Source organism: Marinobacter sp., assembly GCF_033722735.1.
In the GTDB taxonomy this organism is placed as follows: Bacteria; Pseudomonadota; Gammaproteobacteria; order Pseudomonadales; family Oleiphilaceae; genus Marinobacter.
In genome coordinates, this window is record NZ_JAWVYN010000011.1 from 56,275 (window position 1) to 112,090 (window position 55,816).

The 55,816-nt window shown below is 64.5% G+C and carries 54 protein-coding genes (1 of these 54 cut by a window edge); 24 read left to right on the forward strand and 30 right to left on the reverse strand.

The annotated features are described in order from the left end of the window. The first annotated feature begins 265 nt into the window (after window positions 1–265). From hemB to R3175_RS09990, 3 genes are all read left to right on the forward strand, one after another. On the forward strand, window positions 266–1,279 hold the full coding sequence (hemB, locus tag R3175_RS09980; protein WP_318944124.1) for a porphobilinogen synthase: 1,014 nt from the start codon (window positions 266–268) through the stop codon (window positions 1,277–1,279). A 70-nt stretch (window positions 1,280–1,349) separates the two neighbouring features. Then, complete coding sequence (gene ppk1 / locus R3175_RS09985; protein ID WP_318944125.1) at window positions 1,350–3,488, forward strand: polyphosphate kinase 1; 2,139 nt, start codon at window positions 1,350–1,352, stop codon at window positions 3,486–3,488. A 41-nt stretch (window positions 3,489–3,529) separates the two neighbouring features. Next, entirely contained in the window at window positions 3,530–4,822 is a 1,293-nt protein-coding gene (locus R3175_RS09990; RefSeq protein ID WP_318944126.1) for a DUF945 family protein, read from the forward strand. Between the two features lie 45 nt (window positions 4,823–4,867). Here R3175_RS09990 and R3175_RS09995 read toward each other — a convergent pair whose 3' ends face one another. The 5 genes from R3175_RS09995 to R3175_RS10015 form a co-directional block, all read right to left on the reverse strand. Beyond that, complete coding sequence (locus R3175_RS09995) at window positions 4,868–5,116, reverse strand: YfhL family 4Fe-4S dicluster ferredoxin (RefSeq protein ID WP_318944127.1); 249 nt, start codon at window positions 5,114–5,116, stop codon at window positions 4,868–4,870. A 93-nt stretch (window positions 5,117–5,209) separates the two neighbouring features. Beyond that, window positions 5,210–5,692, reverse strand: a complete 483-nt coding sequence (gene coaD / locus R3175_RS10000) for a pantetheine-phosphate adenylyltransferase (protein WP_318944128.1) — start codon at window positions 5,690–5,692, stop codon at window positions 5,210–5,212. 101 nt (window positions 5,693–5,793) lie between these two features. Further along, on the reverse strand, window positions 5,794–7,386 hold the full coding sequence (locus R3175_RS10005; RefSeq protein ID WP_318944129.1) for a GMC family oxidoreductase: 1,593 nt from the start codon (window positions 7,384–7,386) through the stop codon (window positions 5,794–5,796). Window positions 7,387–7,405: 19 nt separating this feature from the next. Then, window positions 7,406–8,041 carry a hypothetical protein gene (locus R3175_RS10010; RefSeq protein ID WP_318944130.1) on the reverse strand — a complete coding sequence of 212 codons (636 nt, stop codon included), beginning with the start codon at window positions 8,039–8,041 and terminating at the stop codon, window positions 7,406–7,408. Between the two features lie 56 nt (window positions 8,042–8,097). Next, window positions 8,098–9,543 carry a coniferyl aldehyde dehydrogenase gene (locus R3175_RS10015; RefSeq protein ID WP_318944131.1) on the reverse strand — a complete coding sequence of 482 codons (1,446 nt, stop codon included), beginning with the start codon at window positions 9,541–9,543 and terminating at the stop codon, window positions 8,098–8,100. Between the two features lie 232 nt (window positions 9,544–9,775). Here R3175_RS10015 and R3175_RS10020 point away from each other — a divergent pair, with 232 nt between their 5' ends. Next, window positions 9,776–10,435 carry a TetR/AcrR family transcriptional regulator gene (locus tag R3175_RS10020; protein WP_318944132.1) on the forward strand — a complete coding sequence of 220 codons (660 nt, stop codon included), beginning with the start codon at window positions 9,776–9,778 and terminating at the stop codon, window positions 10,433–10,435. Between the two features lie 196 nt (window positions 10,436–10,631). Here the strand turns inward: R3175_RS10020 and yihA are convergent, their stop codons facing one another. Further along, complete coding sequence (gene yihA / locus R3175_RS10025; RefSeq protein WP_318944133.1) at window positions 10,632–11,285, reverse strand: ribosome biogenesis GTP-binding protein YihA/YsxC; 654 nt, start codon at window positions 11,283–11,285, stop codon at window positions 10,632–10,634. 176 nt (window positions 11,286–11,461) lie between these two features. Here yihA and R3175_RS10030 point away from each other — a divergent pair, with 176 nt between their 5' ends. The 3 genes from R3175_RS10030 to R3175_RS10040 all read left to right on the forward strand — a co-directional run bounded on the left by R3175_RS10030 (window position 11,462) and on the right by R3175_RS10040 (window position 13,842). Continuing rightward, complete coding sequence (locus R3175_RS10030; protein WP_318944134.1) at window positions 11,462–12,070, forward strand: c-type cytochrome; 609 nt, start codon at window positions 11,462–11,464, stop codon at window positions 12,068–12,070. Window positions 12,071–12,280: 210 nt separating this feature from the next. Continuing rightward, a complete protein-coding gene (locus tag R3175_RS10035) occupies window positions 12,281–12,916 on the forward strand; it encodes a thiol:disulfide interchange protein DsbA/DsbL (RefSeq protein ID WP_318944135.1) in 636 nt (211 codons plus the stop codon). A gap of 65 nt (window positions 12,917–12,981) precedes the next feature. Then, complete coding sequence (locus tag R3175_RS10040; RefSeq protein WP_318944136.1) at window positions 12,982–13,842, forward strand: endonuclease/exonuclease/phosphatase family protein; 861 nt, start codon at window positions 12,982–12,984, stop codon at window positions 13,840–13,842. Window positions 13,843–13,913: 71 nt separating this feature from the next. Here R3175_RS10040 and rpmG read toward each other — a convergent pair whose 3' ends face one another. The 3 genes from rpmG to radC form a co-directional block, all read right to left on the reverse strand. Further along, entirely contained in the window at window positions 13,914–14,069 is a 156-nt protein-coding gene (gene rpmG / locus R3175_RS10045) for a 50S ribosomal protein L33 (RefSeq protein ID WP_271979033.1), read from the reverse strand. A gap of 11 nt (window positions 14,070–14,080) precedes the next feature. Further along, window positions 14,081–14,317, reverse strand: a complete 237-nt coding sequence (rpmB, locus tag R3175_RS10050) for a 50S ribosomal protein L28 (RefSeq protein WP_092020087.1) — start codon at window positions 14,315–14,317, stop codon at window positions 14,081–14,083. Between the two features lie 209 nt (window positions 14,318–14,526). Then, a complete protein-coding gene (radC, locus tag R3175_RS10055) occupies window positions 14,527–15,201 on the reverse strand; it encodes a RadC family protein (protein WP_318944137.1) in 675 nt (224 codons plus the stop codon). Between the two features lie 247 nt (window positions 15,202–15,448). Between radC and coaBC the strand changes: the two genes are divergently transcribed. The 7 genes from coaBC (at window position 15,449) to argA (ending at window position 24,626) form a co-directional block, all read left to right on the forward strand. Then, on the forward strand, window positions 15,449–16,663 hold the full coding sequence (gene coaBC / locus R3175_RS10060) for a bifunctional phosphopantothenoylcysteine decarboxylase/phosphopantothenate--cysteine ligase CoaBC (RefSeq protein WP_318944138.1): 1,215 nt from the start codon (window positions 15,449–15,451) through the stop codon (window positions 16,661–16,663). 15 nt (window positions 16,664–16,678) lie between these two features. Further along, window positions 16,679–17,140: a dUTP diphosphatase gene (gene dut / locus R3175_RS10065; RefSeq protein WP_318944139.1), complete on the forward strand. Its 462-nt coding sequence runs from the start codon at window positions 16,679–16,681 to the stop codon at window positions 17,138–17,140. Between the two features lie 94 nt (window positions 17,141–17,234). Beyond that, window positions 17,235–19,865, forward strand: a complete 2,631-nt coding sequence (locus tag R3175_RS10070) for a phosphomannomutase/phosphoglucomutase (protein WP_318944140.1) — start codon at window positions 17,235–17,237, stop codon at window positions 19,863–19,865. Between the two features lie 66 nt (window positions 19,866–19,931). Further along, complete coding sequence (gene argB, locus R3175_RS10075) at window positions 19,932–20,828, forward strand: acetylglutamate kinase (RefSeq protein ID WP_318944141.1); 897 nt, start codon at window positions 19,932–19,934, stop codon at window positions 20,826–20,828. A 47-nt stretch (window positions 20,829–20,875) separates the two neighbouring features. Beyond that, a complete protein-coding gene (locus R3175_RS10080; protein ID WP_318944192.1) occupies window positions 20,876–22,117 on the forward strand; it encodes an acetylornithine deacetylase in 1,242 nt (413 codons plus the stop codon). A gap of 18 nt (window positions 22,118–22,135) precedes the next feature. Continuing rightward, window positions 22,136–23,311 carry an acetylornithine deacetylase gene (gene argE / locus R3175_RS10085; RefSeq protein WP_318944142.1) on the forward strand — a complete coding sequence of 392 codons (1,176 nt, stop codon included), beginning with the start codon at window positions 22,136–22,138 and terminating at the stop codon, window positions 23,309–23,311. 4 nt (window positions 23,312–23,315) lie between these two features. Next, the gene (gene argA / locus R3175_RS10090; RefSeq protein ID WP_318944143.1) at window positions 23,316–24,626 is read left to right on the forward strand and encodes an amino-acid N-acetyltransferase; all 1,311 of its coding nucleotides are present in this window, start codon (window positions 23,316–23,318) and stop codon (window positions 24,624–24,626) included. Here the strand turns inward: argA and R3175_RS10095 are convergent. Beyond that, window positions 24,597–25,667 (reverse strand): aminopeptidase, encoded by a 1,071-nt coding sequence (locus tag R3175_RS10095; protein WP_318944144.1) that lies wholly within the window; start codon window positions 25,665–25,667, stop codon window positions 24,597–24,599. The genes argA and R3175_RS10095 overlap by 30 nt on opposite strands. 227 nt (window positions 25,668–25,894) lie before the next feature. On the opposite strand from R3175_RS10095, the gene R3175_RS10100 reads away from it, so the two are divergent. Next, entirely contained in the window at window positions 25,895–29,647 is a 3,753-nt protein-coding gene (locus R3175_RS10100) for a DUF1631 family protein (protein ID WP_318944145.1), read from the forward strand. A 22-nt stretch (window positions 29,648–29,669) separates the two neighbouring features. Beyond that, window positions 29,670–30,536, forward strand: a complete 867-nt coding sequence (locus tag R3175_RS10105; protein ID WP_318944146.1) for a phosphoribulokinase — start codon at window positions 29,670–29,672, stop codon at window positions 30,534–30,536. A 349-nt stretch (window positions 30,537–30,885) separates the two neighbouring features. On the opposite strand, the gene R3175_RS10110 is transcribed toward R3175_RS10105, so the two are convergent. The 5 genes from R3175_RS10110 to R3175_RS10130 all read right to left on the reverse strand — a co-directional run bounded on the left by R3175_RS10110 (window position 30,886) and on the right by R3175_RS10130 (window position 34,845). Continuing rightward, window positions 30,886–31,476 (reverse strand): PEP-CTERM sorting domain-containing protein, encoded by a 591-nt coding sequence (locus R3175_RS10110; RefSeq protein ID WP_318944147.1) that lies wholly within the window; start codon window positions 31,474–31,476, stop codon window positions 30,886–30,888. A gap of 218 nt (window positions 31,477–31,694) precedes the next feature. Further along, complete coding sequence (locus tag R3175_RS10115) at window positions 31,695–32,540, reverse strand: pirin family protein (RefSeq protein ID WP_318944148.1); 846 nt, start codon at window positions 32,538–32,540, stop codon at window positions 31,695–31,697. Between the two features lie 38 nt (window positions 32,541–32,578). Continuing rightward, entirely contained in the window at window positions 32,579–33,181 is a 603-nt protein-coding gene (locus R3175_RS10120) for an FMN-dependent NADH-azoreductase (RefSeq protein ID WP_318944149.1), read from the reverse strand. A gap of 148 nt (window positions 33,182–33,329) precedes the next feature. After that, entirely contained in the window at window positions 33,330–34,121 is a 792-nt protein-coding gene (gene speD / locus R3175_RS10125) for an adenosylmethionine decarboxylase (RefSeq protein WP_318944150.1), read from the reverse strand. Between the two features lie 301 nt (window positions 34,122–34,422). Next, window positions 34,423–34,845 (reverse strand): OsmC family protein, encoded by a 423-nt coding sequence (locus tag R3175_RS10130; RefSeq protein ID WP_318944151.1) that lies wholly within the window; start codon window positions 34,843–34,845, stop codon window positions 34,423–34,425. A 373-nt stretch (window positions 34,846–35,218) separates the two neighbouring features. On the opposite strand from R3175_RS10130, the gene crp reads away from it, so the two are divergent. After that, window positions 35,219–35,860, forward strand: a complete 642-nt coding sequence (gene crp, locus R3175_RS10135) for a cAMP-activated global transcriptional regulator CRP (protein ID WP_091811031.1) — start codon at window positions 35,219–35,221, stop codon at window positions 35,858–35,860. Between the two features lie 24 nt (window positions 35,861–35,884). Here the strand turns inward: crp and R3175_RS10140 are convergent, their stop codons facing one another. The 8 genes from R3175_RS10140 to R3175_RS10175 form a co-directional block, all read right to left on the reverse strand. Continuing rightward, complete coding sequence (locus R3175_RS10140) at window positions 35,885–36,487, reverse strand: DUF938 domain-containing protein (RefSeq protein ID WP_318944152.1); 603 nt, start codon at window positions 36,485–36,487, stop codon at window positions 35,885–35,887. A 33-nt stretch (window positions 36,488–36,520) separates the two neighbouring features. Beyond that, window positions 36,521–37,429 (reverse strand): alpha/beta hydrolase, encoded by a 909-nt coding sequence (locus tag R3175_RS10145; protein ID WP_318944153.1) that lies wholly within the window; start codon window positions 37,427–37,429, stop codon window positions 36,521–36,523. 94 nt (window positions 37,430–37,523) lie between these two features. Further along, window positions 37,524–38,600: a molybdenum ABC transporter ATP-binding protein gene (modC, locus tag R3175_RS10150; RefSeq protein WP_318944154.1), complete on the reverse strand. Its 1,077-nt coding sequence runs from the start codon at window positions 38,598–38,600 to the stop codon at window positions 37,524–37,526. Continuing rightward, the gene (gene modB / locus R3175_RS10155; protein ID WP_318944155.1) at window positions 38,597–39,277 is read right to left on the reverse strand and encodes a molybdate ABC transporter permease subunit; all 681 of its coding nucleotides are present in this window, start codon (window positions 39,275–39,277) and stop codon (window positions 38,597–38,599) included. Before modB ends, modC begins: the two co-directional genes overlap by 4 nt. Further along, a complete protein-coding gene (modA, locus tag R3175_RS10160; protein ID WP_318944156.1) occupies window positions 39,274–40,053 on the reverse strand; it encodes a molybdate ABC transporter substrate-binding protein in 780 nt (259 codons plus the stop codon). The genes modB and modA overlap by 4 nt, the downstream gene beginning before the upstream one ends. A gap of 68 nt (window positions 40,054–40,121) precedes the next feature. Next, on the reverse strand, window positions 40,122–40,499 hold the full coding sequence (locus tag R3175_RS10165; protein WP_318944157.1) for a winged helix-turn-helix domain-containing protein: 378 nt from the start codon (window positions 40,497–40,499) through the stop codon (window positions 40,122–40,124). A 79-nt stretch (window positions 40,500–40,578) separates the two neighbouring features. Continuing rightward, on the reverse strand, window positions 40,579–41,520 hold the full coding sequence (locus R3175_RS10170) for an alpha/beta fold hydrolase (protein WP_318944158.1): 942 nt from the start codon (window positions 41,518–41,520) through the stop codon (window positions 40,579–40,581). A gap of 114 nt (window positions 41,521–41,634) precedes the next feature. Next, the gene (locus tag R3175_RS10175) at window positions 41,635–42,576 is read right to left on the reverse strand and encodes a sterol desaturase family protein (RefSeq protein ID WP_318944159.1); all 942 of its coding nucleotides are present in this window, start codon (window positions 42,574–42,576) and stop codon (window positions 41,635–41,637) included. Between the two features lie 139 nt (window positions 42,577–42,715). Here R3175_RS10175 and R3175_RS10180 point away from each other — a divergent pair, with 139 nt between their 5' ends. Then, complete coding sequence (locus R3175_RS10180; RefSeq protein WP_318944160.1) at window positions 42,716–43,735, forward strand: helix-turn-helix domain-containing protein; 1,020 nt, start codon at window positions 42,716–42,718, stop codon at window positions 43,733–43,735. Window positions 43,736–43,758: 23 nt separating this feature from the next. Here R3175_RS10180 and R3175_RS10185 read toward each other — a convergent pair whose 3' ends face one another. Further along, a complete protein-coding gene (locus R3175_RS10185; RefSeq protein WP_318944161.1) occupies window positions 43,759–44,505 on the reverse strand; it encodes a glutathione S-transferase family protein in 747 nt (248 codons plus the stop codon). 109 nt (window positions 44,506–44,614) lie between these two features. On the opposite strand from R3175_RS10185, the gene R3175_RS10190 reads away from it, so the two are divergent. From R3175_RS10190 to R3175_RS10210, 5 genes are all read left to right on the forward strand, one after another. Next, window positions 44,615–45,580: an META domain-containing protein gene (locus R3175_RS10190; RefSeq protein ID WP_318944162.1), complete on the forward strand. Its 966-nt coding sequence runs from the start codon at window positions 44,615–44,617 to the stop codon at window positions 45,578–45,580. 86 nt (window positions 45,581–45,666) lie between these two features. Beyond that, window positions 45,667–46,767 (forward strand): M14 family zinc carboxypeptidase, encoded by a 1,101-nt coding sequence (locus tag R3175_RS10195; RefSeq protein ID WP_318944163.1) that lies wholly within the window; start codon window positions 45,667–45,669, stop codon window positions 46,765–46,767. A gap of 1 nt (window position 46,768) precedes the next feature. After that, window positions 46,769–47,506 (forward strand): alpha/beta hydrolase, encoded by a 738-nt coding sequence (locus R3175_RS10200; RefSeq protein ID WP_318944164.1) that lies wholly within the window; start codon window positions 46,769–46,771, stop codon window positions 47,504–47,506. An 80-nt stretch (window positions 47,507–47,586) separates the two neighbouring features. Then, window positions 47,587–48,201, forward strand: a complete 615-nt coding sequence (locus R3175_RS10205; RefSeq protein WP_318944165.1) for a glutathione S-transferase family protein — start codon at window positions 47,587–47,589, stop codon at window positions 48,199–48,201. Between the two features lie 21 nt (window positions 48,202–48,222). Next, window positions 48,223–48,888, forward strand: a complete 666-nt coding sequence (locus R3175_RS10210; protein ID WP_318944166.1) for a glutathione S-transferase family protein — start codon at window positions 48,223–48,225, stop codon at window positions 48,886–48,888. A 56-nt stretch (window positions 48,889–48,944) separates the two neighbouring features. On the opposite strand, the gene trpC is transcribed toward R3175_RS10210, so the two are convergent. The 6 genes from trpC to rpe all read right to left on the reverse strand — a co-directional run bounded on the left by trpC (window position 48,945) and on the right by rpe (window position 54,769). After that, window positions 48,945–49,757, reverse strand: coding sequence for an indole-3-glycerol phosphate synthase TrpC (gene trpC / locus R3175_RS10215; RefSeq protein WP_318944167.1), 813 nt, complete (start codon window positions 49,755–49,757; stop codon window positions 48,945–48,947). Window positions 49,758–49,771: 14 nt separating this feature from the next. Beyond that, window positions 49,772–50,803, reverse strand: coding sequence for an anthranilate phosphoribosyltransferase (trpD, locus tag R3175_RS10220; RefSeq protein WP_318944168.1), 1,032 nt, complete (start codon window positions 50,801–50,803; stop codon window positions 49,772–49,774). A gap of 228 nt (window positions 50,804–51,031) precedes the next feature. Next, window positions 51,032–51,610: an aminodeoxychorismate/anthranilate synthase component II gene (locus R3175_RS10225; protein ID WP_318944169.1), complete on the reverse strand. Its 579-nt coding sequence runs from the start codon at window positions 51,608–51,610 to the stop codon at window positions 51,032–51,034. Window positions 51,611–51,621: 11 nt separating this feature from the next. Further along, a complete protein-coding gene (trpE, locus tag R3175_RS10230) occupies window positions 51,622–53,109 on the reverse strand; it encodes an anthranilate synthase component I (RefSeq protein ID WP_318944170.1) in 1,488 nt (495 codons plus the stop codon). A 272-nt stretch (window positions 53,110–53,381) separates the two neighbouring features. After that, on the reverse strand, window positions 53,382–54,074 hold the full coding sequence (locus tag R3175_RS10235) for a phosphoglycolate phosphatase (RefSeq protein ID WP_413231755.1): 693 nt from the start codon (window positions 54,072–54,074) through the stop codon (window positions 53,382–53,384). Between the two features lie 23 nt (window positions 54,075–54,097). Further along, window positions 54,098–54,769, reverse strand: coding sequence for a ribulose-phosphate 3-epimerase (rpe, locus tag R3175_RS10240; protein ID WP_318944171.1), 672 nt, complete (start codon window positions 54,767–54,769; stop codon window positions 54,098–54,100). A 123-nt stretch (window positions 54,770–54,892) separates the two neighbouring features. Here rpe and R3175_RS10245 point away from each other — a divergent pair, with 123 nt between their 5' ends. After that, window positions 54,893–55,816 carry the 5' portion of a DUF3530 family protein gene (locus tag R3175_RS10245; RefSeq protein ID WP_318944172.1) on the forward strand. 69 nt of this gene lie beyond the right edge of the window, so only the first 924 of its 993 coding nucleotides appear in the window; its start codon is at window positions 54,893–54,895; its stop codon lies beyond the right edge, outside the window.

Below are 55,816 nucleotides of genomic sequence, written 5' to 3' on the forward strand. Positions count from 1 at the left end.
GCTCCGGTGACACCGTTGCCCTGGCCTGAGCGCTATTCAGAGGCTACTTAGGCGTTGTTAAACCGTAACTTACCGCAAAATGACACGTGCTTCCTGTGGCGATGGAGGCAGCCCTGACCGGCGGCTGGGAGACTGTCATCGTTTGGTAATATAGTTGCAGTTACCCTAACCGCTTTGGAGCCTGTCTGCGTGGGTGTCCGGGCGTGTATGATTGGGGCAAGCCGTTTTGTTTCCGAACTGCCTTACACACCTACAGGAGGTTTTCGTGGTCACTCCCACGCATCGAGCATTCTCCGCCACCCGCCTGCGCCGTAACCGGGCCGACGATTTTTCCCGCCGCCTGGTCCGGGAAAATCGACTCAGCGTCGACAACCTGATCTACCCGGTCTTTGTGCTGGAGGGGGAGGGCCAGCGTGAGGCGGTGCCGTCCATGCCCGGTGTCGAGCGGCTCAGCATCGACCTGCTGGTGGAGCAGGCCGCCGAGTGGGTGGCCCTGGGGATTCCGGCGCTGGCTCTGTTTCCGGTGATACCGCCGGACGAAAAGTCGCTGTCTGCCGCCGGGGCCTGGGACAGTCAGGGCCTGGTGCAGCGCACGGTGCGTGCCTTGAAGAAGGCCCACCCGCAGCTGGGGGTGATCACCGACGTTGCCCTCGATCCCTACACCACCCACGGTCAGGACGGCATCATCGACAACGATGGCTACGTGCTCAACGACGTGACGGTGGAGGCCCTGGTCAACCAGGCGATGTCCCACGCCGATGCCGGCGCCGATGTGGTGGCGCCATCGGACATGATGGATGGCCGGATTGGTGCGATCCGCCAGGCGCTGGAGGAGGGCGGGCACGTCAACACCCGCATCCTGGCATACTCCGCCAAGTACGCCTCCAGCTACTACGGCCCCTTCCGCGACGCGGTCGGTTCCGCCGCCAACCTGGGTAAGGGCAACAAGGCCACCTACCAGATGGACCCGGCCAACAGCGACGAGGCCCTGCACGAGGTGGCCCTGGACCTGGAAGAAGGTGCCGACATGGTGATGATCAAGCCGGGCATGCCCTACCTGGACATCGTCCATCGGGTAAAGCGGGAGTTGCAGGTGCCGACCTTCGTGTACCAGGTTAGCGGTGAATACGCTATGCACATGGCGGCGGCACAAAACGGCTGGCTGGACGGCGACCAGGTGATGATGGAGAGCCTGACGGCCATGCGCCGGGCCGGTGCCGATGGCATCCTGACCTATTTTGCGGTGCGCGCAGCGCGCCTATTGAAACAACAGGGGTGATGGCCATTCACGCCAGCGGCGTGGCAGCCGTTCACCCGGTGACAGACACCAAGCCAAGGATCCTAGCGAGATGAGTACGGAATCTGCGAACGCCCTGACACCCGCCAATGAGGCGCTGGAGGAGCAGGCAGCCGGCGCCGGGGAATTGCTGCCGGCGATTGATCCGACCGCCAGCGAGAACTACTTCAACCGGGAGCTCAGTCATCTGCAGTTCAATTACCGGGTGTTGCAGCAGGCGCTGGATCCCACTCATCCCCTCCTCAACCGGCTGATTTTCTGCTGTATCTTCAGTAGCAACATGGATGAGTTCTTCGAGATCCGGGTTGCCGGGCTGCGTCAGCAGATCAAGTATGGCCGCGAGAGCGTCGGCCCGGACGGCATGCTGCCCAATCAGCTGCTGAGCGAAATCAGCCAGGTGGCGCATCAGTACATCGCCGAACAGTACGACATCCTCAACAACGTGCTGATCCCGGAGATGGAGAAGGAGAACATCCACTTCGTCCGCCGTCGCGAATGGACTGCGGCGCAGGCGGAGTGGGTAAGGCGCTACTTCGAGGACGAGATCCTGCCGGTGGTTAACCCCATTGGGCTGGACCCGTCCCACCCCTTCCCGCGGCTGGTCAACAAGAGTCTGAACTTTATTGTCGAACTGGACGGCAAGGATGCCTTCGGCCGGGAGACCGGGATGGCCATCGTGCCGGCGCCCCGATCGCTGCCTCGTCTGGTGCGGTTGCCGGATGAGGTGTGCGACGGCGGCGACAACCTGGTGTTCCTGTCGTCGATGATCCACGCCCACGCCGACGAGCTGTTCCCGGGTATGGAAGTGAAGGGCTGCTACCAGTTCCGCCTGACCCGAAACGCCGACCTGGAGCTGGAAGACGACCTGGAAGACCTGGCCTCGGCGTTGCGTGGCGAGCTGCTCAGCCGTCGCTTCGGCGATGGCGTGCGGCTGGAGGTGGCGGACAACTGCCCGGAAGAACTGGTGCAATTCCTGTTGCGGGAGTTCGGCCTCACCGAGCGGGATCTGTATCAGGTGCATGGGCCGGTCAACCTGACCCGGCTGATGGCGGTGAGCGGCCTGGTGGAGCGGGAAGACCTGGTGTATCCGGGGTTCTCCCCGGCGGTGCCGAAGAAGATCCGCAACAGCGAAGACATTTTCGACGTCATCCGTCAGAAGCCGGTGTTGCTGCTGCATCCCTATGAGAGCTTCACTCCGGTCATCGATTTCCTGCGCCAGGCAGCCAAGGATCCCCAGGTGCTGGCGATTCGCCAGACCCTGTATCGCACCGGCGCCGATTCCGAGATCGTCGAGGCGCTGATGGACGCCGCCCGTCGGGGCAAGGAGGTGACCGCGGTGATCGAGCTGCGGGCCCGTTTCGACGAGGCGGAAAACCTGGAACTGGCCAGCCGCCTGCAGGAGGCCGGGGTGATCGTGGTCTACGGCGTGGTAGGTTTCAAGACCCACGCCAAGATGATCCTGATTGTGCGCCGCGAGGAAGGGCGCCTGAAGCGCTACGTCCACCTGGGTACCGGCAACTACCACGCTGGCAATGCCCGCTTGTACACCGACTACAGTCTGTTGTCCTGTGACGATGCCCTCGGTGATGACGTCAACAAACTGTTCCAGCAGCTCACCGGCATGGGCAAGGCGCTGAAGATCAAGAAGCTGTTCCACGCCCCCTTCACCCTGCACAAGAAGCTGATCGAGCTGATTGACCGGGAGGCCGGCTATGGCGAGAAGGGCCACATCGTGTTCAAGATCAATGCCCTGACCGAGCCGGAAGTGATGCTGGCGCTGTATCGGGCGTCCCAGGCCGGGGTGCGGGTGGATCTGATCATCCGCGGCATCTGCTGTTTGCGGCCGGGCGTGTCGGGGCTGTCGGAGAACATTCACGTGCGCTCCATCATCGGTCGCTTCCTGGAGCACACCCGGGTCTACAGCTTCGGCAACAACGGCAAGCCGGAGGTCTACTGTTCCAGCGCCGATGGCATGGTGCGCAACCTGATCAACCGGGTGGAAGTGGCCTTCCCGGTGGAGGACAAGGACCTGGCCGAACGCCTTCGCGGCGAACTGGACGCCTACCTGGCGGACAACTGCCAGAGCTGGGTCTTGCAGGCCGATGGCCAGTACGTCCAGAATCATCCGGCAGAGGGGGAGGAGCGTTTCGCATCGCAGCTGGTGCTGCTGGAGCGCCTGACCGGCAAGTAGGTGGCCGGCTCTGTCGGCCCAAGACGGGAGTAGCAGGATCTGTGAACAGAAAATGGATGTTGGCCGGCGGACTCGCGCTGGTAACCGCGGCCGCCGCGCCCTGGGTGGTGGGCAGCGTGACCGAGCGCCAGTGGCGGCAGGCCACTGACGAACTGAATACAAGCCAGTCGCTGTTTGAGCTGGCGACCGAGCACTACGACCGCCGTTATCTGGGCGCCGATCTGGCCGGGACGCTTATTATCCAGAACCCCCAGACCGGAGAGACCACCGCCATTCCCTACCACGGCGAGGTGAGCCACCGGCTCTGGGGCAGCGAATTGCGGTTCTCCCTCGAGCAGGCGTTTGGCGAGGCCGCCGCCGAACTGTTCCCGCAGGAACAGCCCCGTCTGGTGGTGGACACCCGGCTCTGGGGCACCGTGTTGGTGGAGCTGGAGGTGCCGGCCATCAGCGTGGACGATCCCGACACCGGGGAAAGCCTGAACCTGGCGGAGAGCTACGGCTGGGCGGAGATCGGTGACGGCGGACGCCAGGTGGACATGGACCTGCGCTGGCCGGGCCTGGCGGTGCGGGGGCCGGGCATGCGCGTCGGGATGGACGACCTGCGACTGAGCCAGAGCATGGCCCGGATCAAGGGCGATGTCTGGGCCGGCGAGGGCGAGATTCGCATGGCCCGGCTGGAGCTGGTGGACGATGCCCGGGCCTCGGTGGCCCTGGAAAACCTCACCGTGACCAGTGAGACGACCAGCGAGGACGGCGACCGGCGCTTCACCTCCCACTCCGAGCTGGCGTTGGAGAACGTGGTGGTGGACGACCAGAGCATCGGTCCCCACCGGCTTTCGTTCGAGCTGGCGGGCGCGGAAGTGGACAGCTGGAACCGGCTGACCGATGCGCTGGGCCAGTTGCAGACCCTGGGGTCGGCGATGGCCAGCCTGGCACCGCAGGCGCAGTTTGAGCGCCAGCGACAGGTGATGGCCCAGGTGTCGGAGGCACTCCGGCAGTTGGCCGGTCACGGCATTTCACTGAACATGCCGGAGCTGAGCCTGCAGACGCCGGCGGGGGCCATGACCGGCTCGCTGGCACTGCGTCATCCGCAGTTGGACGAACCGGCACGCCAGCAGATGCTGATGGTGATGCCGGGGCTCGAGGGCGAGCTGGAGCTCAGTGTGCCGGAGGCGCTGCTGGAGCAATACCCGGCGTTGCGGCCCCAGCTGCTGCCGGCCATCGAGCAGGGGCTGTTGGTGCCGGACGGCAACCGCCTGCGCCTGAAGGCGCATCTGCAGGATCTGGAGGTGGACATCAACGGTCAGGTATGGCCGCTGCCACCGATGATCTGAGGGGGAAGGTTTCAGCCCCGTTCTGGCGAACGGGGCGGTCAGCACTTACTGACCGGTGAGCTGGTGGTACTTCGCCATCAACTGTTCCTGGTTCTCCACCCGTTCCGGGTCCACCGGTATGCAGTCCACCGGGCAGACGGCCTGGCACTGGGGCTCGTCGTAGTGGCCGACGCACTCGGTGCACTTGTTGGGATCGATCACGTAAATCTCGTCCCCCGGCGAAATGGCTTCGTTGGGACATTCCGGTTCACAGACGTCGCAGTTGATGCATTCGTCGGTAATCATCAGGGCCATCGGGCTACACCTCGGGGTCTTGCTGAAACACCGCTATTCTACCGGAAACCGCCGCCTATTTGGCGAATGATTGTGCTCCCGATTGTCGGTTGTTCAGCTTCTGCCGAATTTCCGGTTCAGGGCCTCGGCCACCACCGGCGCCACAAATTCCGAGACATCCCCGCCCAGGGAGGCGATTTCCCGGATCAGGGTGGAGGAGATGTAGGACAGGTGGTTGGCCGGGGTCAGGAACACGCTCTCCACTTCCGGCGCCAGGTGACGGTTCATGTCCGCCAGCTGGAACTCGTACTCGAAATCCGACACCGCCCGCAGTCCCCGCAGGATCACGGATGCCCCCTGGTCGCGGACGAATTCCGCCAGCAGGTTGCTGAATCCGGTGACCCGCACATTGTCCAGGTGGCTGGTGGCCTGTTCCACCAGCTCAACCCGCTCCTCCAGGCTCAGCAGCGGCTGCTTCTTCGGGCTGTAGGCCACCGCAACCACCACCTGGTCAAACAGCTTGCCGGCCCGTTCGATCAGGTCGGTATGGCCGTTGGTGATCGGGTCAAAGGTTCCGGGATAAATGACAGTGGGCATACTGGGCTCCTTCTGGTCTGGAAGCGGGTAGCATACCAGCATCCGGGCCAAATGTTGGCCGGGCATCCCACCTTTGTCGCGGTGGTGGAACGCCCGCCCGTTCAGCCCGTGAGTCGGTGGACCAGGTGGCTGCTGTTGCGTGCGGCCAGGGTATAGACCGACAGCTGTGGGTTGGCGCCGATACTGGTGGGGAACAGCGAGGCGTCATGCACGCTAAGGTTGGCGACCTGGTGGTGACGGCCAAAACCGTCGACCACGGATTCCCGCGGATCTTGCCCCATGCCGCAGCCGCCCATCTGGTGGGCGGTGAATAGTCGGGCGCGATGCAGCTCCATGGGGATGCCGGCGATCGCGGCGCGGGCTTCCGTCCAGGAGCGATACCAGGGCGAGTCCATGTGGACCAGCCGCACCTGCTTGGCACCGGCGGCGAATTGGGCCTCGGCCATGCGCAGGTAGGCCTGGCGAAGCCCCTGCCAGAGGTAGTCGGTCACCGGATAGTCCAGCACCGGACTGCCGTCGTCCCGCAGGCTGACGGTGCCGCCCTCACTGTCGGGGTGGAAGCCGTCACGCACCAGCGCCAGCATCGACTGCAGCCAGGGCAGTCGGGCCAGGTTGTCGCGCATGGCCTCACCGTGACCGGGCAACACCCCGCTGGCCATGGCCGGGTGCAGGGGCGGCACTTCCAGCTTGAAGCCGGCGGGACCGTCCACCCCCTGCTTGAAGTTGAACTCGTCGGAGTAGATGGATTGGGGGGCACCGTAGTAGGGGTCGGTCCGCTCCGGCATCTCCGCCACCGTGGCGTTGACCGGATGGAGGAAGGTGCGCTTGCCCAGCCGCTCATAGGGATCCGGCAGCTCCGAGCGCAGCAGCAGTCCCGGCGTGCCGATGGCGCTGGCGGCCACCACGAAGTGGCGGGCGCGGACCTGGAGGCGCACCGGCTTGGCCGTGACGCCGTCCGCCTCGAACGGGGTGGCCTCCAGATGGGTGATACGGTCCTGGTCCAGTACCAGGCGGTCGGCCCGCAGGCCGTGGATAAGGCGGGCCCCGTGGTCCAGCGCGCCGGGTACGGTGGTGGTTAGGGCGCCCTGCTTGGCGTTGGTGGGACAGCCCACGCCACAGTAGCCCAGGTTCCAGCAGGCCTTGACATTGCGGGGGATCACCGCCCAGGACCAGCCCAGTTGTTCGCAGGCCCGTTTCAGGGTGTCGTTGTTGGCGTTCGGGGGCACCTGCCAGGGGGCGATGTTGTGGCGCTGGGTGCGACCGTCAAACCAGGGGGCCAGCTGGTCGGGGCGCAGGTCCTCGAGGCCGAAGCGGTCGGCCCAGAAGTTCAGGGTGGGTTCCGGGGTGCGGAAGCTGGAAGTCCAGTTCACCGTGGTGGAACCGCCCACGCAGCGCCCCTGCAGGATGGCGATGGCGCCGTCTCGGGTCACTCGGCTCATGCCTTCCTGGTAGAGGGTGGCGTAGGCGGTGAGTTCGTCCATCCGGAAGTCTTTCTGGTGGTAAAGGCGGCCCTCTTCCACCATCAGCACCGACAGCCCGGCGCGGGCAAGGATCTCGGCGCTGGTGCCGCCACCGGCACCGGTGCCGATGACCACCACGTCGGCTTCCAGGGTCTGGTCCTGGTGCAGGGTGGCGCCGTCGGTGACCGCCCAGCCTTTCGCCAGGCCCTCGGCAATGGGATCGTTTACAGCCATCTCATACTCCAGGTTGGGGTCAGGCGGGGGGGTGGAATTGTGGCAGGCTCCGGGTGGCCCAGTCCTGGGGCCCCGGATAACCGCTCACTGACCAATGGTCGCGGTGGCCGTAGAAGGCCACATTGCTGATCTTGGTCAGCGCGATGTAGCCCTTGTTGAACAGGCCGATACCGCTGGAGCGCCAGCGCTCGAGGAAGGCCTCGGCCTCGGCGGTGGTCACGTTGGGCCAGCTGGACCAGACCCGGGCCACGGTGACCCGGGTCAACCCCAGGTTGAGCAGGTCGAACAGTTTGCGCAGTTCCGCCTGGTTGGTGGGGCCGAACCGGACGATGGCGGCATCGATGCGTTCGATGGTGGCGCGGATCTGCAGGCGCCGCTCCTCCGGCTGCTCGGTCATGGCCGAGCCAATGATCGCCGGCAACAGGGCCTCAAACAGCACGATGTCGTCAGCGGTCAGGAAGCGGAACCGGTAACCGTCGGTGGCTTGGGCGGCATCCCCCGGTTGCTGGCCGGCGGGTGTGGTGGCGCAGCCGGATAGGGCGGCGGTGAGGCTGGCCCCGGAGAGCAGCAGGGCGCCTCCAAGGCCGGTTTTCAGCAATTGGCGGCGCCCGGGATCGTCGGGCGCCGCCTTATCCTGGCAGGGGCGGTGTGGCATAAAGAGACGCTCTTATTGTTGTAATGCCGTCTTGCGGTTGAGTCGTTGTCGGGACGTCAGCGGATGAACAGCTTGTACACCATCTTGTGCATGGCGGTGCCATGGGGGGCGTAGACAAACTTGCCGCTGTTGAACCGTTGCTTGGTAAAGATAGAACGGTGATGGGAAAAAGTCAGGAAACCTTCCCTGCCGTGGTAGTGCCCCATACCGGAATCGCCGATACCGCCGAAGGGCAGGTCGTCCTGGGCCACGTGCATCAGCGCGTCGTTGATGCACATGCCGCCGGAATGGGTATTCTCCACCACGTGATTCTGCAGGCTCCGGTCGTAGCCGAAGTAATACAGCGCCAGCGGCCGCGGTCGCTCGTTGATGTAGTGGATGGCCTCGTCCAGGCTGCCGTAGCTGACAATCGGCAGGATCGGGCCGAAGATCTCGTCCTGCATCACCTTCATGTCCGGCGTGGTCTTGAGCACCAGGGTCAGCGGGATCTTGCGGGTGCCGTCCTTGAGGCTCTCCCGCGCGGGGTTGATCTCGATCAGCTCGGCCCCCTTCTCGCGGGCGTCGTCCAGATAGGCCTGCAGCCGCTGGTATTGGCGCTCGTTGATGATGGCGGTGTAGTCCTCGTTGTCCCGCAGGGTGGGGTACATGTTGGAGAACTGGGTGCGGAACTCGTCAACGAAGGCCTGGGTGCGGTCTGCCGGGCACAGCACGTAGTCCGGGGCGACGCAGGTCTGGCCGGCGTTGAAGGCCTTGCCGAACGCCAGGCGCTGGGCCGCGTCGGTCATGGGCACATCCGCCGACAGCAGGGCGGGGGACTTGCCACCCAGTTCCAGGGTCACCGGGGTCAGGTTCTCCGCCGCCGCCCGCATGACGAGTTTGCCCACCGAGGTGGAGCCGGTGAACAGCAGGTGGTCGAAGGCCCGGCCGGAGAAGTCGGCGGCCACCTCCGCTTCCCCCAGGATGACGGCGACCAGGTCTTCCGGGAAGGTGCTGGTGATGATGTCGTGGAACACGGCGGAGGTGTGGGGGGTGAACTCGGACATCTTGATCATCGCCCGGTTGCCTGCCGCCAGGGCCGCCACCAGGGGGCCGACCGCCAGGAACAGCGGGTAGTTCCAGGGCACGATGATGCCCACCACGCCCTTGGGCTGGTAGCTCACCTGGTTGCTGGCCGGGCGAAACAGCACCGACACGTGGCGCTTCGAGGGCTTCATCCAGTCGCCAAGGTTTTTCATGGCGTAGTTGATGCCCTGCACCGACGGCATCACTTCGGCGATCCGGGTCTCGTCGCGGGAACGGCAGCTGAAATCCTTGTCGATGGCCTGGATCAGGCGCTCTTCGTGGGTGAGCAGGGCGCGTTTGAGCCGCTTCAGGTTTTCCTGCCGCTCTGCCAGCGATGGCATGGGGTTCTTGCGAAACGCTGCGCGTTGAGCCGCTAACACTTGCCCGGTGTGTTGAATCTGCTTCTTGCTCTCGGTCAGTTCAATGACGGTCGCACCCATAGCTCTCTCCTCGTGTCCGCCGGTGTGCTCCCGGAATGCGGGCGCAGGCGGTTTCAAATCGGATCGCGGTATCGGACGATTGTGCGTAAATTGTCCAATTTGCGCTCACTGCTATTATTAGAGTATATACTCTAGCCGTCAAGCCAACGAAATAACGGGAATAACGGGTGCAACGGGTCACCCCGTCTCGCGGGTCAATGGCGGGGCGAACAACAACAATTACTGTGAGCGTATGAAAACCAGAGACAAGATTATCCTGGCCAGCCTGGAGCTGTTTAATGAGCGTGGGGAGCGCAATGTCACCACCAATCACATCGCCGCGCATCTGGCGATCTCTCCGGGCAACCTGTATTACCACTTTCGCAACAAGTCCGACATCATCTACGAGATCTTTCTCGAGTATGAGAAGCTGGTGGACTATTACCTGCAGATACCGGACGATCGTCCGCTCACCCTGGACGACATGAAGTTCTACCTGGAGTCGGTATTCGATGGCCTGTGGGCCTACCGTTTCTTCCACCGGGACCTGGAGTTCCTGCTCGACAGTGACGAACGACTGCGTCAGGACTACCGGGAGTTCACCAACCGCTGCCTGGTGGCCATCGACCGAATCTTCCTCGGGCTGACCGACGGCGGGGTGATCCAGCGGCAGTCGGAGGAATTGCGCCGGGCCATGTCGCTGAACGTCTGGCTGGTGATCACCAACTGGATGGCCTTCCTCAAGACCGCCCATGGCACCGAGATGGACAGCAGCCTGTCGACCAAGCGGATGCGGCAGGGCATCTACCAGGTGCTGACCCTCGAAATTCCCTACCTGACGGCGGAGTTCTATGACCGGGTGATGACGTTGCGGGAGCAGTACCGCCCGGACTTGCCGGACAACGGGATCTAAGGGGGGCGGCCGGAACGCGGAACGGGGTCGACACAAAAATTGTGGAACTTTTGATCAATTTCCGGGTCTTAATTTCGACGCTGATGGATTCGGACATCCGGGGCGTCTCCTGAGTGAGTTCTCAGGTTTTAGCACGTCGCAAACCCTGACGTATTGCCGGCGCCGCCAATGGTGAGCCGGCTTTTTTTTGGCCGCCTCAGACCTGCTGAATCTCCGGAGCCTCCTCGATGGGCTGCTCCAGCCAGTCCGCCAGGATCTCCCGGGTCTCGTCCACGCCACGCTTGGAGGTGGCGGAGAACATCACCAGGTGTTGCACACAGCTGAAGGCCTTCAGTTTCTTGCCAATGGTCAGCATGGTGGTCTTGGCCTGACCGAACTTGAGCTTGTCGGCCTTGGTGGCGAGGATGGTCAGCGGCAGGCCATTGTGCTCACACCACTCCACCATCATCTGGTCGAAGTCGGTCAGCGGGTGGCGGATGTCCATCACCAGCACCAAGCCGCGTAGACAGCGCCGGGCATTCAGGTAATGGCCCAGGTGCTGCTGCCAGTCGTCCTTCATGTCCCTTGAAACCTTGGCATAGCCGTAGCCCGGCAGATCCACCAGACGGCAGTGTTCGCGGTTGAGGGAGAAGAAATTGATCAGCCGGGTCCGGCCCGGCGTCTTGCTGGTGCGTGCCAGTTTGCCATGGCCGGTGATGCAGTTGATGGCGCTGGACTTGCCGGCGTTGGAGCGTCCGGCAAATGCCACCTCGGCGCCGAAATCCGGCGGACACTCCTGCAACCGGGAGGCGCTGATCAGGAAGCGGGCGCTGTTGAACGATACGGGTTTGGGCTGTTGGTCATCCGTCACGGAATTCGGTTTTCCTATTGGATTTCAGTTATCAGGGATTAATGTATAATGCTACACCAATTTTGGGCGGCACGCCGAGCGTCGCTGCCGACAGCCCCGGTTAAAGCCTGGACGGCCTGTGCCTGCCGGCTGCAAGACAAATAATCTTTTTGAGATGAGAGAGAAGCGGAGCGAGCATGAAGAAACTGATCGCAGGTGTTGTTCTCGGCGTTGGCCTCACTGCGCTGGCGCACGGGGCAGGAAATCCTGAAGCAGGCCAACAGAATGCGGCGGTATGCGCCGGCTGTCACGGCCAGGGCGGCGCCCAGCCTGTCATGGCGACCTACCCGAAACTGGCGGGTATTGGTGAAAACTACCTGTACCGCCAGCTGAGCAATATCAAGTCCGGGGCCCGCACGGTGCCGGAAATGACCGGCCTGCTGAACAACCTGTCCGATCAGGACCTGCAGGACCTGGCGGCCTACTTTAACCAGCAGAGCACGCCAATCGGTCAGGCCGACCCGGAGCTGGTCGATCGCGGTGCCGCCCTCTATCGCGGTGGTAACCTGGCCTCCGGCGTGCCTGCCTGTGCCGGCTGCCACAACCCGCAGGGCAAGGGTAACGAGCCGGCGGGCTACCCCCGTCTGGGTGGTCAGAATGCCGAGTACGTGGCCAAGCAGCTGAAGGCGTTCCGCGACGGCACCCGCTCGGGCACCCCGAACGCCCAGATCATGGCTGACGTGGCGGCACGCCTGACCGACGCCGAGATCGAGGCCGTGGCCAGCTACGTGTCCGGTCTGCACTGATTATTGCTGGTGCGCCGATCAAAAACCCGCTTCGGCGGGTTTTTTTGTGGGTTACGCGGGTGTAACCCGGCGGGTGTGGCTAGCGTTGCCGGGGCTGGGTCATAATTGGTGCCCTGCCGGGAGCTTATACAATGCGGTGGACTCACAGACAGCTTGGGACCGTCAGGTCGAACTTCACTATCAACACCTTTTGCAAACCGGAGACTTGCTATGATCAGAATGCTGAAAATGACGCTGTGGTTACTGTTGGTGGCCACCTTTGCGGTCCAGGCCGAGCCCCAGTGGCAAGAAGGGCGTCATTATGAGCGTTTGGAAGATCCGATTCGCACCACCAGCGAGGACCGGATCGAGGTGCTGGAGGTGTTCTGGTACGGTTGCCCCCATTGTTACGACTTCAAGCCGCTGGTCGAGGCTTGGGAGGAGGACCTGCCCGAAGACGTCGAGTTCGCCATGCTGCCGGCGGCCCTGGGACGGACCTGGGAGGTTCACGCCCGCACCTTCTATGCCCTGGAAGCCCTGGGCGAGATGAATCCGACCACCAACGACGCGCTGTTCGATGCGATCGCGGGCGAACGTCGGCCGCTCAACAACGTCGAGGCACTGGCCGGGTTCCTGGCCGACTACGACGTCGACCCCGAGGCCTTTACCAAGGCGTTCAACAGCTTCGGCGTGAACGCCCGGTTCCAGCAGGCCCAGGCAAAGGTTCGGGGGGCGCGCATCACCGGTGTTCCGACTATGCTGGTAAATGGGAAGTACAAAGTCAGCGGAAGCACCGCGGGTGGCCACGAGCAGATGATCGAGGTGGTGGATTACCTGATTGAGCAGGAGCGCGCCGCCGTCGAATGAAGTCCGTAGGGGGGCGGGTAAGGTGGCCGGCTGGATCGCCCCTGTCGATTGGTGAATATCGAGTCATGTACAAGCGTATCCGCAAGCAATTCACGGGGGTGCCGGGGGCGGAGGCCGTTCCCCGGGGGGCCTGTTCCGGCGAGGTGCATGTGCCGGACTTCGAGCCCCAGCGCCATATCCGCTTGCTGACCTTCAATATCCAGGTCGGTATCAATACCTCGTCCTACCACCATTACGTGACACGCAGCTGGCAGCACCTCCTGCCCCATCGCCGCCGCATCGAAAACCTGGACCGCATCGCGGCCCTGCTACGCAGCTACGATGTGGTGGCCCTGCAGGAGTGTGATGGCGGCAGCCTGCGCAGCGGCTACATCAACCAGGTGCAGTACCTGGCCGAGGCGGCAGGGATTCCCTACTGGCATCAGCAGCTGAATCGCAACCTGGGGCCGTTGGCCCAGCACAGCAACGGCCTGCTCAGCCGCTACCGGCCGCTGGATGTCACCGAGCACCGCCTACCGGCGCTGATTCCCGGTCGCGGCGCCATCATTGCCCGTTACGGGGTGGAGGAGGACCCGCTGGTACTGGTGATGATGCACCTGTCCCTGAGCCGGTCCGCCCAGCAGCGCCAGTTGGGCTACATCCGCGAACTGATTGCGGAGTACGAGCACGTGGTGCTGATGGGGGATATGAACAATCACGCCGAGGAGTTGCTGGAAGAGACGCCGCTGCGGGAAACGGATCTGGTGCCGTTACCCTCAACCGCGCACAGTTTTCCTAGCTGGCGGCCCGAGCGGGCACTGGATCATATCCTGGTGAGTCCCAGCCTGGAGATCCGCCGTTCGGAGGTGGTGAGCTACCCGCTGTCCGATCACCTGCCCATCGCCATGGATATCGCCCTGCCCAAGGGCTATCTGGAGAAATACTGAGCCGGCAGTGACCGTTTACCCATAAAAAAACCCGGCTTGGTGCCGGGTTTTTTGTGGTCGCCAGATCGGAGTTACTTGATCTTGGCTTCCTTGTACGCAACGTGCTTGCGAACCACCGGGTCGTACTTCTTGATCTCGACCTTTTCCGGGGTGTTGCGCTTGTTCTTGGTGGTCGTGTAGAAGTGACCAGTACCTGCAGATGAAACCAGCTTGATCTTCTCGCGCATGATGCGGCTCCTTAAACTTTCTCGCCGCGGGCGCGAAGATCGGCCAGCACAGCGTCAATGCCTTTTTTATCGATGATGCGCATGCCCTTGGTGGATACGCGCAGCTTTACAAAGCGCTTCTCAGACTCAACCCAGAAGCGGTGGTTCTGCAGGTTGGGCAGAAAACGACGCTTGGTGTGGTTCATCGCGTGAGAAACATTGTTACCGGTTACCGGCCGCTTACCGGTTACCTGACAAACTCTGGACATACTTGCCTCCGACCTGAGCGTTGGTCTACTAAACGAATTCGTTAAATCGCGTCTCTGGTTGCTACTTGCGCCTTGGGGTGCACGCGCTGCCCGCCAGACTCCGCCAGAAAGGGACGCTTTTATACCAGAACTGCCCCCCTAACGCAAAAAATTGTTGGGAAATTGGCCAGCTTTTTTGCCGGTGCCGCCGGGAATCGCTCGCCAGGGGATTAGACAAGCCCCCGTTCCGCCAGTGAGATCACCTCGCCATGGCCCACCACCATATGGTCCAATACCCGGATATCCACCAGCGCCAGGGCCTCTTTCAGCCGGGCGGTGAGCGAGATGTCGGCCTGGCTGGGTTCGGCCACGCCGGAAGGGTGGTTGTGAGCGAAGATCACCGCGGCGGCGTTGTCCTCCAGGGCCTGACGGACCACCTCCCGGGGGTAGACCGCCGCGCCGTCAATGGTGCCACGAAACAGCTCCCGGTAGTGTATGACCCGATGGCGGTTGTCCAGCAGCAGGGCGGCGAACACCTCGTGGGGGTAAGTGCCCAGGCGGCTGCGCAGGTAGGCACGGGTGTCTTCCGGGGACCGCAACGGACTGCCCTGGCGCAACGGCTCGTCCATCACCCGTCTGGCCATCTCCATGGCGGCCTGGACCTGGGCGTACTTGGCGGTACCCAGGCCCCGGATCTCGCAGAACTGGCGCTGTGAGGCGGTCATCAACCCCCGTAGGCCGGCAAAGCTGTCGATCAGGTGGCGGGCCAGGTCCATCACCGGCATGCCGGCGGTGCCGGTACGCAGGAAAATGGCCAGCAGTTCTGCGTCGGAGAGGCTGCCCGGGCCATGGGCCAGCAGCCGCTCCCGGGGCCGTTCATCGGTCGGCCAGGGGGCGTTGGTCATCGCGGAGTCCTTTCTCTGAAGTTGTTGGAGTCGGCGCCTCCTGCGCCGGCCCGCAAGTGTACCACGACCGGTCTGGCGGGCGTTGGTGGGCCGGGCATCCCGGGCTGTTTGCGAGGGCCTTGCGGTGCTATCTTATAAGCCTTTCATTTCAGAGGCTCGACTGAGTCTCCTGAGTCTTGAGTGAGCATTGAGCGACGGCGATGGCCCAGGCGGCATCGGCGTACCGGCATCGGGAGTTGGAGAGATCATGGCGCAGAAACGAATTCTGCTGGGCGTGACCGGGGGAATTGCCGCTTACAAGAGCGCGGAGCTGGTCCGGTTGCTGAAGAAGTCGGGCCATGCGGTGCGTGTGGTGATGACCCGGGGGGCCGAGGCCTTCGTCGCCCCGTTGACCTTTCAGGCCCTCAGTGGCGAGCCGGTGCGAACCTCCCTGCTGGACCCGGAAGCCGAGGCGGGCATGGGCCACATCGAGCTGGCCAAGTGGGCGGACACCGTGGTGGTGGCCCCGGCCTCGGCGGACTTCCTGGCCCGTCTGGCCCAGGGGCTGGCCGATGACCTGCTGACCACCTTGTGTTGTGCCACCGAGGCTCCCATTGTGCTGGCGCCGGCGATGAACCAGGCGATGTGGCGCAACCGGCGCACCCAGCGCAACGTGGAACTGCTGCAGGCGGACCCCCAGGTCACCCTGTGGGGACCGGACCAGGGCGAGCAGGCATGCGGCGATACCGGGCCGGGGCGCATGCTGGAGCCTCAGGCGCTGGCGGATCGGCTCAATGGTGCTTGCGAGGGGCCGCTGAGCGGTTTGCGCCTAGTGATTACCGCCGGCCCAACGCGGGAGCCCATCGATCCGGTGCGTTACATCAGCAACCACAGTTCCGGCAAGATGGGCTACGCCCTGGCAGCCGCGGCCCGGGCCGCCGGCGCGGACGTCACCCTGGTCAGTGGGCCGGTCAACCTGGCTGGGCCGGCTGGCGTCACGCGGGTATCGGTGGTGACCGCCGAGGACATGCTCGCCGCGGCAAGCGAGGCGGTGGACCGGGGCTGTGACATTTTTATCGCCACCGCGGCGGTGGCGGACTATCGCCCCGCCAACTGCGCCGACCAGAAAATCAAGAAAACCGCCAGCGACCTGTCGCTGGAGCTGGTCCGCAACCCGGACACCCTCGCCACCATCGCCGGGCGTCCGGATGCGCCGTTTACCGTGGGGTTTGCGGCAGAAACCACAGACGTGGCCAAGTACGCCAACGATAAAATGCAACGCAAGAAACTCAGCATGATCGTGGCCAACGACGTGTCCCAGCCCGGGGTGGGCTTCAACAGCGACAACAATGCGGTCACGGTGTTCTGGCCTGGCGGCCAGCAGGACTTTGCGCCTGAGAGTAAAACCGCACTGGCCGGGCGACTGGTGTCCTTGATCGCCGAACGCTACCGGACCGCTCGCGCTAACCAGACCAAGCCGTAATGACAAGGATTACCGATGACCAAACGTAAATTGCAGGTGCGGGTGCTGGACGCCCGCATCGGCGACACCATCGCCTTCCCCGAATACGCCACCGACGGCTCCGCCGGACTGGATCTGCGGGCCTGTCTGGACCAGCCGCTGACGCTGGCGCCGGGCGAGACCGAATTGCTCAAGACCGGGCTGGCCATCCACATCGAGGACCCCTCCCTGGCGGCGATGATCCTGCCCCGCAGTGGCCTGGGCCACAAGCACGGCATCGTGCTGGGCAACCTGGTGGGGCTGATCGACTCGGATTATCAGGGCGAGCTGATGGTTTCCTGCTGGAACCGTGGCCAGAGGCCGTTCACCATCGAGGTGGGCGAGCGCATTGCCCAATTGATCCTGGTGCCGGTGGTGCAGGCCGAATTTGAGGTGGTGGAGTCATTCGAGACCAGCGACCGGGGCGCGGGTGGATTTGGTTCAACCGGAACCCGTTGATAACGCGAACGGGCATGCACAGTCTATTGAGGCTATACTTTTCCAATAAGATTCAGTGCCTTAAAGGGGCGTCAACGGTCACGCAGGGTTTGCTATGAAACTGGGTAAAAAAAAGGAAGCGGTCGAGGACGCACCGGCCAGCAAACAGGGCAAAAGTGGCAAGAAGGCGAAACGGCCCAGGGGGCCGGGCCTCAAGCAGCTGACGAGCATTGCCGGGATGCAGGCCGGTATCGTCGTGCTGGCCGGGCTGGTGGTCGCGGCGGTAATGCATTTTTTGGTGGTGCTGCCGGCCGAGACCGAGCGTCAGGCTGACCACGCCCGCCTGATGGCCGAGCATGCCAAGGCCCGACTGGAACAGCGCCTGGGGGCGTTGCAGGCGCTGGTCGACGGCATGGCGTCGCAGCAACGGGTTCGCAATGCCCTGGCCGGCACGGTGGAGACCGAGACGGTCGCTGCCGAGTTGCACAGCCTGATGCCCGAGATTGAGGCGGTTTACCTGTTTCCCTACGGCGACATCCCGCGCTCGGCCATCGGTTCGGCGTCCCTCGGTTTTGCCAGTCTCGATTTGGCCCGGCGGGCGGAATCCGGCCGACCGCTCCATCCGGATGCCTTTCCCCGGGACGGCCAATGGTATGTCCAGTTTGCCGCCACCGTGCGCAAACCCAGCAACGATGCGGTGGCGGGTAGCCTGCTGGTGCTGATGAGGGCGGGCGCGCTGGCATCAACCCTGAGTACCCTGATGCCGCAGCAGGAAGGCGGGCTGGCGCTGGTCCAGACGGTTTCCGGCAAGGCCACGACGGTGGTCCAGCGGGGCAGTGGCAGTGGCGAGCGCATCGAGCTCGACCTGAGCACCCCCAACTGGAGTCTTCGCTATACCCCGGCCGCGGCGCCGGCCCCCCTGGTGGACTCGGTGCTTGCCGCGGCGGTGGTCATGGTACCGCTGGCGCTTGCGGCGCTGTTGGTCTGGCTGGTGCTGGGCCAGGCCCAGAAGGGGCTGCGGGCGGAGGTGTCGGCGCTCATCCAATGGGCCCAGAAAACCTTCAGTGGCGAGCGCCAGAAACTTCCCTCGGCCCGCTGGGACATGACCGCCGCGTTGGGGGAGGCGCTACAGCGGTTGGCCCAGACCACCGAGAAGCGCCTGCTCAAGGCGGCTGAAGCGGCCCGGGGCAAGCCCGCGGCACCGGCGGCCGCAGCCGACCAGCCGGCGGCGGGGGGTGACGAGCCGCTGTTCCAGGACAAGGACGTGCTCGATATTGACATGCTCGATGGCGACGACGATGTGCTGGGACTGGGGGGAGCGGCCCAGGAGGCCAGTTCCGGGGTGGAGATCGCGGAAGTGGCGGCGCCGGCCACGGACGTGTCCGCGGACATTTTTCGCGCCTACGACATCCGCGGCATCGTCGGGGAAAGCCTGACCCCGGAGGTGGTCGAGGTGATTGGCCGGGCCATCGGCAGTGAGGCCCGGCAGCGGGCCCTGGATACCCTGTGCGTCGGTTACGACGGTCGCCACAGCAGCCCGGAGCTGGCGTCCGCGCTGTCACGGGGGATCCTGGCCACCGGTTGCAACGTGATTGAAATCGGCTCGGTACCCACGCCGGTGCTGTACTTCGCCACCCACCATCTGGAAACCGGCTCCGGGGTGATGGTCACCGGCAGCCACAACCCGGCCAACTACAACGGGCTCAAGATGATGCTCGGGGGCGAGACGCTGTCCGGCGAGGCGATCCAGAAACTGCAGCAGCGGATCCAGGCCAACGATTTCGCCAGCGGGCAGGGCAGCCTGTCCCAGCAGGACGTGCGCCGCGACTACCTGGACCGGATCGTCGGCGATATCGCCGTGGCGGCGCCGTTGAAGGTGGTGGTGGACGCCGGCAACGGCATTGCCGGTGAGCTGGGGCCACTGCTGGTCGAGGAGCTGGGCTGTGAGGCCATCCCGCTGTACTGCGAGGTGGATGGCAGCTTCCCCAATCACCACCCCGATCCCGGCAAGCCGGCCAACCTGGCGGACCTGATTCAGCGGGTGCGGGACGAAGGCGCCGACCTGGGGGTGGCGTTCGATGGCGATGGCGACCGGCTGGGGGTGGTCACCAACAGCGGCAAGATCATCTGGCCCGATCGCCTGCTGATGCTGTTTGCCCGTGACGTGGTCTCCCGCAACCCGGGCGCGGACGTGCTGTACGACGTCAAGTGCAGCCGGCGCCTGGCGGGGGTGATCAACGAGGCCGGCGGTCGTCCGATCATGTGGAAGACCGGTCACTCGCTGATGAAAGCCAAGATGAAGGAAACTGGCGCCTTGCTGGCCGGGGAAATGAGCGGCCATGTGTTCTTCAAGGAGCGCTGGTACGGCTTCGATGACGGCCTCTATTCCGCGGCCCGGCTGTTGGAGATTCTGGGGATTGAGGATCGCCAGAGTGATGAGGTGTTTGCCGATTTCCCGGAGGACATCAGCACGCCCGAGCTCAATGTGGAGGTGACCGAAGCCAGCAAGTTCCCGCTGGTGGAACGGCTGAGCGCCGAGGGCGACTTTGGCGAGGGCAGTGTGAGCACCATCGACGGCATCCGGGTGGACTATCCCGACGGCTGGGGCCTGTGTCGGGCCTCCAACACCACGCCGGTGCTGGTGCTGCGCTTCGAGGCGGAAGACGAGTCGGCGCTGGAGCGCATCAAGTCGGTGTTCCGCGCCCAGTTGCAACGCATCGCCCCGGACCTGGTACTGGATTTCTGAGGGCGCCCCGCGCCGCAGACGAACTGAACAACTGACCAACGACCTGAACAGCTGAAGGTGTAACGAATGGCACTGGATCGTGAGACGGCCATGCAGGTGGCTGCAGTATTAAGCAAGGGCTTACCCTATATCCAACGGTTCACCGGCAAGACCGTGGTGATCAAGTACGGCGGCAACGCCATGGAGAACGAAGAGCTCAAGAGCAGCTTCGCCCGTGACATGGTGTTGATGAAGCTGGTGGGGATCAACCCCATCGTGGTTCACGGCGGCGGCCCGCAGATCGGCGACCTGCTCGAGCGGCTCAACATCAAGTCCCACTTCGTCAACGGCATGCGGGTCACCGACAGTGAAACCATGGACGTGGTGGAGATGGTGCTCGGTGGCCAGGTGAACAAGGAAATCGTATCGCTGATCAACCAGCAGGGCGGTACCGCGGTGGGGCTCACCGGCAAGGACGGCAACCTGATCCGCGCCCGCAAGCTGGAAGTGACCCAGCACTCCGACGAACTGGCCCGGCCGGAGATCATCGACATCGGCCACGTGGGCGAGGTCGCTCAGGTGAACGTGGAAGTGATCGACATGCTCACCCGCAGCAACGTGATCCCGGTCATCGCGCCGATCGGTGTGGGCGACGATGGTGCCTCCTACAACATCAATGCCGATCTGGTGGCCGGCAAGGTGGCCGAGGCGGTCCAGGCCGAGAAGCTGATCCTGCTGACCAACGTGTCCGGCCTGAAGAGCAAGGACGGCGAGGTGCTCACCGGCTTGACCGCCCGCCAGGTCAACGACCTGATCGAGGATGGCACCATCCACGGTGGCATGTTACCGAAGATCCGTTGCGCCCTCAGTGCGGTGGAGCAGGGGGTGCGGACGTCGCACATCATCGACGGGCGGGTGGCCCACGCCACCCTGCTGGAAATTTTTACCGATGAGGGCGTGGGCACACTGATCTCCCGGAACTGACGCCGCCCGGCTGTGCCACCTGTCAGAGGAGCCGACTGTTGAAGAAAATGCTAACCACCGTACTGGTGCTGGCCCTGTTGGGGTTCGCCGGGTTCAAGGCGACCGTCTGGTGGCTGGTGGATCGCGATCTGCGCCAGGCCCAGCTCGCCATGGACGAACTGGGGGTGATCGAGCGGGGCAGTATTCACTCCAGCATCGCCGGACGCGTCACCCTGCAGGAGGCCGCCTACCAGGACTTCCGCCTGACCCAGCCGCTGACGGTGGCGAAGCTGACCTTCGATGCCGGCTCGCCGCTGACGCTGCTGGGGTTCCTGGCGGACCCGGTGACACTGCCCGGGCAGTGGCAGGCCATCGCCACCGGCTGGCGGCTGGGCCTGGATGCCAGCATGTTCCGCAGTTGGGTGACCGCCGGTCGCACCGAGGATCCGGCGCTGTTTGCCCCGGTGTGCGGTCCGGATGCCCGCCAGCGGCTGGGCGCCGGCGACCTGGTGCGGGTGGGCATCACCGATGTCCGTGGCGAAGCCCTGCTGCGCCAAGGTGCCGACCGACTGTATTTCGAGCTCAACACCGAGGGCACCGGGAGCCTGGAAGTCAGCTGGCCCGGAGCCCGGCTCAACCTGGCCGACGCGGATCAGTGGGTGACGACAACGGATGCGCCCATGACGCTGACCGTGCGCGACGGTGGCCTGATGCGCAGGATCGCCGCCTACTGCGCCCGGGAGTCGGGCCTGGCGGTGAGTGACTGGTCGGATCAGGTGCTGGCGGCGTTCCGGACACAGCTCAATCGCACGGGCTATGAGCCCAGTCACCAGTTGCTGGCGCTGTATCGCCGCTGGCTGGAGGAGGGCGGTGAACTCACCCTGCCCCTCTCGCCACACTCCGATACCTACGGGGTACCGGTGCGGGAAGCGGGCACCAGCGGCGACGAGGGGCTGGCGCTGACCTACAACGGGGCGGCCGTACCCGGGGTGTACCTGAGCCCCTACACCCCGCCGGAGGAGTCGGTGCCGCAGCCCGCCCTGGCGCCGGTGGTGCCGGAAGAGGAGGGCCGGTGGGCCACGGCCGGTGGCTGGCGAGCGCGGCCGGTGACCAGCGCCGGGCAATGGTTGGGCCACCGGGTGCGGGTGCGGTTGCGCAGCGACCGGATTGTCGAGGGCCGCCTGGTTCGTGCGGATGAGCGCCAGTTGGAAGTGGCCCGTGCGGTGGACGGCGGCGAGGTGGCCTACCCGATGGCCGTCGAGGCAGTGACTCAGTTCGAGGTCTGGCGGCGCGGCAGCCAACCCCACTAACCCGGCAGGAGGAAGCCCATGTCAGCGAACGCAAACAACCCGGCGCAACAACCACCGGGCATCCGGGAGATGCTCACCCGGCTGATTTCGTTGCCGTCGGTCAGCAGCGCCTCGCCAAACTGGGACCAGAGCAACGAGGCGGTGGTGCAGACCCTGGCCGAGTGGCTGCGGCCGCTCGGCTTCAAGACCGAGCTGATGCCGGTGCCGGGCGCCCCCGGCAAGTTCAACCTGATCGCCACCCTGGGCAGCGGCCCGGGTGGCTTGGTGCTGTCCGGCCACACCGATACCGTGCCCTACGACGACAAGCGCTGGCAGAGCGACCCCTTCACCCTCACCGAGCGGGATGACCGCTGGTACGGCCTGGGCACCTGCGACATGAAAGGCTTTTTCGCCCTGGCCATCGAGGCCGCCCGGGACCTGGTGGGCCAGCCCCTGAAGCAGCCGTTGATTCTGCTGGCCACGGCAGACGAGGAAAGCTCGATGAACGGCGCCCGGGCCCTGGCGGAGGCCGGCCGGCCCCAAGGCCGCTACGCGGTGATTGGCGAGCCCACCAGCCTCAAGCCCATCCGCATGCACAAGGGCATCATGATGGAACGGCTGGTGTTCCAGGGTCAATCCGGCCACTCCTCCAACCCGGCCCTGGGCCGAAATGCGCTGGAGGGTATGCACGAGGCCATGGGCGAGTTGCTCGCCCTGCGTGGTGACTGGCAGGCCCGGTTCCAGAACCCCAGCTTCGAGGTTCAGGTGCCCACGCTCAACCTGGGGTGCATCCACGGCGGCGACAACCCGAACCGCATCTGTGGCCGCTGCGAGCTGCATTTTGACCTGCGCCCGTTACCGGGCATGCAGATGGCAGAGCTGCGCCAGGCCATCCTGGACCGGCTGCAGCCGGTGGCCCGCCAGCGGGAGCTGGACCTGGAATTCAGCCCGCTGTTCGACGGCGTGCCGCCGTTCGAGACGGCGGCGGACGCCGAACTGGTGCGAGTCTGTGAGCAGTTGACTGGCCATCGCGCGGAGGCGGTGGCCTTCGCCACCGAGGCCCCCTGGTTGCAGCAGCTGGGCCTTGAGACGCTGGTGATGGGGCCGGGCTCGATCGACCAGGCCCACCAGCCCGACGAATACCTGGCGCTGTCCCAGGTCCAGCCCACCGTGACGGTGCTGCGCCAACTGATACAGCGCTTCTGCCTGGAGTGACGTCTTGAAATCGACCGACTGGTTACACGGGTTTCGCCACTCATCGCCGTACATCAACGCCCACCGCGGTCGCACGGTGGTGTTGACCATCGGCGGTGATGCCATCGCCCACGACAACCTGATCAACATCATCCACGACCTGGCGCTGCTCAGCAGCCTGGGCATCCGCCTGGTGGTGACCTTCGGCGCCCGGCCGCAGATCCAGAAGCGGCTGGAGGCGGCGGGGGAGTCGTCGTCGTTCCACCGGGGCCTGCGGGTGACCCGGGAAGCCCAGTTGCCCCTGGTGCTGGAGGCCATCGGCGGGTTGCGCAGCTACCTGGAGAGCCAGCTGTCCCAGGGGCTGGTCAATTCCCCCATGCACAATGCCCGCATCCGGGTCAGTAGCGGTAACTTTGTCACCGCCAAGCCGGTGGGCGTGCTCGACGGCGTGGACTTCGGCTTCACTGGCAAGGTGCGTCGGGTGGACGTGGACGGCATTGAGAGCCTGCTGGATCTGGGCTATATCGTGCTGGTGCCGCCCCAGGGCTATTCGCCCACCGGCGACGTGTTCAACCTGTCCTACGAGGACGTCGGCAGCCAGGTGGCTGCCGCCCTGCAGGCGGAAAAACTCATCATCTACACCCGTCACCAGGGGGTGCTGGACGAACAGGGGCAGTTGATCCGGGAGCTGTCGGCGCGGGAGGCCTCGGACCGACTGGCCGCGTCCAAGGCCAGCGGCGAGGACGCCGACCTGCTGCGCGCGGCCTGCAACGCCTGCGTCCAGGGCGTGAAGCGGGCCCATATCATCAGTCATCAGGTGGATGGCGCCTTGCTCGAGGAGCTGTTCACCCGGGATGGCTCGGGGACCCTGGTCAGTAGCGACAACTATGAGCAGATCCGTACCGCCAGTGTGGAAGATATCGGGGGCATCGTCGAACTGATTCGGCCGCTGGAGGAGCAGGGGATCCTGGTCCGGCGGTCCCGCGAGTTGCTGGAAACCGAGATCGACCGGTTTGTGGTGGCCGAGCGGGATGGCACCGTGGTCGGCTGCGCCGCCCTGTACCACTACCCCGAGGAACAGGCCGGCGAGCTGTCCTGCTTTGCCGTGGACGCTGCCTACCGGCGTGGTGGCCGCGGCGACGAGCTGCTGGCGATGGTGGAGCAGATGGCCCGCCAGCAGGGTATCCGCCGGCTGTTCGTGCTCACCACCCAGACCGAACACTGGTTCCGCGAGCGCGGCTTCCAGCCCTCGACCGTGCAGGCGCTGCCGGGGCCCAAGCTGGCGGCCTACAACGTCCAGCGCAACTCAAAGGTGTTCGTCAAACCGCTGGGCTAGTCGATCGAGCCGCTGCCGCCGTGCGTCCGGTGCCAGCCGAGACAGCGCCTCGACGGCCTGATAGAAGTCCGGGAAGTCAAAGTCCTGATCCCGCAGCAGCTGGCGAAACGCCGGTACAAACTGGTGGTACTGCTGGAACAGAGCCAGGTGGGCGTTGTTGAGGTTCGCTGGATCCCGCCCCAGTGGGCCCGGCTGGGCCCAGTCCTCGGACAGGGCCAGATAATCCGCCCGCAACTGCTGCAGGATGGCCTGCTTGTCGGCGCGCAATTCCGCGTCCGGCCGCTGGCCCGCCTGAGCGTACAGCGTTTCCAGTCGGGCGGTGGCCTGGGTGACCAGGGCCTGGGTCTGGCGTCGCCGCGCCAGTCGCTCCAGCGCCCGGTTGAACCCTGCCGGTTCGCCCTGCTCGGCCAGCCACAGGCGCAGCCCTTCCAGTTCCACCGCGGTGGCGAAACTCTCGTTGAACGCGGTGTCCCCGGCCAGGTAGACCACCTGATGGCTGAGCTCATGAAACAGCAGGGCAACCATGCGCTCGCTGGGCAGGTCGGTGAAACCGCTGTGCAGCGGATCGTCGAACCAGCCCAGGGTGGAGTAGGCGGTGACAGCGCCGAGCAGGGTGTCGAAGCCCTGAGCATCGAACTGCGCTTGCTCGAGCCGGGCATTGGCCGGGTCGAAATAACCGCGATAGGATTGGCAGCCCACGACCGGGTAACACCATTGGTGAGGGGCCAGGGAGAACTCCGGGACCGCCATCAGGTTGACCACCACGTGGGGCCGCTCGAGCTGGATGTATTCCTGGTAGCTGTTTCCCACCGGCAACGCCAGCCGCTGGCGGGCGAACTGCCGCGCCGCCATGGCGGTGCGCAGTTGCCTGCGAAGCCCGGCATCCAACTGCGGATCGGCCAGCAGCTCGTGGATGGGCTGGCCCGAGACCATCAGATCCCATTGACCGCCGATGGCCTGACTGTAATAGCGCAGGGAGGTACAGCCGCTGACAGCCGCCAGTGTTAGCAAAATGAGGCAGAACTGGCTAAGCTGTTTCATTACTCTGATAGGACACTCGACGCCCGTTACGATGTACATTGTTCACCAGCCGGTTAGCGGCGGCCGCGACCGCGCTTGGAGTTTTTTCCTCAACGGTGTAACGGCTATACTACAGTCACACCCCCCGGAGTGGCAGTGAGTTTCTGCTGACTTTACAGGGACACTGGCTGATGGCCGGGCGGTATCCCCAGCTCTGGCTGTCGGCATTGCCAGCAATCAGGTAGTCAATGGATTCCAAGGAACGTCGCGCCAGTCCCCGAAGGCCCATCAAGCTTGCCGCCCAGCTGGTATTGGGTGACAACCTTGGGTTGCCCTGCCAGATCGCCGATTTTTGCGCGGAAGGTCTGTTCGTACGCTTCTCCGCCGACACCGAGCGCAAACTGGACGGAGCCCTGTCGCGGGCGGGCAACGGCAGTCTGCGGATTCGCTTTCGCAGTCCCGATGGCCAGGGCCGTCACGAAGTGTTGGTGGATGTGGTCCGCCGCATTGAAGGGGCGATCGGTGTGGTGTTCGCCCGCGCCAACCCGGACGCGGTGGCCGCCATGCTGAAAGTGTGTGGCGGCAATGGCGAAACCGAGCGCCCCAGGCTGCGTCCCCCCAGCGAGCGGGTACAGTTCATCCTGCACCAGTGTGCCAGGGTGGTTGTCCAGCATCTTGAGCCATTGATGGATGGCTGTTTCAGGCGGATGATTGAGGCGCTCAGACAGTCCGCCCAGCAAGCGGGCAACGACCAACAGGCCAACGAATTCATGGATGCCTCCGGCCAGTTGGCAGCGCGTCAGAGAATCATCTGGCACCAGATGAACCAGGCCCTGCAGTCCCCCTTGAAACCTCGCCCGAAGGGACCGCCCGGCGCCGAGCTGTCGCTGGTGGACAAGGGGGAATTCGAGGACTGGCTGACCCTGCGGGTGATGGTGACCAAGGCGGACACGCTGTATCGGGCCGAATTGCTGCGGCTGAAACTGCGGCTCGACAGCCTGGCCATCAGTAACGACACCGGCCACCAGAACCCCCTCGGTCCGGCTCTGGTGTGCGAGGCCTTTCATTCCGGGTTGGCCCTGCTGAAGGCCAGCCGCATGGTGGAGAGGGTGTGCCTGAAGGTGTTCGAAACCCAGGTGCTCAACCATCTCGAGCCCCTCTACCGGGAACTCAATACCATCTTGGTGCGCCACGGCATCCTGCCGGAGCTGGACCTGAGCAAGTACCTGAGTGAACGGAAATCGCCGTCATCCCCCAAGCCACAGGTGTCGGCGGCGGAAGCGCCGGAGCGCTCGCTGCGCCAGCCCGAGCCCGCACCGGCGGCAGCCGTTGAACGCTCGGGGGTGTCCCCGCGAGCCAACGGTGATGGACATCGCGGCGACGGCTTTCGATTCCACGACCAGGAGGCCCGGTCCGCGTTCGCAACGGTGCGCAACCTGTTGGATACCCTGAGCGCCAGCCGGCTGGCTCATGGCGACCCGGAGCCGGTGAGCTTTCCGCCCAATGCCCGCCCATTGTCCGCTGGCGAATTCCAGTACCAGTTGCAGCAGTTGCAGCGGGACAGTCTGGAACTGGACGCGGCCACGCCCTCGCTGAAGGAGCGGGTCGTCGAGCGGGTCCGTGCCGGGGGCGAAGCCCGGCTCAACGACGACCAGCAAGGCACGGTGGATGTGGTGGATCAATTCTTCGCCAGTGTGGTGGAGAGCCCCCGCATTACCCAGAACATGCAGACCCAGTTGCGGCAGCTGGAAGTGCCGGTGCTGAAGGTAGTGATGCGGGACCGTGGTTTCTTCGATGACAAGAACAGCCCGGTCCGGGGCGTGCTCAACCGGCTGGCCCAGCTCAGCGTGAAAGGTGGGCGCATCAATCCAGTCAGCCAGCGGCGCATTGAGGAAGTGATCCAGCGGGTGGTCAACGACTTCGATCAGGATACCGGCGTCTTCGACTGGGCGGTGCGGGAACTGGACGGCCTGATCGAGCGCCAGAACCTGGTGTATCGCCGCAATGTGGAACGGGTGACGGCCGCGGCGGAGGGCGCGCAGAAAGTATCCGAATCCAAAACCGCCGTCTCCGCCGCCCTCAATCAACGACTACAGGGACGGCGTGTGCCCAAGGTGGTGCTCAGCCTGCTGGATGGAGGCTGGCGTGACCTGCTGTCGCTGACCTGGATCCGGCAGGGGCCGGAGAGTCAGTTGTGGGAAGATTATCTGGCGGTGATCGACTCCCTGGTGGCCTTCGGCGAGGACCCGGAGAGCGCCATCAACCTGCCCGAACTGCTGCGGGTGATCCAGGACGGCCTGGCCTCCATCTCCAGCAACCACATGCCGCCGTCGCAAATCCGCGATGAACTGAAGCGGTTCCTGGTGCGTAAGCCCGACACTCCGGTGGAGATGGTGGAAGTCCGCGAGGAGAGGCCTGCGCCGTCGCCCGCGGAGCAGTTGTCCGAGCGGGAGGAGCGCAGCCTGCAGCGCTGGATTCAACGTGCCCAGCAACTGCGCACCGGGGACTGGCTGCGGGACCAGGAAAAGCCGGAGGAGGTGCAGTACATCCGGCTGGTGTGGGTGGCCCGCGGTTTCAGCCGTTTTGTCTTCGTGAACCACCAGGGCATGCGGGTGGTGGAGCTGGAGTTGCGGGAGCTGGCCCAACGCATGAAGCTGGGCCGAATCATCCCGGACAGTCAGTACGACCGACCGCTGGTGGACGAAAGCATCGACCGCATGGTGCGCAAGGTCTACGACCAGTTGTCCTGGGCCTCCACCCACGACGAGCTCACCGGGTTGCTGGCGCGCCGGGAGTTTGAGCGGGTGCTGGAACAGCAACTGGCCCGCCACGAGGACGAGCGGGTGCTGGTGATGCTGGACCTGCGGCAGTTCCGCCTGCTCAACGACACCGCCGGCTATAAGGCCGGGGACGAGGCGCTCAAGTCGGTGGCGGACATCCTCCGCAACCAGGTGGGGGAGGGCATGCCCCTGGCCCGGCTGGCGGGGAATGAGTTTGCCTTCCTGCTGCCGGCGGAACAGGCCGAAGACACCGTTGGCCTGATCATCCGCACCATCGAGGCCCTGGAACTGAATTATTCGGGCCGGCGCTATCACCTGTCCGCCAACGCCGGCCTGTCCGCCCCGATGGCGGCGTTGTCTACCCCGGAACGCTGGTTGCGGGGGGCGGATGAAGCCTGCAAGAGTGCGAAACAGCAAGGCAATGGCCGGCTGGCCTGGTTCGCCCTGGATGCCAGCGACCAGAGCCGCCAGGAGCAGATCGCGGCCAAGCTGGCCAGTCTGGCGAACCTGGACGAGGAGCGCATGCTGCTGCGCTGCCAGAAGATCATCCCGTTGCATGCCCAGGCCACCATGGCCACCCAATATGAGATTCTGATCAGCATGTACGACGACGCCGGCAACCTGATCACCGGTAGCGATTTTGTCCGCACCGCCGAGCGCTACAACCGGATGCAGGCGGTGGACCGGTGGGTGGTGGGCCACATGTTGGATTGGCTGCGGGAGGCTGGGGCGGACACCCCGGGTGGGGTCTGCATCAACCTGTCCGGCCATTCGCTGAACGATGAGTCACTGCTGGAGTATGTCTACGACAAACTCAGCGAAAAGGACGCCCCCATCGAGCGACTGTGGTTCGAGATCACCGAGGCGGCCGCCATCAACGATCTTCAGGGAGTGGCCGATTTCATCAACGAGATGAAGGAACTGGGGTGCCGCTTCTGCCTGGGTAACTTCGGCAGTGGCCCCACTTCGTACCAGTACCTGCGCAGTTTGCCGGTGGACCTGATCAAGCTGGATGGTGCCTTCACCGCCCAGCTCTGCAGTAGCGAAACCGACCGGGCCATGGTGGCGTCCATGGTGGACATGGCCCACTACATGAACCGCGAAGTCATCGCCTCCCAGGTGGAAAGCCGGGACGTGCTCGATATTCTGCGCCAGCTCGGTGTGGATTATGCCCAGGGGTTCGCGATCGAAAAGCCCCGCCTGCTCGGCAGCCTTAACTGATTCACCGGAACCTGGTACTCCTATGTCCAAGCGCCATCCCATCATTGCGGTAACCGGTTCCTCCGGAGCCGGTACCACCACCACGGGCCGGGTCTTCAGTCGTCTGTTTGCCAGCGAGGGGCTGCACGCGGCCATGGTCAGCGGCGACAGCTTTCACCGCTACACCCGGGAACAGATGGCCCGTCTGGCCGCCAAGGGCCAGTTTGGTGAGCGCAACCACTTCGCCCTGGCGGCCAATCACATCGACAAGCTGGAGGCGCTGTTCTACGACTACGGCCACACCGGCAACGGCCGCCACCGCCAGTACGTCCACGACGAGGACCGGGCGCTGATCGAGGCCGGCCACAAACCGGGCACCTTCACCCCCTGGGAGCCGCTGCCGCCGAACACCGACCTGCTGTTCTACGAGGGCCTGCACGGCGGGGTGGTGAGCGAAACCTGCAACACCGCCCAGTACGTCGACCTGCTGATCGGCGTGGTGCCCATCGTCAACCTGGAGTGGATCCAGAAGATCCACCGGGACACCTTCCGCCGCGGTTATTCCCAGGAGGCGGTGGTGAAAACCATCATCAACCGGATGGATGACTACGTTCACGACATCGTGCCGCAGTTCTCCCACACCCACGTCAACTTCCAGCGCATCCCGCTGGTGGACACCTCCAACCCCTTCGTGGCTCGGGACGTGCCCACCGAGGACGAGAGCATGGTGGTGATCCGTTTCCGCGACGCGGGGGAGGTGGATTTCCCCTACCTGCTGCAGATGATCGCCGGCAGCTCCGTCTCCCGCCACGACACCCTGGTGATCCCCGGCCCCAAACTCTCCCTGGCCATGGACCTGATCATTCGCCCGATGGTGCTGAATCTGATCGGGCAAAAGTCGTTTGCCTGAGGCCTGGGCTTGGCCGATAAATGTACACCGTTTCCATCGGGGCTGTTCGAGTTCATGGAAAAAAGAAGACTGAATCGGAGCTGGATCGTCTACAGTCTCGGACTCCTGCCAATAGCCTTGCTTAACGAATATTTGAGAGATCAGGAAGTAAGCGGTTGGTGGCGGTTCGGTTTGGTGCTTACATGCATAGTGCTACTTCGATTAATTGGTGACTACATTGAGTCCCGTGTAAGTCGCAACACTTAACCGGTGATTGTGCTGTCAGATCCTCGGGCACTCGTCTCGCATCAGCCCCAGACAACAAAGGCCCCGCTTGGGGCCTTTGGCTGACGGTGGGCAACCGATCCGGCTACTGCTGTTGCTGGCGGCGCTTCCTCCCTGCCACTCCCAGGATACCCAGGCCCAGCAGGGCCAGGGTGCCGGGCTCGGGCACCGGAACTGGGCTTGCCCCATAGAGGTTGACGTGGGACAGACCTCCGCCTCTCCCGTATTCGTTAATGAATGCCCAGTCGCCGCCGGTCATGCCCAATTGAAGGGAGTAAACGAACCATTCGTCGGGCTGGTTGCCGGTTCCAAATTTGAACGCGATGGCACCGCTGTTGTAGGTGTTCCAGAAGCTGCTGTCGAAGCTCCAGCTTCCCGCTTCACCGGTTTGGGAATAAGCGATGTTGAACGGGTTATCGAATGAGGGCTGTTTGCCAGCCGGTTCATAGTCGGCACCGGCAGAGCTGTTGAGGAACAGGTCGTTGTGCAACTCGCCGGTCAGGTTGCCGGTCCCGGAGGCCAGGCAGGCCGAGACCTGGCTGTCATCGACTGAGAGGCGGTTTTTGGTGGGGTCCGTGCTGCAAAGGACTGAAGCGGCGAGTGCTTGATTGCCCAATAGATAAGCGGCCAAGGCGATCCCGCCGACAACCTTCCGGGTTGGTTTAAGGGGAGTCACGTCCGTTTTGCTCCTATAGCTTACAAATTGTAGAGAACAGGACGCGCTATAGGCAAAATCCGGGCCACCTAAAATAATATTTATTAATCAAGATGTTGCAAGTTTGGCTCTCTCTTCCTGAGAACAAGGTGTAAAAAAGTCGGACAGTGCATCTTGATGTGCCTGCAACGAAAAAAGCCGTCTACCCAAGGGGCAAACGGCTCATTCCCGCTTCGGGGTCAGGCGGTCAGGCGGCCGTCCCGGTAATCCTCCAGCGCCTGCTCGATTTCCTCCCGGCTGTTCATCACGAACGGCCCGTACTGCACGATGGGCTCGCCGATGGGTTTGCCCGCCACCAGGACCAGCCGGGCGCCCTCCGGGCCGCCCTGTAGGGTGAGGCGGTCACCCTCGCTGAGCAGGCTGGCGGCGCTGGTGCGCAGGGCCTCGCCGGCCAGCTTGGCGCTGCCTTCGTAGAGGTAGGCCATGGCGTTGAGTTCCGCCTCCAGCGGCAGGGTCAGCTCGCCGTGGGCGGCCAGCTCGATGTCCAGGTAGACCGGTCGGGTATTGCCGCCACTGACGGCGCCCTGATGGCTCTGGCCGTCCAGTTCCAGGGTCCCGGCGATCAGCTTGATGGCGCTGCCCTCGAGGTCCACGCGGGGGATCTCTTCCGCCTGGATGTCCCGGTAGCCCGCCGGCTTCATCTTCTCCGCCGCCGGCAGGTTGAGCCAGAGCTGGAAGCCGCGCATCATGCCTGCTTCCTGCTGGGGCATTTCCGAGTGGATGACGCCGCGGCCGGCGGTCATCCACTGCACGCCGCCGTTCTTCAGGTTGCCCCGGTTACCCAGATGATCCTCGTGGAGCATGTGGCCCTCGATCATGTAGGTCACTGTCTCGAACCCGCGATGGGGGTGCGCCGGGAAGCCGGCGATGTAATCGGCGGCCTGGTCCGAGCCAAACTCGTCCAGCATCAGGAACGGGTCCATGCGAACCGCCTGGCTCTGGCCCAGGGAGCGCTTGATGCGCACGCCCGCGCCGTCGGAGGTTTCCAGGGCCGGGATGATCTGCTTGATGGTACGTTCTGTCATGTCACACCTCCTCTTGGGTCCAGCGGGCTGGCTGACCGTCAGGCGGTCAGCGCGTCAATGTGGTTGTCGGCCTTGTCCAGGGCCTGGGCTTTGCTGTCGTCGCCCATGTTCAGGCCCTCGGCGTAGACGAACTCCACGCTCTTGAGACCCAGGAAACCCAGGAACGATCGCAGGAACGGTGTCTGGCTGTCGTTCGGGGTGCCCGCGTAGATGCCACCCCGCGCGGCCAGCACGTAGACCGGCTTGTCGTCCAGCAGGCCCTCCGGGCCGTTCTCGGTATAGCGGAAGGTGATGCCGGCACGGGCTATGTGGTCGAAGTAGGCCTTCAGCACCGACGGCACGCCAAAGTTGTACATGGGCACACCCAGCAACACCGCGTCGGCCTGCTTGAACTCGGCAATCAGGGCGTCGGAGTAGGCCAGCACCTCGGCCTGTTCCGCCGTCGGTTCGCCCTGGGCGGCGAGGAAGGCGCCGAAACGCTCGGCGTCCAGGTGCGGCACCGGCTCCCTGGCCAGGTCGCGGATCTGAACCTGGGCGTCCGGGTGCTGACGGGTCAGCTTGTCCAGGGTCTTGGTGACCAGCTGGGAGGATTGGCCGTTTTGACCAAAAATACTGGCGGTAATGACAAGGATGTTCTTCATGGCTGATGCGCTCCTGTGTTCGTGTTGTCAGGTGATGGAGCTATTTAAGCGGGTTCAGCCGGGGGAAGAAATCGGAGAGATTTGGAGGGGTTGATCAGAAAAATTGAACGAGTGGCGGGGCGCCATGGCCCCACCACTCCGGAATGCGTTATTCCACGTTGCGGGAATAGAAGATCTCCAGCATCTCGCGCTTCAGGCGGTCTTCGATGGACTTGGCTTCGGCCGGGTCCAGGTCGCTGGCATTGACGCCGAACACGTAGTTGTCGAGGTTGAACTCCTTCAGCATCATCTTGGTGTGGAACAGGTTCTCCTGGTACACGTTGACGTCGATCATCTGATAGGCGTTGCGGGTGTCCTCGGACAGGTAGTTCTGGATCGAGTTGATGTCGTGATCGATGTAGTGCTTGGTACCGTCGACATCGCGGGTGAAGCCGCGCACCCGGTAGTCCACGGTGACTACGTCGGAATCGAAGCTGTGGATCAGGTAGTTCAACACCTTCAACGGCGAGATCAGCCCGCAGGTGGACACGTCAATGTCGGCCCGGAAGGTGCTGATGCCCTCATAGGGATGGCTCTCGGGGTAGGTGTGCACGGTGACGTGGCTCTTGTCCAGGTGCGCCACGATGGCGTCCGGCAGCGGGCCTGGCGACTCTTCGTTGTAGCCTTCCTCATTGGTGATCTCGTGCTCGGCAATCAGCATGGTGACCGAGGCACCGTGGGGCTCGTAGTCCTGGCGGGCGATGTTGAGGATATTGGCGCCAATGATCTTGACCACGTCGGACAGGATCTGGGTCAGCCGCTCGGCGTTGTACATCTCGTCGATGTACTCGATGTAGGCTTGCCGTTGTTCTTCGGTCTGTGCGTAACAGATATCGTAGATGTTGAAACTCAACGACTTGGTCAGGTTGTTGAAACCGTGTAACTGAAGTTTGGTTTCCATTTCAGCCCCCCCGATGATGGAGATGAATGACAATGACGCCGCCGCCAGGGCGTGTCACCTAGGCCGCCACCGAGTACTGACCCGTACCGGGACCGGGTAAAACGGCTGCGACGTTACCCGCTCTCGACTGATCACCTTTTGCGCAGACCGGCGGAGAAGGGTGCGTATTATGCACATCGCCTATGGCATTGGATAGGGTTTGAAAAAACATTTTAGCAGCCAGGATTCAGGCTGCAGGGTGGAGACCGGAACGGCCCCATTCCACGGGGGATTGTGGGGCCGTTTCGAGAGGCGGGGTGCCCTAGGCGGCGTTGCGGATCTCGTGGCTATGGGTGATCTGCACGCCGGCCTTTTCCAGCATGATGGAGGCCGAGCAGTACTTCTCCGCCGACAGGCTGACCGCCCGCTTGACGTGGTTTTCTTTCAGGTTGTTGCCAGTGACGATAAAGTGCAGGTGAATCCGGGTGAACACCGCGGGCACCGCATCGGCCCGTTCCGCCTCCAGTTCGGCGCGGCAGTCGGTGACATCCTGGCGGCTCTTTTTCAGGATGCTCATCACGTCGAAGGCCGAACAGCCGCCCAGCCCCATCAGCAGCATTTCCATCGGACGTGGCCCGAGGTTCTGACCGCCGTGATCGGGAGGCCCATCCATCTGGACCGAGTGGCCGCTACCGCTGGTGGCTTTGAAGCTGGCGTCGCCAGTCCAGTCTATGGTCGTCTTCATGGTGTCGGGTCTCCGCAATCAGTATGGCTAACAGGCCAGCGCCGGATGCTAGCACATTCCCACCATGGCGGCACAGGCTCCCGCGGTCGGGGGAAGCGGGCGGATTCCTCGGCCGGTCGGCCGCAATTCGTCAGACTCCCTTATCGTGCACAACTGTTCTATACTCGTCCGGGTTGCCGAAAAATGACCATCTTGTTATAAGTTGCCACGCCAAAGTGTCAAAAAGAACACTGAGGGCCGCCCCAGACCATTCACGCTCGAACCGTTCCGCGAGCAACCGGTGGCCCGAGCAATAATCACAAACCCGCACGGAAGGCAGGGTAGAAAAAACAACACCGGGACCCGCCAGTATTAAGGAGGCATGACTCGCACTATGGCCACTATCGTCAAGCCGGTCGAGCAGAAGACTAAGCACCTGGATTACTTCCTGTCGCAGTGCCATCGCCGGCGCTACCCAGCGAAAAGCACCATCATCTACGCCGGGGACAAGAGCGATTCGCTGTTCTACATTGTTAAGGGGTCGGTTACGGTCATCATCGAAGATGACGATGGCCGCGAAATGATCATGGCTTACCTGAACGCCGGTGACTTCTTCGGCGAGATGGGGCTGTTCGATAACATGGATTCCCGCAGTGCCTGGGTGAAGGCCAAGAGCGAGTGCGAGGTGGCGGAAATCAGCTACACCAAGTTCCGCGAAATCGCCCAGCAGGACCCCCGGGTGCTGTACTTCATTGGTGAGCAGATGGCCACCCGCCTGCGCCAGACGACTCGCAAGGTTGGCGACCTGGCGTTTCTGGACGTCACCGGTCGGGTGGCGCGCACCCTGCTGGACCTGTGCAAGGAACCCGACGCCATGACCCACCCGGACGGCATGCAGATCAAGATTACCCGCCAGGAGATCGGCCGCATCGTCGGTTGCTCTCGCGAGATGGTCGGCCGGGTCCTGAAGACCCTGGAAGACCAGGGCCTGGTTCAGGTCAAAGGCAAGACCATGGTGGTGTACGGCACCCGCTAGTGTCCTGATTTCGCTTCCCGCCGGTCAGCCCGGCTGCCTGCGCCACACCAGCAGGCGGTTGTTGGCCGGCATTCCGATATCCTCTTCCAGCTCCATCCCCACATCATCCGCCAGGGTGGCCAGATCGTCGATGTCCCGTAGGCCCATGCTGGGCTTCTGATTCTTCAGGTAGTGATCGAAAGCCCGGTTGGAGTCGCTGGTGTACTCACCGTGGTAGTTGAACGGGCCGTAGAGGCAGAACACCGCCCCCCGGGGTAACAGCCGGGCGATCCCGCGGAACATCGCCTGCACTTCGGGCCAGCTCATGATGTGGGCGGTATTGGCGGAGTACACGGCATCAGCGGTGGTTAGGGGCCAGACCGGAGCGCTGACATCCAGCGGCAGGGGCGGGCGAATGTTGTCCCGCTTGGCCGCGGCCAGCCAGGGCTGGCAGTAGTCTTCGGCGCCGGGTTGGTCGCTGGGCTGCCAGGTCAGCGAGGGCAGGGCCTCGGCAAAGAACACCGCATGCTGGCCTGTGCCGGTGCCGATTTCCAGCACCAGTCCCTGCTCGGGCAGCAGGCGTTGCAGCTGGGCCAGGATCGGCCGCTTGTTGTTCTCGCAGGCCTGGGAGAATGGCTTGTCGGTCATCCCTGGGGTCTCCGTCAAAGGGGCCGGGAGACCTCAGGCGCCCTCACCGAAGGCACGATTGAGTTCCCGGATGAAGCGAACGGGTTGATCCAGTATAGGCATGTGGCCGCTGTCCTCAAACATTACCAGGCGGGAGTCTGGCAGCAGTTCGTGCATTTTAGCCTGGCCCTGCCAGGGGTACATCTCCGAACGTCGGCCGGTGATGATGGTGGTGGGCACCTGCAGGGTGGGCAGCAGGGGCCGGAAGTCGTAATCCCGCTCGGCGTAGGCGCGCAGGTGCTGGAACAGCGTGTACCAGTTGTCCACCGGCACCAGTTGGTGAGCAATGGCCGGCACGCGGCTCAGGCGGCGGGCGCCCCACTTCATCCAGCGACGGCTCAGCGCCTTGCTCAGGAAGCTCCCCAGGTGGTCGTAGAAGCGCTCCCGTTCCGGTGCCGGAAAATCCTCGAAGCGGCTGTTGCGATCGGCGTTGGTGAAGAACTCCAGGGTGGGCTGCCAGCGGCGAATGTGCTCCGGTCCTTCCTCGCCAAACAGGCCCCAGGACCAGTCCGGGCCGTGGGACACCCGGGGTGCCTGGTCGATGTGCAGGTAATGGCGGACGGCATCGGCGCCAAACAGCTCCATATAGCGCAGGGCGGTGGTGGCGCCCAGGGAGATGCCGCCCAGCCCGACGGCCCCGTCCTGCCCGTAATGCTGGATGACCGCATGCAGATCCCGGGCGTGGCTGCTGGCCACGCAGTCTTCGCTGCAGCTGAGACGGGAGGAGCGGCCGAAACCACGCAGGTCCGGCAAAACGAACCGATAGCGGTGAGCCAGCGGCAGCACCAGTGGTAGCCAGTGCAGGCTGTCCATGCCGAATCCGTGAACCAGGACCACCACCGGTCCGCGGCCGATCTCCCGGACGTACAGCTTGCGATGATCGTGGGTGGTAATGCGTGCCATGGGAACTCCTGCGGGGTTAACGGGTTGCCGGCATGGTACTTGGAGTCTCGGGCCGCGACCACGGAGGGTTGGGCCAAATGCAGGGGGAAAGGGGTCACTCCACAAGGGCAACCGATTTGACCTGTACCCACACCGGTAGTTCCGGCTGAAGCTCCAGGCGGTGGGCAGAGCGGCTGGTCAACCGGGCCAGCAGCGGGGTGGGGCCCAGGGAGAGCCGCACCAGGGTCATGGCCGGGTGCGCCTCGGTGGCCAGTTCCCCGACCGTGGCCGGCAGCAGGTTCTGGATGCTCTGGTCCGGATGGGCCGCGAGGGCGATACTGACGTCCCGGGCCAGCACCCGCAGCCGGATTCCGTCACCCACCCCGATGCCCGACTGATCCCGAATCCACAGGTTGCCGCCGGCAAATTCGGCCCGGCACAGGTGCCATTGGGGGTCCTTCTCGCGAATCACCGCGGGAATGATCACGCCGGCATCCTCTCCCGCCGCCAGGGGCAAGTCCAGTCGGGACATCAGTTCTGCCAACGGCCCCTGGGCCCGTACCCGGCCCTGCTCCATCAGCACCAGGTAGTCGGCCAGCCGGGCCATTTCGTCCGGGGAGTGGGTGACGTACAGCACCGGAATGGCGAGTTCGGCGTGCAGGCGTTCCAGGTAGGGCAGGATGTCCTGTTTGCTTTGACGGTCCAGGGCCGACAGTGGCTCGTCCATCAGCAGCAGGCGTGGACTGGTGAGCAGGGCCCGCGCGATGGCCACCCGCTGGCGCTGGCCGCCGGAGAGCTGGTGGGGGCGCCGTTCCAGCAGGTCGCCCAGCCCCAGCCAGTTAACCGCCTGGTCGAAGGCGATGTGCCGCTGCCGGGCGGGAACCCGCCGATACCCGTAGCGCAGGTTGCCGCGCACTGACAAGTGAGGGAACAGGCTGGCCTCCTGGAACACGTAGGCCAGCGGCCGCTGGTGTACCGGGCGACGGTGGCCGTCCTGCTGCCAGCAGTCGCCGTTCACCGTCAGCCTGCCCTGAGCCGGTTGCAGGCCGGCGATGCAGCGCAGCAGGGTAGTCTTGCCGCAGCCGGAGGGGCCGAAGATCACCGTGATGCCTCGCCCCGGCAGGGTCAGGTCCACCGCCAGGGTGAAGTGGCGGTGATGGCTGGTGAGGGTGGCGTGGATGCTCGGGTTCATGGTCGCAGGCTGTCCCCGCCCAGACGGCCGTTGATCCGGTACAGGCCCAGCAGCACCAGGAAGGCGAAGGCGATCATGCCACCGGCCAGCCAGTGGGCCTGGGTGTACTGCAGGGTTTCCACATGGTCGTAGATGGCCACCGAGAGCACCCGGGTCTCGCCGGGGATGTTGCCGCCGATCATCAGAACCACACCAAACTCGCCGATGGTGTGGGCGAAGGTCAGGACCGTGGCGGTGAGGAAGCCGGGCCGGGCGAGCGGCAGGGCGACGCTGACAAAGCGGTCCCAGGGGGAGGCCCGCAGGGTGCCGGCCACTTCCAGCAGGCGCTCGCCGATGCCGGCGAAGGCATTCTGCAGGGGTTGGACGGTGAACGGCAGCGAGTAGATCACCGAAGCCACCACCAGACCTTCGAAGGTGAACGGCAGGGTGCCCAGGTCCAGGCTTTGGGTAAGCTGGCCGACCGGTCCGGAGGGCGCCATCAGGATCAGCAGGTAGAAGCCCAGTACGGTGGGCGGCAGCACCAGGGGCATGGCGACAATTGCGGCGATTGGATGGCGCAGCCAGTGACGGCTGCGGGCCAGCCACCAGGCCAGGGGCGTGGCCAGCACCAGCAGTACCAGGGTGGTGATACTGGCCAGCTTGAGGGTGAGCCAGACCGCCTGCCACTCGGGGCTCATCGTTCCGCGCCCTGCCCTGAGGCATCGAGGTGGTAACCGAAATGGCGGATCTGGGCGCGGCCGGAATCGCTGCGCAGGAAGGCCAGCCAGGCGTAGGCGGCGGGGTTGTCTTCGCCCCGGGTCAGCAGCACCGCCTGCTGGGCGATGGGCTGGTGGTAGCCGGTGGGGACCGGCCACAGCGAGCCGGTCTGATCCGGCCAGGCACGCACCTGGGACAGCGCCACCAAGCCGGCTTCGGCGTTGCCGGTGGCCACGAACTGGAAGGTCTGGGCGATGGAATCACCCCGCACCAGCCGGTCTTGCATCGCCGGCCACCGGTGCAGGTGTTCCAGCACCTGGCGGGCGGCCAGGCCATAGGGGGCGGTCCGGGGATTGGCGATCGCCAGCGGCGCGGACCCGCTTGCTGCCAGGTAGGTCTCCCCATCCTGGAACAGCTCGGGCAGGGGACTCCACAGCACCAGTTGGCCGCGGGCGTAGGTGAAGCGAGTGCCGGCGACCGCCAGTCCCCGTTCCTCGATCATGGCCGGATGGCGGCTGTCGGCGGCCAGGAGCACCTCAAACGGGGCGCCATGAACAATCTGGGCGTAGAGCTTGCCGGTGGAGCCAAAACTGAGCCTGGCCCGGTGTCCGGTCTGCGCCTCAAAGCGTTCGGCCAGCTGGCGGGCGGGGTCGGTGAAATTGGCCGCCACCGCCACCAGCACCTCGCCGGCCCGGGCGCCGGTGGCGACCAGCATCAGCAGCAGGGTGGTGAGCAGGGGCAGGGCGAGGCGAGTCATTGTCTGTTCTCGTTATATACAGGTGGATATAATGCTAGCCGCGATGCTGACGGGTTGGCAAATCCCGATCAATGACATTCGTCAGGCGGCGTGCTGCTGGCGAGTTGGCTCAGGGCTGTCAGTTCGGGGCTGTCCAGCAGGCGCTGCTCGGCCTGCCGGTACAGGGCGAGCACTTCCCGGCCCAGCGGCGACAGGCGGGCACCACCGCCGCGCCGCCCGCCGGTGGCGGTGTCCACCAGCGGCGCGGCAAAGCACTGGTTCATGGTGTCCACCAGCAGCCAGGCCCGCCGGTAACTCATGCCCATCCGCTTGGCGGCGGCGGAGATCGAGCGGGTGTTGTCGATCTGCTCCAGCAGCTCTGCCTTGCCCGGTCCCATCGCGATTTCCTTGCCCAGTTTCAGGCGAAGTCGTGGGGACAGTTGCGGCTTGTTGTCGAGGTTGCTCATGGTGGTCATCTCGGGGCCGGGGAACCGTCTGGACAGGGCCAGACTATACCGGCGCCTTGAGATCGGGCAAGTTCCGGGATCAACCGACGACTGAGGGCGTCTCCGGCTGATCCTGGAGATTGGCGAGCGGCAGGCAGCCGAGCAGGTGCTGCCAGACTTCCTGGGCATTGACCTCGTTGATCAGCTCGTGCCGGGCGCTGTTGTACAAACGAAAGGTGGCCACGGCGATGCCGGCATTGTGGAGTGCTTCGCAGTGCAGGCTCACTCCCCGGCCCATCTCGCCCACCGGGTCGGCGCTGCCGGCAATCAGGTGCACCGGCAGATCCCGGCGCCACTGCTGTGGGTCGATGGTGAGCATGCCGGTTACAAAGTCGTACCACAGCCCGATGGTGCACTCGAACCCGCAGTAGGGGTCGGCCAGGTACCGGTCCACCTGCTCCGGATCCCGGCTCAACCAGTCGTGGCTGGTGCGGGTGGGCTCGAATTTCTTGTTGAAGGCGCCGAAGGTCATGTCGCCAATCAGCTTGCTGTGACGGCGGGCGCCCCGCAGCTTGCGAAGGGTGCCAATCAGCAGGCGCGAGGCCTTCAGCTCCTTGCGGTTGAGGCGGTTGGTGGCGCACAGGATCAGGCTGTCCAGGTCCTCGCCGTGTTGCTGGGCACAGGCCTGGGCAATAAACGAACCCATGCTGTGACCGAACAGGGTGAGGGGCAACTCCGGCGCCAGGGCCTGGGCGTAGCGGATCACCTGGTGCAGGTCGTCGATCACCTTTTGCCAGCCGTCCCGGTCGGCGTAGTGGCCCCGGTCGTCCGGAGGGCAGTGGGGGCCGTGGCCGCGATGGTCCAGGACCACCACCAGGATGCCCTGATCCCGCAGCCACTGCGCCAGGGGCGCGTAACGGGCGCCATGCTCCGCCATGCCGTGGGAGATCACCAGTACCGCTTGGGGGCGGTCGGGGCGCCAGGTGTAGACCGGGATACGGTGGCTGTCGCGGGCAATCAGGAAAGTGTCTTGGTGGCTCATGGCAGGCGGTCCGTTGCAGTGAAGGTCCAGTGTATCGCGTTCCGCGAGCAGGGTATGAGACATCGGTTAAACTTCTGTGACCCCGGCTGGACGGGGTGGGGTGGACACAGCGCTTTAGTCCGTTTTGGTTGCCGGTGCCTCCGGCCGCCGCCACTCCGGTGGCCGCCACAGCCGCTGTAGTCGCTCTCCCCAGTGGCGGGACCGCAGCATGTCCCGAAACAGGTCAACGTACTCATGGGTCCACAGGGTGACCAGCCGGTTGTCGGGGATCGGTGTGGTGATGCCATACTCCGGCGGGTTCTGGGCGTCCTCATCAACAAAGGTGCCAAACAGCCGGTCCCAGATGATCAGCACGCCGCCGTAGTTGCGATCGATGTACCCGGGATTGCGACCATGGTGAACCCGGTGATGGCTGGGGGTGTTGAAGATCAGCTCGATCCAGCCGGGCATCCGTCCCACCAGGGTGGTGTGGATGAAGAACTGGTACACCAGCGACAGTGCATAGGCCACCCCAATCCACACCGGGTTGAAGCCGATCAGGGCCAGCGGCAGGTAAAACAGCCAGTTGCCGTTGAAGATGTTGGTGGCGTTCTGGCGCATGGCGGTGGAGAAGTTCATCCGTCTGGACGAATGGTGAACCACGTGGGCCGCCCAGAACCAGCGCATGCGGTGACTGCAGCGGTGCATCCAGTAGAAACAGAACTCCACGCCCAGGAAGGTCAGCGCCCCGGTCAGCCAGCCCAGCTCCAGGTCGAGCAGCCGGTGGTGGTAGAGCCAGGCGTACACCGGAAACGCGAGGATGCCCGCGAACACCAGTTCGGTGACCTGGTAGCCGGCGCCCAGGGCAAAGTTGCGGATCGCCTCCCGCACGTCCATGCGACTGTGATCATGGCGGAGCTTGGCGTACTCCCAGCCGGCGACCAGCAGGAACGCCGGGGTGGCGATCACGAAGATCAGTTGCCGTTCATCCAGTGCCAGCCAGGGCGCCACCGTCTGCCAAATCGGCAGCAGCCCGCTGCGCTCCAGTACGGAAAGCATCATGTCGGTCAGGGTCACGGGGATGTCCCTCTCGTTGGTTCGGGGCGTCGATGGTCGCGCCTGTTGTTGTCGATGTTTCCATTTTTGTGGTTCTATCGGTAAATGGATTGACTAACAATGACAACGTTTTGACAATTTGCGTCATTTGGGGAGCGCCATGGCGGTCATCAGGGTAACCGGGGCCTGGGTTGGGCTGTTGTCGGACTGGCTCGATCGGGAGGGGGTGGAGGCCCGCTCCGTGCGGGCGGCGTTGGCACGCTGGTCCAGCGAGGAGAACGTACCAGTGCCGGTCTGGCGACAGATGCTGGCGGAGGCCATCGCCCTGGTGCCGGGGCAAGTGGCTCCGGAGTTGGCCATCGGGGCCGGGGTGCTGCCGCGCCACGTCGGCGTGCTGGGGTACCTGGTGCTGGCGGCGGACACCCTGGGCGAAGCCATGCTGGCCTATCAGCGTTACGAGACCCTGTTCTACGGGACCCGGCTGGCGGAGGTGGAACTGCTGGGGCGGGAGGCGGAGATCCGCTGGCCACCGGCGGAGCAGGAACTGGGGCAGCAGGCCGATGGCGTGGCCATTGCCGCCCTGGTCACCTTCCTGCGGCGACAGCTGGACGATTCACCGCCGCCGTCCGGCATCAGCTTCATGGAGTCGGTGGACGACGCGGCGGCCCACGCCTATGAGGCGTTCTTTGGCTGCCCGATCCGCTGGCAGGACAGCCACGTGCGGGTGCGCTTTCCGGTAGAGTATTTGGCCATTCCCATGCCGCGGCGGGACCCGGCGCTGCGTGCGGTGCTGGATCGACAGGCCCAGGCCCTGCTGCGGGCCCTGCCGGAAGCCTCGGCCGTGGAGCGCCAGCTGCAGCAGGTGTTGCTGCGGCTGCTGGCAGAGGGGGAGCCCACCCTGGCCCGTGCCGCCGAGGCGATGCACATGTCGCCGCGCACCCTGCAGCGTAAGCTAGCCAGTCACGGCCTGAGCTGGCAGCAGTGGCTGGATCGCAGCCGGGAGCAGCTGGCGCGCCAGTATCTGGATGATCCCTCCCTGGCCCTGACCGATGTGGCGCTGTTGTTGGGTTTCTCGGAGCAGAGCGCCTTCACCCGGGCGTTCCGGCGCTGGACCGGTTGCTCTCCCGGCCGGTTTCGCCGTGTCAGCGCCACCGAGGCGTTGCGTCAGGAGGCACCCTAGGCCACAGGTTCGCCTCGCCGTGGTCAGGAACGAGCGGCCCGATGTTGCTGGTACACCCGCTGCAGCGGCAGTAGCTCCGGCTGTTGCCCGGTCACCCAGTCACGCATCGGTTCCGGCAGCTTTTCCATGGTAGGCCAGGGTACCGGGTAGCTCTCGGGCTGGAACAGTGGCGCAAACAGGGCCGCGGCAGTGAGGTCGGCGCGGCTGAACCGGTCGCCCACCAGGTAGTCCGACTGCTGATAGGCTTTGGTCAGCTCTTTCAGCACCTGCTCCATGGCGTCCTGGGAGCTGCGCGCGGTCTGTTCGTTGATTTTCATGAACTTGCGCATAAGCTCTTCGATGCGGCTAAAGCCCAGACGGATCAGGTAGCGGTTGTAGAAGGGCGTCTGTGCGGCCAGCATGGGGGCCACCAGTTTCGGTCGTTGCAGCAGGTAGTGGTAGCAATAGCAGCGCACTGCCGGCCCGGCGACCTTGTCCAGTCGTCGCTCCCACTCGAGCACCCGCTGTCGGGTTTCCGGATCCGTCGGTGTCAGCGGTGGCTCCGGGAATGCCTTGTCCAGGTAATCGATAATGGCCGCCGAGCCCTGCACGACCCGGTCGTCGTGCACCAGCACCGGCACCGAAGACTGGTCCGCCAGTTGCTTGACCACCTTGATGTGCTGGCCCGGCAGCAAATTCACCGGCTGGTATTGGATCCCCTTGTAGTCGAGGGCCCAGCGGGCTTTCTCGCAGTAGTGGGAGATGGCGAACTGGTACAGTTTGACGGCCATGAGGATCGGGCTCCATATTCGGGAATGGCTTAAGAGTAATGTTTTTTCACGGAATTTATAAGCAGAACGTACTACCATCGCGGCAATGCGACGAACAAGGAGTAATAGCATGAAGGCAGTTCTGGCAGGGATCTCGCTCATCGGTGGGCTGGGGTTGGCAGGGTGTTCCGGCCTGCCCAATGAGCCGGTATCGGGGGAGATCAGCACGGTGACGGCAATGGAATGTGGTCAGTTGGATGTTCAACTGGTCCCCCATGAGGAAGGGGTGCTGCTGCAGGCCGGTACGGAGGAATACCTGCTGGCGCCGACTCGCAGTGCCTCCGGTGCCCGTTACGCGCTGCCGGTGGACCCTTCCACCTGGTTCTGGAGCAGTGGCGAGCGGGCCCTGCTGGAGACCGGCGGACGACGCTGGCCGGAATGTGTGATGGCTGGCGGGCTCACCGAGCCGTTTTCCGCCCAGGGCAACGAACCGTTCTGGCGGGTATCGGTGGCGGACGACAAACTGCGTGTGGAGGAGCTCGACGGCCAGGCGCTTGTGGCGGATGTTCGGGTGGTCAACAAGACCTCCAGCGGGCGCACGCTGGTTGGAGACAACACCGATCAGTCCGTGGAGGTGGCGGTGGCCCGTCAGCTGTGCCGGGATTCCATGTCCGGCATGCCCCATCCCTACCAGGTCCGCCTGACCCTGAATGGCGACGTGAGAAACGGCTGTGGCGGCGACCCGGCGCTCCTGTTGCGAGGGGTTGAGTGGACGGTCGAAGCCATCGACGGCAGCGCGGTGCTCGCGGACTCGCGGGTCAATCTCACTTTTCTCGCGGACAATCGGGTGGCCGGCAAGGCGTCCTGCAATAATTTTATGGGCGGCTATGAGCTGAGTGGGGAGGGGCTGGCCTTCAGTCAGACCGCCACCACCTTGATGGCCTGTGCGCCAGCACTGATGCAGCAGGAAGACCGATTCCTCAAGTTGCTGGCGGAGGTGGCGCGGTTCGACTTCGATGCCCGCGGCAAGCTGGTACTCCAGACCGCCGATGGCCGCACCCTCACCGCCCAGAGCCGTCAGACCCTGGGGCGCTGATTCCGGCTGTGCAGTGGTGCTGTCACCAAAATGCAGTACTACCGTCATAGTCTGGCTGGACAGTAGCCATTGATCGGGAGACCACCATGACGGAATTGCGCGCGCTGACCCCCCACGAGGCCATCCCGGAGGAACAGGCGGCCCGCAGCAGTCGTCAACGCCGATTGCTGCGCACCTTCCTGCCGGAACTGGTGAAGCTGGAGCGGGTCTTGGCGGAAGCGCCGGAATGGGTCTCCACGCGGGTGCTGGATCGGGTGATGCTGAAAGACGTGACCGTGCCCATTTACCGCACCGACCTGGGCAGCGACTCGCCGGACGCCCCGGTGCTGCTGCTGGTGGGAGGCGTTCACGGCCTGGAGCGCATCGGCAGTCAGGTGGTGATTACCTGGCTGGCCAACCTGCTGGCCCGGCTGCGTTGGGACGATCATCTGCAGGCCCTGCTGGCCAAGGTGCACATCACCGTGCTGCCGATCCTCAATCCCGGCGGCATGTTCCTGAACCAGCGCAGCAACCCCAATGGCGTCGACCTGATGCGCAATGCCCCGATCACCGCCCAGGACCGCAGCGCCTTCCTGCTGGGCGGACAGCGGCTGTCCCCCCGGCTGCCCTGGTATACCGGGGACCCGGAGCAGGGGATGGAACCGGAGAACCAGGCCCTGGAAGCGGTGATCAATCAGCTGTTGCCCGGACGCCCGTTCAGCCTGGCCCTGGACTGTCACTCCGGATTCGGCTGGCAGGACCAGATCTGGTTTCCCTATGCCTACCGGCGCCGGCCGATGCGGCGTATTGCCTCGGTGATGGCTCTCAAGTTGATCTGGGAGCAGGCCTATCCCAACCACCAGTACCGCTTCGAGCCCCAGTCCCGCCATTACCTGACCCACGGCGACCTGTGGGACTACTTCTACAAGCAGGTCAATCGCGGTGGTGAGGGCACCTTCATCCCGCTCACCCTGGAAATGGGCTCCTGGCGCTGGATCCGCAAACGGCCGCGTCAGTTGCTGCGGCTCGACGGCCTGTTCAATCCGTTGGTGCCCCACCGCCATCAGCGGGTGCTGCGCAGTCACCTGCCGTTCATGGATTTCCTGCTCAATGCGGCAGCCAGCCACGACGGCTGGTTGCCAGCCATGGAAGAGGAGTCCATGCTGAGAGAGGCGGCAATCATGCATTGGTACCGGGAACACGGCTGATATGAAGTGGATTCTGTTGCGGGGGCTGGCGCGGGAACGGGGCCATTGGGGGCATTTTATCGAGCAGTTGCGTCAGGCCTTCCCGGAGCACCAGTTCCATGCCGTGGATTTGCCCGGTACCGGCGTTCACTTCAAGGAGCCCTGCCCGCCAACCATCCCTGAGATTCGTCGACGCGTACAGCAGCAGGTGGCCCACATTCCTCCACCTTACTGCATCCTGGCCCTCTCCCTGGGTGGGATGGTGGCCCTGGACTGGGCCCAACAGGTCCCCGAGGGGGAGATTCAGCAACTGGTGCTGATCAACACCAGTTCCGGTTATTCGCCTCCCTGGCAGCGCCTGCGTCCCGGCAGCTGGCCTCGCGTCCTGCGGCTGTTGATGCGCCGGGACCTGTTCCGCCGAGAGGCGGATGTGCTGGCATTGACCTCCAATCGACCGGTGGCCCTGGAGACCGTCAAGCACTGGTACAGCATCCAGCGTCAGCGTCCTGTCAGCGCCCGCAATGCGTTGCACCAGATTACCGCCGCCGCCCGCTTCCGTCCGGCTGACAAACGCCCGCTGTCCGATGCCCTGCTGCTGGCCAGCCGCCGTGACCGAATCGTGAGCTGGCGTTGCAGCCAGGCCCTGGAACAGCGCTGGCAGTGGACGCTGAAACTGCATCCCGATGCCGGCCATGACCTGCCCCTGGACGACCCGCAATGGATCATCCGGCAGCTCCGGCAATACCTGGGTTTTCGATAATGGTTGCTTGACGCAACTCTTTTTTGTGGGCAGTCTCTGGGTGCAGGGTATCCGTTTTTGCAGCAGACAGAGGCACAACAATGAAAATCTACGAAGCCAAGATGGCCCCGAATCCCCGTCGCGTCCGCATGTTCCTGGCCGAGAAGGGCCTGTTGGACCAGGTGGCGTTCGTCGAACTCGACCTGCAGCGGGGCGACAACCTTACTCCGGAGTTTGCCGCCAGGAACCCGATGAAGAAGGTGCCGGTGCTGGAGCTGGACGACGGCAGCCACATCGCCGAGACCATGGCGATCTGCCGCTACTTCGAGGAGACCCATCCCGAGCACCCGCTGCTGGGCACCACCCCGAGGGAGAAGGCGCACATCGAACAGTGGCTGCGTTGGATCGATTTCTATTTCTTCCTGCCCACCGGCATGTGCTTCCAGCACACCAGCGGCTACTTCAAGGACCGGATGAACCCGGTCAAGGAGTGGGGGGAGGAGTGCCGGGTCAATGTGGAGAAATTCCTCCATTTCCTCAACCAGCACCTGGAAGGCCGCGACTACATCTGTGGCGATCAGTTCACCGCCGCCGACATCAACGCTTTTGTCACGGTGGCCTTCAACAAGGTCAACCAGGTCCGGATCAAGCCGGAGCAGGTTCACCTGCAGGCCTGGTTCGACCGCGTCAAGGGCCGCCCATCCGCGTCCGTGTAATCATTCGAGAGGAGCCGTCCGATGATTGACCTGTATACCTCACCCACGCCCAATGGCCACAAGATCACCGTGGCCCTGGAGGAAATGGGGGTCGAGTACAACCTGATTCCGGTGGACCTGTCGAAGGGGGAGCAGAAGACGCCCGAGTTCCTGGCGATGAACCCCAACGGCCGGATTCCGGTGATTGTGGACCGGGACAACGACGACTTCGTGGTGTTCGAGTCCGGCGCCATCCTGATCTACCTGGCGGAGAAGTATGGCCAGTTCTACCCGCAGGAGCCCAAGGCCCGTTCGCGCACCTTGCAGTGGTTGATGTTCCAGATGGGCGGGGTGGGGCCGATGATGGGCCAGGCCAATGTGTTCTATCGTTACTTCCCGGAGAAAATTCAGCCGGCCATCGACCGCTACCAGCATGAATGTCGCCGGCTGTTCGAGGTGCTCAACCACCGACTGTCCGAGGCCCGCTACCTGGCCGGCGACGAGTTGACCATCGCCGATTTCGCCAACTGGTGCTGGGCCCGCACCCACACCTGGTCCGGCGTGTCGGTGGAGGGGCTGGAGCACCTCCAGCGCTGGCTCGATGAGCTGGCCGCCCGGCCGGGGTGCCAGAGTGGTGTCCGCAAGCCGGAGCGGATGACCGAGTCAGAGGAGTTGGTCAAGGTGGCCCGGAGCATGGTCACCACCTGATCCGGGCATTCCGCGGGTGGCCTTCCGGTCACCCGCGCGGTTATTGGCTCAGGCGATCAAAAGAACAGCTCCGTCAGTTTCCGGCCGGGATCGTCGGCGCGCATGAAGGACTCGCCCACCAGGAAGCCATAGATGTCGCGCTCGGTCATGGCGGTGACGTCGTCCCGGCTGAGGATGCCGCTTTCGGTGACCGTCAGCCGCTCCGTCGGGATGCGTCGGTGCAGGTCGAAGGTGGTGTCGAGCGACACCTCGAAGGTGTGCAGGTTGCGGTTGTTGATGCCCACCAGGGGGGTGGTCAGCGTCAGCGCGTCGTCCAGCTCCTCGCCGTCGTGCACCTCCACCAGCACGTCCAGGCCGATTTCGTGGGCAATGCCCTCCAGCTCCTGCATCTGGTCTTTGGTCAGGCACGCGGCGATCAGCAGGATGCAGTCCGCCCCCAGCGCCCGGCTCTCGTAAACCTGGTAGGGCGCCACCATGAAGTCCTTGCGGATCACCGGTAGGTCGCAGGCGTCGCGAGCGGCCACCAAATAGTCTTCGTGGCCCTGGAAGTAGTCCCGGTCAGTGAGTACTGACAAACAGGCGGCGCCGGCCCGGGCGTAGCTCTCGGCGATGGCCGGCGGATCAAACGGGTCCCGCAGCACACCCTTGCTCGGCGAGGCCTTCTTGATCTCGGCGATCACCGCAGGTTGCCGGGCCTCGATCCGTGAGCGCATGGCAGCGGTGAAGCCCCGGCTTGGCGGCTGATCACCGGCGCGGGCCTTGAGCTCTGCCAGCGAGGCCCTGGGCGTGCGCTCATCGATTTCCTGCCACTTGCGATCAACGATCTTGCGCAGGATCGTCGGGGTGCGGTCGTTATGTCGGTTGGTCATGGCTGTGGGTCTGTTCAATCAAAGCAATGGGAGAAGTCGGCGAGCTCGGACAGCTTGCCAGCGGCCAGGCCACTGCCGATGGCATCCAGGGCCATCTCCACGCCGTCCTTCATGGTGTCGGCGAGGCCCGCCACGTAGATGGCGGCACCGGCGTTGAGGGCGATCATGTCGCGGGCCTTCTCGGCCATGTCGTCGTGGCCGCGACCAAACGCCGCGCGGATCAGGTTCAGGGATTCCTCGGAGGTGGTCACCTCAAGGCCCACCAGGGTCTGGCTCTTCAGGCCCAGGTCTTCCGGCGTGATGGTGTATTCGCGGATCTCGCCGTCCTTCAGTTCGGCGACGTAGGTTTCGCTGGCCAGGCTGATTTCATCCAGGCCATCCTTGGAGTGCACCACCAGGATGTGCTCGCTGCCGAGCTTTTTCAGGACTTCGGCCATGGGGCGGCACAGCTCGCGGGTGAACACGCCGATCAGCTGGCGCTTGACGCCGGCGGGGTTGGTCATCGGGCCAAGGATGTTGAAGATGGTGCGCATGCCCAGTTCCCGGCGCGGGCCGATGGCGTGTTTCATGGCGCTGTGGTGGGCCGGGGCGAACATGAAGCCGACGCCGATCTGTTCGACGCAGCGGGCGACCTGTTCCGGGGTCATGTCGAGGTTGATGCCGGCTTTCTCCAGCAGGTCGGCGCTGCCGCTCTTGGAGGACACGGCGCGACCGCCATGCTTGGCGACGTAACCGCCGGCGGCGGCGACCACGAAGGTGGCGGCGCTGGACACGTTGAACAGGTTGGCGCCGTCGCCACCGGTGCCGACGATGTCCACCAGCGGCTGGGCATTGACGGTGACGCCGGTGGCCAGTTCCCGCATGACCTCGGTGGCGCCGGTGATTTCCTCGATGGTTTCGCTCTTGAGGCGCAGGCCCATCAGCAGGGCGCCGATCTGGGCGTCGGTGGCTTCGCCGTTCATGACGATGGCCATGACCTCTCGCATTTCCTCACGGCTGAGGTCGAGGTTGGCGGCGATTCGGTTGAGCGCTTCTTTCATGTCCATTCGGTGGTCTCTTCTGGTCGGTTCTTGTCGGTGCCTTTAGAGAGCTTAGCAAGCAGGCTCGCTTCATGTTTCTGGGTGAGTTGATTTTCACTCGGGAGCACAGCAACCAGGAGGGAACTTTCTCCGTCACCCGAGACGGCACGTCCCTGTGCCGGCTCGGGTTCCGCGGCTTCCCTGCCGCTGCTCCGAAAGTTCCCTCCTGTATGCTCCTTTGCCTTGGAGTTCCAATCAGCTCCGCAAAAAATTCCGCAACAGCTCATGCCCCTGCTCGGTCATGATCGATTCCGGGTGGAACTGCACCCCCTCGATGGGGAGGGTCTTGTGCCGTACCCCCATGATCTCTTCCACCGAGCCGTCCTCGTTGCGGGTCCAGGCGGTGACTTCCAGGCAGTCCGGCAGGGTATTCTTGTCGATCACCAGGCTGTGGTAGCGGGTGGCCTGCAGCGGGTTGTTGAGGCTGCGGAACACGCCGGTGTCCTTGTGGTAGACCGGGGAGACCTTGCCGTGCATGACGTGGCCGGCGCGGACGATGTCGCCGCCGAACACCTGGCCGATGGACTGGTGGCCCAGGCAGATGCCCAGGATCGGCAGCTTGCCGGCGAAGTGCTCGATGGCCGCCATGGAAATGCCCGCCTCGTTCGGGGTGCAGGGCCCCGGGGAGACCACCAGCCGCTCCGGCTTCAGCGCCTCGATCTGCTCGATGGTGATCTCGTCGTTGCGGTACACCTGAACCTCGGCACCCAGCTCCGCCAGGTACTGGACCACGTTGTAGGTAAAGGAGTCGTAGTTATCGATCATCAGTAACATGGGGCGGCTCCTCAGTGGTCGAAGTCGTTCAGGGTCATGGCGACGGCGCGGAAGATGGCGCGACCTTTGTTCATGGTTTCCTTCCATTCCAGCCGCGGAATCGAGTCCGCCACCACGCCGGCGCCGGCCTGGATGTGCAGCAGGTTGTCCTGGATCACCGCGGTGCGGATGGCGATGGCGGTGTCCATGTTGCCGTTCCACGAGAGGTAGCCCACGGCGCCGCCGTAGACACCGCGTTTGACCGGCTCCAGTTCGTCGATGATTTCCATGGCGCGGATCTTGGGGGCGCCGGACAGGGTGCCGGCGGGCAGGGTGGCCCGCAACACGTCGAGGCAGGACATGCCGTCCTTCAGCCGGCCGGTGACGTTGGAAACGATGTGCATCACGTGGGAGTAGCGTTCCACGATCATCTTGTCGGTCAGCCGCACGGTGCCGGTTTCCGAGACCCGGCCGGCGTCGTTGCGACCCAGGTCGATCAGCATCAGGTGCTCGGCAATTTCCTTCGGGTCGGCTAGCAGTTCGGCCTCCAGGGCCTTGTCCTCGGCGTCGGTGGCGCCGCGCTTACGGGTGCCGGCGATGGGGCGGACGGTGACTTCGTCGTCTTCCACTCGCGCCAGGATCTCCGGCGAGGAGCCGACGATCTGGAAGTCGTCCAGGTCGAGGAAGTACATGTACGGCGACGGGTTCAGCACCCGCAGCGAGCGGTACAGGTTCAACGGCGGCGCCTCGAAGGGAATGGTCATGCGCTGGGAGATCACCGTCTGCATGACGTCGCCGTCCAGCACGTACTCCTTGATCTTGTCCACCGCGGCCTCGAACTTCTCCTTGGAGAAACCGGAGACGAAATCTTCCTCGTTGACCGTCTGGCCGCTCAGGTGCGCGGGCGTGCGGGGCGCGTCGGCGGTCTGGCGGTGAAGACGGCTTTCCAGCTCCTCCAGCCGTTGCTGGGCCAGGGCCAATGCGCCGTCGATGTTGGGATCGACGTGGACGATCAGGTGCAGCTTGCCCCGCAGGTTGTCGAACACCACGATCTCGTCGGACACCATCAGCAGGATGTCCGGGGTGCCGATCTTGTCCGGCGGGCAGGATGGCTGCAGCCGTTTCTCGATGTAGCGCACGGTGTCGTAGCCGAAATAGCCCACCAGGCCCCCGTTGAACCGGGGCAGGTCGTCCAGGTCCGGGGCCTTGAAGCGCTGCTGGTAGTCTTCGATGAAGGTCAGCGGGTCGTCGCTGTCGGTGGCCTCGACCACCTCACCGTCGCGACGGATAGTGATGTGGTGGCCGTGGACCTTGAGCACTTCCCGGCTGGGCAGGCCGATGATGGAGTAGCGCCCCCACTTCTCGCCGCCCTGTACCGATTCGAACAGGTAGGAGTAGGGGCCACTGGCCAGCTTCAGGTAGGTGCTGAGCGGGGTGTCCAGGTCGGCCAGGACTTCGCGGGAGACGGGAATACGGTTATAGCCGGCGGCGGCCAGCTCGGCGAACTGTTCAGGGGTCATGGATTCTTCCTGCAATCTGACGAAACACACATTCGGGAGCGAGACTCTCGACCTTGGCTGGGGATCCGGGAGTCGTCGGAAAAGGCGGTGCCTTCATCAAGCAGGCGGGCACCACCGGGCTGAACGCTCAGCCGTTACGCCATCGCCACCATCGTGTTGCGCGGGAAGTCAGCACACCGCGCGCGGTCGTCAGATTCTGTCCCTGCACGGCAGGAATCTCCCAAAAACAGCGTTGTACCAAAGAAAATCGTACCAGAAGGATGCTGACGAGGTTACAAAAGCTCCGTCAGCGAATCAACCACAATCTCCGCGCCCAGGCTGTCGATGGGGGCGCCGTAGTTGTAGCCGTACCGAACCGCCACCACCGGCAGGCCGGCGTTGCGGGCCGCCCGCACATCGGTGACCGAGTCGCCAATCATCAGCGCGCGGCCGGCATCGCCGCCCAGGGCCTCGAGGGCGTGGTGGAGCGGGTCGGCGTGGGGTTTCTTGACGCTCAGGGTGTCGCCGCTGACGGTGATGTCGAACCAGTGGGATAGCCCCATCTGGTCCAGCAGGAGGTCGGTGAAGGCGGCGGGCTTGTTGGTGACCACGCCCAGTCGGCATCCCTGTTGCCGGGCCTGGCTGAGGAAGGTTTCGATGCCGTCGTAGACGGTGGCGTACAGGCCATTGTGGTCGTGGTAGGCATCGAAGAACCGGGCCAGCGCCTGGCGGTAGGTGTCCTCGTCCAGCGGGCCGGCGGCTTCGTGATCGTGGCGGCCGGCGAGGGCGCGCTGGACCAGCACCGCCACGCCGTTGCCCACCCATTCACGGACCCGGGCTTCGCCGGCCATCTCGCGGCCCAGCTCCCGCAGCATCTGGTCCACCGCGGCGGTCAGGTCGGCGGCGCTGTCCACCAGGGTGCCGTCCAGGTCGAACAGGATGGTCTGCGGCCAGTGGCCGTCGAACAGGTCGGTCAGTTTCATCATGGGGCTCCAGTTGTCGCGGCGGGTTATCGGGCTTTCGCCAGCTCGGCCCGCATCCGTTCGATGGTGGCCTGGTAGTCGTCGGTGTTGAAGATGGCGGAGCCGGCGACGAAGGTGTCGGCGCCGGCCTCGGCGATCTCGCGGATGTTGTCGATCTTGACGCCACCGTCGATCTCCAGGCGTATGTCCAGGCCGCTGTCGTCGATGCGCTTGCGGGCCTCCCGTAGCTTGTCGAGGGTACCGGGGATGAACTTCTGGCCGCCGAAGCCCGGGTTGACCGACATCAGCAGGATCATGTCCAGTTTGTCCATGACGTGGTCCAGATGGTGCAGCGGGGTGGCCGGGTTGAACACCAGGCCGGCTTTGCAGCCGCCGTCGCGGATCAGCTGCAGGGAGCGGTCGATGTGCTGGGAGGCCTCCGGATGGAAGGTAATGTAGCTGGCCCCGGCATCGATGAACATGCGGATCAGGTCGTCCACCGGCGACACCATCAGGTGGACGTCGATAGGGGCCGTGACACCGTGCTTGCGCAGGGCCTCGCAGACCATTGGGCCGATGGTGAGGTTGGGCACGTAGTGATTGTCCATCACATCGAAGTGTACGATGTCCGCGCCGGCGGCCAGAACGTTGTCGACTTCTTCGCCCAGGCGGGCAAAATCGGCGGACAGGATGGATGGGGCAATCTGAAACGGCTTCATGGCGGCTCTCTCGGGCAGCATTGGGTCTGGGAGCGGGTCCTGGCATGGCCCGCGATGCAAAGGTGCTAGTCTAACAGTTTGTGGTGAGGGTTTTCAGTCGTGGCGGGGATGGGAGTTACCGAAATGGTCTTGGATCGACGGGATGCCAGGCGTCAATCCGGGCCCGGGCGGCATTGGCAAATGGCACTGCTGTTCTGTCTGTTGGGCAGTGGGGTCACGGCGCAGGAGCCGGTGGGCCAGGCCGAATCGCCTGCGGCGTCACCGGCCACCCAGGAGGCGGCCAGCCAGCGCCCGATGATCTCTACCGGCCTGGGCGAGCGGGCCCTGGCCGAGCGCTTCCCGCGCGCCGCCGTCTGGCTGGAGAACAGCGAGGGGGGCGCCGAGCTGGCGCTGTTTGCGCCGGCCGACCGGCCCGAGGCGAAAGGCGCGTTGTTGCTGTTGGCGGACGAGGGGCAGTCCGGTGGCGGTGGCTTCGAGGGGGCCGTGCGCCAGTTGTTGCCGGAACGGGGCTGGGCGGTGATGACGCTGGGGTTGCCCCCGGCACCCCTTGGCCAGCCATTGGCACAGCCGGATCGTGCCGCTGACGAGCCAGAGGCCGAAGCCACGGAGACGGCGGTTGCGGCGAGTGGGCGGACCCCAGCCCAGGACGAATCGGTGATGATCGATGTGATGGCACCAGGAAGGCCTGAAGAACGCTTGCAGCGATACCGGCAACGGCTGGGGGCTACCCTGGCCGCGGCCTTGGCGGAGCTGCAGGGGCGGGGGCACCGGCGGGTGGTGGTGGCCGGTGTCGGCTTGGCGGCCTGGCCGGTGATGCAGGTCGCCGGTGCCAGTGGCGAGCCCATGGAGCTGGTGTGGATTGCCCCCCGGTTTGCCGCTGGAGTGGATCAGGCCTGGGCCGAACGGTTGGCCGGCGTGGAGCGCTGGCCGTTACTGGATCTGGCCAGCAGTCTGGGGAACCGTGCCGAGGCCCGCGCCCGTGCCGCCGAGTTCCGGCGTCAGGGCGTCGCTGGCTACCAGCAGCAGGTCCTGACGCTGCCCCTGCCG

Excerpts from the sequence above, each read along its gene's own strand:
- R3175_RS10190 (WP_318944162.1), top strand. The coding sequence starts at position 44,615 with ATGAAGGCAGTTCTGGCAGGGATCTCGCTCATCGGTGGGCTGGGGTTG.
- trpC (WP_318944167.1), bottom strand. The coding sequence starts at position 49,757 with ATGACCAACCGACATAACGACCGCACCCCGACGATCCTGCGCAAGATC.
- R3175_RS10200 (WP_318944164.1), top strand. The coding sequence starts at position 46,769 with ATGAAGTGGATTCTGTTGCGGGGGCTGGCGCGGGAACGGGGCCATTGG.
- R3175_RS10145 (WP_318944153.1), bottom strand. The coding sequence starts at position 37,429 with ATGGCACGCATTACCACCCACGATCATCGCAAGCTGTACGTCCGGGAG.
- R3175_RS10130 (WP_318944151.1), bottom strand. The coding sequence starts at position 34,845 with ATGAAGACGACCATAGACTGGACTGGCGACGCCAGCTTCAAAGCCACC.
- R3175_RS10140 (WP_318944152.1), bottom strand. The coding sequence starts at position 36,487 with ATGACCGACAAGCCATTCTCCCAGGCCTGCGAGAACAACAAGCGGCCG.
- crp (WP_091811031.1), top strand. The coding sequence starts at position 35,219 with ATGGCCACTATCGTCAAGCCGGTCGAGCAGAAGACTAAGCACCTGGAT.
- R3175_RS10100 (WP_318944145.1), top strand. The coding sequence starts at position 25,895 with ATGGATTCCAAGGAACGTCGCGCCAGTCCCCGAAGGCCCATCAAGCTT.
- argE (WP_318944142.1), top strand. The coding sequence starts at position 22,136 with ATGTCAGCGAACGCAAACAACCCGGCGCAACAACCACCGGGCATCCGG.
- rpmB (WP_092020087.1), bottom strand. The coding sequence starts at position 14,317 with ATGTCCAGAGTTTGTCAGGTAACCGGTAAGCGGCCGGTAACCGGTAAC.
- trpE (WP_318944170.1), bottom strand. The coding sequence starts at position 53,109 with ATGACCCCTGAACAGTTCGCCGAGCTGGCCGCCGCCGGCTATAACCGT.
- argB (WP_318944141.1), top strand. The coding sequence starts at position 19,932 with ATGGCACTGGATCGTGAGACGGCCATGCAGGTGGCTGCAGTATTAAGC.
- rpmG (WP_271979033.1), bottom strand. The coding sequence starts at position 14,069 with ATGCGCGAGAAGATCAAGCTGGTTTCATCTGCAGGTACTGGTCACTTC.
- speD (WP_318944150.1), bottom strand. The coding sequence starts at position 34,121 with ATGGAAACCAAACTTCAGTTACACGGTTTCAACAACCTGACCAAGTCG.
- coaBC (WP_318944138.1), top strand. The coding sequence starts at position 15,449 with ATGGCGCAGAAACGAATTCTGCTGGGCGTGACCGGGGGAATTGCCGCT.
- modB (WP_318944155.1), bottom strand. The coding sequence starts at position 39,277 with ATGAGCCCCGAGTGGCAGGCGGTCTGGCTCACCCTCAAGCTGGCCAGT.
- R3175_RS10105 (WP_318944146.1), top strand. The coding sequence starts at position 29,670 with ATGTCCAAGCGCCATCCCATCATTGCGGTAACCGGTTCCTCCGGAGCC.
- R3175_RS10035 (WP_318944135.1), top strand. The coding sequence starts at position 12,281 with ATGATCAGAATGCTGAAAATGACGCTGTGGTTACTGTTGGTGGCCACC.
- R3175_RS10180 (WP_318944160.1), top strand. The coding sequence starts at position 42,716 with ATGGCGGTCATCAGGGTAACCGGGGCCTGGGTTGGGCTGTTGTCGGAC.
- R3175_RS10095 (WP_318944144.1), bottom strand. The coding sequence starts at position 25,667 with ATGAAACAGCTTAGCCAGTTCTGCCTCATTTTGCTAACACTGGCGGCT.
- R3175_RS10210 (WP_318944166.1), top strand. The coding sequence starts at position 48,223 with ATGATTGACCTGTATACCTCACCCACGCCCAATGGCCACAAGATCACC.
- R3175_RS10185 (WP_318944161.1), bottom strand. The coding sequence starts at position 44,505 with ATGGCCGTCAAACTGTACCAGTTCGCCATCTCCCACTACTGCGAGAAA.
- R3175_RS10040 (WP_318944136.1), top strand. The coding sequence starts at position 12,982 with ATGTACAAGCGTATCCGCAAGCAATTCACGGGGGTGCCGGGGGCGGAG.
- trpD (WP_318944168.1), bottom strand. The coding sequence starts at position 50,803 with ATGGACATGAAAGAAGCGCTCAACCGAATCGCCGCCAACCTCGACCTC.
- coaD (WP_318944128.1), bottom strand. The coding sequence starts at position 5,692 with ATGCCCACTGTCATTTATCCCGGAACCTTTGACCCGATCACCAACGGC.
- R3175_RS10225 (WP_318944169.1), bottom strand. The coding sequence starts at position 51,610 with ATGTTACTGATGATCGATAACTACGACTCCTTTACCTACAACGTGGTC.
- R3175_RS10030 (WP_318944134.1), top strand. The coding sequence starts at position 11,462 with ATGAAGAAACTGATCGCAGGTGTTGTTCTCGGCGTTGGCCTCACTGCG.
- R3175_RS10195 (WP_318944163.1), top strand. The coding sequence starts at position 45,667 with ATGACGGAATTGCGCGCGCTGACCCCCCACGAGGCCATCCCGGAGGAA.
- R3175_RS09995 (WP_318944127.1), bottom strand. The coding sequence starts at position 5,116 with ATGGCCCTGATGATTACCGACGAATGCATCAACTGCGACGTCTGTGAA.
- radC (WP_318944137.1), bottom strand. The coding sequence starts at position 15,201 with ATGACCAACGCCCCCTGGCCGACCGATGAACGGCCCCGGGAGCGGCTG.
- R3175_RS10020 (WP_318944132.1), top strand. The coding sequence starts at position 9,776 with ATGAAAACCAGAGACAAGATTATCCTGGCCAGCCTGGAGCTGTTTAAT.
- R3175_RS10115 (WP_318944148.1), bottom strand. The coding sequence starts at position 32,540 with ATGACAGAACGTACCATCAAGCAGATCATCCCGGCCCTGGAAACCTCC.
- modC (WP_318944154.1), bottom strand. The coding sequence starts at position 38,600 with ATGAACCCGAGCATCCACGCCACCCTCACCAGCCATCACCGCCACTTC.
- R3175_RS10170 (WP_318944158.1), bottom strand. The coding sequence starts at position 41,520 with ATGAGCCACCAAGACACTTTCCTGATTGCCCGCGACAGCCACCGTATC.
- modA (WP_318944156.1), bottom strand. The coding sequence starts at position 40,053 with ATGACTCGCCTCGCCCTGCCCCTGCTCACCACCCTGCTGCTGATGCTG.
- R3175_RS10080 (WP_318944192.1), top strand. The coding sequence starts at position 20,876 with ATGCTAACCACCGTACTGGTGCTGGCCCTGTTGGGGTTCGCCGGGTTC.
- R3175_RS10120 (WP_318944149.1), bottom strand. The coding sequence starts at position 33,181 with ATGAAGAACATCCTTGTCATTACCGCCAGTATTTTTGGTCAAAACGGC.
- R3175_RS10005 (WP_318944129.1), bottom strand. The coding sequence starts at position 7,386 with ATGGCTGTAAACGATCCCATTGCCGAGGGCCTGGCGAAAGGCTGGGCG.
- R3175_RS10015 (WP_318944131.1), bottom strand. The coding sequence starts at position 9,543 with ATGGGTGCGACCGTCATTGAACTGACCGAGAGCAAGAAGCAGATTCAA.
- ppk1 (WP_318944125.1), top strand. The coding sequence starts at position 1,350 with ATGAGTACGGAATCTGCGAACGCCCTGACACCCGCCAATGAGGCGCTG.
- R3175_RS10165 (WP_318944157.1), bottom strand. The coding sequence starts at position 40,499 with ATGAGCAACCTCGACAACAAGCCGCAACTGTCCCCACGACTTCGCCTG.
- R3175_RS10070 (WP_318944140.1), top strand. The coding sequence starts at position 17,235 with ATGAAACTGGGTAAAAAAAAGGAAGCGGTCGAGGACGCACCGGCCAGC.
- R3175_RS10010 (WP_318944130.1), bottom strand. The coding sequence starts at position 8,041 with ATGCCACACCGCCCCTGCCAGGATAAGGCGGCGCCCGACGATCCCGGG.
- rpe (WP_318944171.1), bottom strand. The coding sequence starts at position 54,769 with ATGAAGCCGTTTCAGATTGCCCCATCCATCCTGTCCGCCGATTTTGCC.
- R3175_RS10205 (WP_318944165.1), top strand. The coding sequence starts at position 47,587 with ATGAAAATCTACGAAGCCAAGATGGCCCCGAATCCCCGTCGCGTCCGC.
- dut (WP_318944139.1), top strand. The coding sequence starts at position 16,679 with ATGACCAAACGTAAATTGCAGGTGCGGGTGCTGGACGCCCGCATCGGC.
- R3175_RS10235 (WP_413231755.1), bottom strand. The coding sequence starts at position 54,074 with ATGATGAAACTGACCGACCTGTTCGACGGCCACTGGCCGCAGACCATC.